We start from the raw sequence: 56209 nt of genomic DNA, 5'->3' as shown, positions 1-56209 counted from the left end.
GGCCGCCGTCGTCGACGTGCCCGGGGCGTCCCGGTGCTTCCGCGGGGGCGTCGTGGCGTACGCGACGGACCTCAAGGCGGCGCTCCTCGGCGTGGCGCCGGACCTGCTCGCCCGGGTCGGCGCCGTCCACCCGGAGGTCGCGGCGGCGATGGCCGAGGGTGTGCGCGCCCGGCTCGGGGCCACCTACGGCCTCGCGACCACCGGGGTCGCCGGCCCGGACCCGCAGGACGGGCACGCCCCGGGCACCGTCTTCGTGGCCGTCGCCGGGCCGTCCGGGACGGACGTCGCGAGCCCGCCCCCGCCGGTCCCCGGCGGGCGCGCCGCCGTGCGGTCCGGGGCGCGCGACGCGGCGCTCGCGCTGGCGCTGCGCCGCGTGGGTGACGACGACGACGGCCCGGCCTGAGGCGGGCGCCCCGCACTCGGCCGCGGCGCCCGGACGACGCCCGCGTGGCGCCCCCCGCCCCCCGCCGGGTCCCGGACGCGACGTCGTGCCTGGTCACGGACGGCCCGGAGCGCCGCCGACGGTGCACGGGGACGGCACGTCAGCGGGCCGTGACGACGCGGGGAACAGCCGGGGGTGCCCCGACGTTGAACCGGTCGTGACGACGAACCGGGCGCAGCAGGGCCACCGCCGTGAACCTGTCCGCCCCGCGGGGTACGGTAGGACCTCCTCGGCCGGGGTCCGGCCGGGCGGACGCAGCACGACACCGGTGGTGCCGGTGCCGCCACACACGGAGGGAGGTCGTCCGATGGTCGTCCTTCGACGCGAGATCGGAGACGTGCTCCGTGGTGCCCGCCAGCGCCAGGGCCGCACGCTGCGCGAGGTCAGCTCTGCCGCGCGCGTGTCCCTCGGCTACCTCAGCGAGGTCGAGCGCGGGCAGAAGGAGGCCTCCTCGGAGCTCCTCGGCTCGATCTGCGACGCGCTCGACGTGCCGCTGTCGCTCGTGCTGCGCGAGGTGAGCGACCGCGTCGCCGTCGCCGAGGGCCTGACGATCCCCGACACGGTGCCCGTCGACCTCACGTCCTGCCTCCGCGACCCGCGCAGCGGCTCGTGGTCGGCGCGGGGCGAGCTCGCTCCCGTCGGCTGAGCGCCGCAGCAGTCATCCACCGCAGCCCCGGGCCACTGGCCCGGGGCTGCGGTGCGTCTCGGCCCGGGGCGGCGGCTGCGCTGCGGCGCGGGACCCCGCGATCAGGCGCGCGGCCCGATCGCCTGGCCGCGCGGGCGCCACAGGCCCGGCTCGGGCGCACCGGGCGGCGCCGGCTGGCACGTCGGGCAGAAGAACGCGGGCCGCTCGGTCGGCGGCCTGCGCACGGTCCCGACGTCGATCGTCGTCCCGCACCGGCGGCAGGGGCGCCCGTGGCGCGCGTGCACCCAGCTGGTCAGCCCGCGGCCGGAGTCGCCCGTGCTCGTGGGGAGGTCCGCGGCGACGCTGCGCTCCATGAGCGTGCGGGCGGTCATGACGAGGGTCGCCGGGTCGGCGACCTCGTCCGCGGGCGTCCAGGGCCACGTGCGGCGCGCGTAGAGGGACTCGGACATCCAGACGGTGCCGAGCCCCGCGAGCACCGTCTGGTCGAGCAGGACCTCGCCGACCGGGGTCGCGCCGCGCTCGGCGTACCGGCGCAGCGCCTCCGGCAGGCCCGCGGTGGGGAAGTCCGGCGCCAGGACGTCGGGGCCCAGGTGCCCGACGAGCGTCCGCTCGTCGCGCGTGGGGACGACGTGCAGCATCCCGAGGCGGTCGCCGATCGCGGTCCAGCGCTCGGTCGCCAGCACGGCGCGGACGAACGCCCCCCGACCGCCCGCCCCCGCGGTCCCCGTCCGGGCGAGGCGCCAGGTGCCCTCCATCCGCAGGTGCGTGTGCAGCGTGCGGCCGTCGTCGAGGCGCATGAGCAGGTGCTTGCCGTACGAGTGCACGTCGAGGACCGTCCGGCCCACGAGGTCGACGCCCGCCGCGTCCGGCCAGCGCAGCTCCGCGCGCACGAGGGGGCCGTCGGTGAGCGCCGCCCCGAGGCGCAGCGCGGCGCGGCGGACGATGTCGCCCTCGGGCATCAGCGCCGCCCGGGGTCGAGCCGCAGCCCCCGCGGCGTCGTCCCGAAGCCCGCCTGCGCGAGGGCGGCGGCGAGCGGCGTCGCCAGGGCCGCGCGGTCGAGCAGGTCGGCGCCGTCGGCGCGCTGGAGCGTGAGGCGGCCGAGCCGGCCGTCCTGCGCGGCCCCGGCGAGCGCGCGCGCCGCGCGCGCGAGGGTGCCGGGGTCGGTCGTGAACGAGAGCAGGGTCCGGCCGCCCCGCTCGAGGTAGAGCACGAGCGCACCCTCGACGAGGACGACGACCGAGCCCGCCTTCCGCCCCGGTCGGTGCCGTCCCTCGGCGCCGTCGGCGGGCGGGGCGGGCGGTTCCGGCCACCCGAGCGCCGCCCCGTAGGGGTTGGCGGGGTCGGTCGCGGCGAGCACGACCGCGGGCGGCTCCTCGCCCTCCGCGACCGGCCGGGCGTCGTCGCGCACCTGGTCGACCGCGCCGGGGAGCGCGAACTGCGACCCGCCGAGGTGCTCGACGAAGTACCCGCGGCGCACCTGCCCCGCCTGCTCGAGCGCGGCGAGCACGCGGTACACCTGGCCGAACTGGGCGCCCGCACCCTCCGACGGCGCGACCGCGCGTGTCACGACGCCGTGCCGGTCGAGCAGCTGGGCCGCGAGGGCGTGCGCCCGCACGGTCGGGTCGGCCTCGCGGTCGGGGAGCAGCGACCAGCGCCCGGACGCCTCGGGCCGCGTCGCGCCGCCGCCGGCCGGCCGCGGGCGCGCTCCTCCGACGCGTGCGCCGCCGAGCAGGGCTCCGCCCGTGAGCGAGCGTCCGACCAGGCGCCCGCGCGGCGCGGTGCGCCGTGCGGTGTGCGTCGTGCCGCGCGAGCCGCGGCCGCCGCCCCCGAGCCGCGCGCGCAGGGGCGCGAGGCCGTCGTTGGTGACCCAGCCCGCCCAGACGAGGTCCCACAGGGCCTCGGCCACCTGCGTGGGACCCGGGGGCGGCCGGTCGTCCGCGTCGTCCTCCTGCGCGCCGGTGAGCGCAGCCACCCGGGCGGTGAGGGCGTCGAGGAAGAACGCGCCCCCGCCCGCGAGCGCGTCGAGGACGGCGTCGTGCACCGGCGAGTCCAGGGCGCCGTCGCGGGCGAGCGGCGCCGCGAGCGTGAGGTCGGCCGTCGCGGCGGGGTGCAGGCTCACGAGCCCGTCGCGCGCCGCGAGCGACGCGTGCCCGGCCCAGAGCACCTCGCCCCCCGCGGTGAGCTCGTCGAGCATGGCGGGCTGGTAGCCCGGGACGCGCGCGGGCAGCACGAGCGTCTCCCACGCCGAGGCGGGGAGCGCGACCCCCGCGAGCTGCTCGACGACGCGCGCCACCCCGTCGACGCCCCGCAGCCGCACCGCGCCCGGCCGGTCCACGACGCCCTGCCAGCGCGGCAGGAACACGCCGAGCGCCTGCTGCGGCACCGGCTCCACCTCGGCCCGCAGCGCCGCGAGCGACCGGCGGCGGAGCGTGCGCAGCACCTCGGTGTCGCAGTAGTCCTCGCCGGTGCCGCCCAGCACGTCCGGGCGCAGGCGCCCGCACACGAGGACGCCCTGGGACTCGAGCCGCCGCAGCACGTCGCCGACGACGGCCGTGCCGAGCCCCAGCCACTCCGCGACCTGCGCGGTCGTGAAGGGGCCGTGCGTGCGGGCCCAGCGGCGCACGAGGTCGCCGAGCGGGTCGGGGACGATCTCGGTGAACGCCTCGGGGATCCCCACGGGCAGCGCGGCGCCGAGGGCGTCCCGCAGGCGCCCCGCGTCCTCGACCGCCGACCAGTGCTCGGTGCCCTCGGCACCCAGGCGGACCGTGATGAGCCGCCGCCGCGACGCGAGCTCCGCGAGCCATCCCGGGACCTCGTCCGCGTGCTCCTCGCGCGTGCGCGCCAGCACCCCCGCCAGGGTCAGCGGCCCGTGCCGGCGGACGACGTCGGCGACGCCCTCGAGGTCCTTCGCCCGGCGGCTCTCGGCCGTGCCCATGAGCTCGGCCTCGGTGGCCTGGACCGCGTCGGGGTCGAGGAGGTCCGCGAGCTGGGAGGCCCCGCCCTGGCCGAGGAGCTCGGCGAGCAGCGTCGGGTCGAGCGTGAGCGCCGCGGCGCGGCGCTCGGCCAGCGGCGCGTCGCCGTCGTACAGGAACTGCGCCGTGTAGCCGAAGAGCAGGGACTGGGCGAAGGGCGACGGCGTCGGCGTCGTGACCTCGACGACGCGCACCCGGCGCGCGGCCACGGCCTGCATGAGGTCCGTCAGCGCGGCGACGTCGAAGTCGTCCTGCAGGCACTCGCGCGCCGCCTCGAGCAGGATCGGGAAGTCGGGGTAGCGCGCGGCGACGGAGAGCAGCTGGGCCGAGCGCTGGCGCTGCTGCCACAGCGGCTGGCGCTTGTCCGGGCGCCGGCGCGGCAGGAGCAGCGCCCGCGCCGCCGCCTCGCGGAACCGCGCGCCGAACAACGCCGAGCCGCCGAGCTCGCTGCGGACCGCCTCGGGCACCTCGTCGGGCTCGATGAGCAGGTCGGCGAGGTCCACGCCGGGCGTGTCCGGCTCGGTCCAGCGGGCCTCGGCCGCGTCCCACGTCCCCGTGCCCGAGGCGACCATGTCCGGCAGCCGCAGCACGATGCCGTCGTCGGAGTGCATCGCGGCCGCGTCCAGGCCGTAGCGCTCACGCAGGCGCGCACCGACGACGAGCGCCCACGGGGCGTGCACGGTCGCCCCGTACGGCGAGTGGATGACGATGCGCCAGTCGCCGATCTCGTCGCGGAAGCGCTCGACCACGATCGTCCGGTCGTCGGGCAGGACGCCCGCCGCCTCCCGCTGCTCCTCGAGGTAGCCGAGCAGGTTGTCCGCGGCCCACGCGTCCAGTCCCGTCGCGGCGACCCGCCGGGCGGCCTCGTCGCGGGGCAGCGCGGCGGTCTCGCGCACCCACGCGCCGAGCGCCTGGCCCAGCTCGGCGGGCCGGCCGGGCTGGTCGCCCTTCCAGAAGGGGAGGCGGCCCGGGACGCCGGGGGCGGGGCTGACGAGCACGCGGTCCGGCGTGATCTCCTCGATCCGCCAGGTGCTCGACCCGAGCGTGAAGGTGTCGCCGACACGCGACTCGTAGACCATCTCCTCGTCGAGCTCGCCGACGCGCTTGCCGCCCCGCAGGCGGGAGCCGCCCGCGGCCTCGTCGGCCGGGACGTCGCCGCCGCTGCCCGCCAGGAAGACGCCGAAGAGGCCGCGGTCGGGGATGGTGCCGCCGCTCGTCGCGGCGAGCCGGAGGGCGCCCGGCCGGCCCGTGAGCACGCCCGTCGTCCGGTCCCAGACGATGCGCGGGCGCAGCTCGGCGAACTCCTCGCTGGGGTAGCGCCCCGCGAGCATGTCGAGCACGGCGTGCAGGCTCGCCTCGCCCAGCTCGGCGAACGGCGCGGACCGGCGCACGACGCGCGCGAGGTCGTCGACCGTCCACTCCTCGACCGCGAGCATCGCCACCACCTGCTGCGCGAGCACGTCGAGCGGGTTCGCGGGGACGTCGAGGCGCTCGATGCGGCCCTCGCGCATCCGCTGCGCGATGACGGCGGCCGGCACGAGGTCCCCCCGGTAGGTCGGGAAGACGACGCCGCGCGAGACCGCGCCCACCTGGTGGCCCGCGCGCCCGACCCGCTGGAGCCCCGAGGCGACCGACGGCGGCGAGCCCACCTGCACGACGAGGTCCACCGCGCCCATGTCGATGCCGAGCTCGAGCGACGAGGTCGCGACGACGGCGGGCAGCCGGCCCTCCTTGAGCTCCGACTCGGTCCGCGTCCGCTCGGCGCGGCTCATCGAGCCGTGGTGGGCGCGCGCGAGGATCGTGGCCGCGTCGGACGTGTCGACCCCCGCCGACGCGCCGGACTGCGCCTGCACCTGTGCCGGGTGCAGCGTCCCCGGGTCCGGCACGTCCTCGCCGAGCCGCTGGGCCCACACCTCGTTCATCCGCGCGGTGAGCCGTTCGGCCCCCCGGCGCGAGTTGGTGAACACGAGCGTCGAGCGGTGGGCCGCGACGAGGTCGACCACCCGCTCCTCGACGTGCGGCCAGATGGAGGGCCGCGACGGCGCCCCCGCGGCGCTGCCCGAGAGGTCCGGACCGTCGTCGCGCGGACCGCCTCCGCGTCCGCCCGGTCCGCCGGCCCCGTGCTGCCCGCGCGCACCGCGCGGGCCGCTCCCGGCGGCGTCGGGCAGGCCGGGCGTGCCCACCGCCGTGCCGAGCTGCGTGAGGTCCGGGACCGGGACGACGACCCGGACGTCGACGACCTTGGTCGACGGCGGCTGGACGACCGCGACGCGGCGTCCGCCCTCGGCGGGCGTGCGGGCACCGCCGAGGAAGCCGGCGACGGCGGCGACCGGGCTCACGGTGGCCGAGAGCCCCACGCGCTGGGCGGGCCGCGGGCTGCCGTCCTCGGTGCCGGCGTCGAGGAGCGCGTCGAGGCGCTCGAGGCTCACGGCGAGGTGCGCCCCGCGCTTCGTCCCCGCGACCGCGTGGATCTCGTCGACGATGACCGTCCGCACCCCCGCGAGCCCGCTGCGCGCGGCCGACGTGAGGATGAGGAAGAGGGACTCGGGCGTCGTGATGAGCACGTCCGGCGGGCGGGTCGCGAACGCGCGACGCTCGTTCGGCGGCGTGTCGCCCGTGCGGATCCCGACCGTCACGTCCGGCACCTCGAGGCCGAGCCGCGTCGCGGCCTGGCGGATGCCCACGAGCGGGGACCGCAGGTTGCGCTCGACGTCGGACGCGAGGGCCTTGAGCGGCGAGACGTACAGGACGCGGCACCGCTGCAGCGGGTCCGCGGGCGGCGGCTCGGTCATGAGCCGGTCGAGCGCCCAGAGGAACGCCGCGAGGGTCTTGCCCGAGCCGGTCGGGGCGACGACGAGGGCGTGCTCGCCGCCCCCGACCGCGTCCCACGCGCCGGCCTGCGCGGCCGTCGGCGCGTCGAACGCGCCGGTGAACCACGACCTCGTGGCCTCCGAGAAGCGCGCGAGGCTCGCCGCGGGCGCGCGCGAGCCGGTCGCCTCGTCCTCCCGCACGCCCGCGCTCACCGGCACATTGTGTCCCGGGGCGCCGACACCGTCCTGCGCGCGGTCCGCACACGTCGGGCGCCGACGGGCGGCCGTCGGTCGCGCCGCCTGGGGCGTGGCACCCTGGTCGCGTGCGCTACAGCGAGTTCTGGGACCTCGTCGACGACGTCTTCGGCCCGCGCATGGGCCGGACGCTCACGCAGGACCAGGTGCTCGGCGCGCTCGGCGACCGCACGAGCGTCCAGGCGCTCGACGACGGCGAGGACCCGCGCACGGTCTGGCGCGCGCTCTGCGACGCGATGGAGGTGCCCCCGGCCGAGCGCTGGGGCAGCGTCCACCGCGCGCCGCGTCCACGCTGACCCCGCCCTGCTGTCCCCATTCCCGACGTCCGGGAATGACCGCGACCGTGTCGGACGGGAGGGGTAGCGTCGCGCCGTGGCTCACGAGACCTCGCGCGCGCGCACCGCGACCGACACCCCGGGCGTGACCGACCCGGCCGGGGCCCCCGGACCGGCGGACCCGACGGAGCCGACCGGCTCGCTCATCACCGCGCGTGGCCTCGTCAAGCGCTTCGGCGACTTCACGGCGGTCGACGGCATCGACGTCGACGTGCGTCCCGGTGAGGCCTTCGGCTTCCTCGGGCCCAACGGGGCGGGCAAGTCGTCGACCATGAAGATGATCGGCTGCGTCTCGCCGCCCACCTCGGGCAGCCTGCGCGTCATGGGCCTCGACCCCGCGACGCAGGGTCCGCGGATCCGCGCGCAGCTCGGCGTCGTGCCGCAGCGCGACACGCTCGACGAGGAGCTCACCGTCGAGGAGAACATCTGGGTCTACGGCCGCTACTTCGGCCTCTCGCGCGCCGAGGTCCGCCGTCGCGCGACCGAGCTGCTCGAGTTCGCGCAGCTCTCCGAGCGGTCCGGGTCGGTCGTCGAGCCGCTCTCGGGGGGCATGAAGCGCCGTCTGACGATCGCGCGCGCCCTGGTCAACAGCCCGCGGATCCTGCTCCTCGACGAGCCGACGACGGGCCTCGACCCGCAGGCACGGCACGTCCTGTGGGACCGGCTCTTCCGCCTCAAGCGCGAGGGCGTGACCCTCGTGCTCACGACGCACTACATGGACGAGGCCGAGCAGCTGTGCGACCGGCTCGTGGTCATGGACCACGGGCGCATCGTGGCCGAGGGCTCCCCGCGCGCGCTCATCGAGGAGCACTCGACGCGCGAGGTGCTCGAGCTGCGCTTCGACAGCGACGACCACCGTGAGCACGTCGGCGCCGTCGAGGGCGTGGCCGAGCGCGTCGAGGTCCTGCCGGACCGGCTCCTGCTGTACACCGACGACGGCGAGCGCGCCCAGTCCGAGCTCGGGCGTCGCGGTGTCGAGCCCCTGTCGGCGCTCGTGCGGCGCTCGACCCTCGAGGACGTCTTCCTGCACCTCACCGGCCGGACGCTGGTGGACTGATGGCGGTCCACGCACCCGCGCGCGCCGAGGCGGCCCGGGGGACGGGCGGCTGGCGCGCCGTCACCGGGCACTGGCTCGCGCAGTACCGGCGCGTCTGGGTCGGCTCGGCGATCTCGAGCTTCCTCACGCCGCTGCTCTACCTCGCGGGCATGGGCTTCGGGCTGGGCGCCCTCGTCGACCGTGCGTCGGGCGGCATCGACGGGACGCCCTACGTGCTGTTCGTCGCACCCGGCGTGCTCGCCGCGACGGCGATGCAGGTCGCCGCGGGCGAGACGACGTTCTCGGTCATCGGCGCGATCAAGTGGCAGCGGTTCTACGAGGGCATGCTCGCGACCCCGCTGGGCGTGCGCGACGTCGTCCGGGGTCACCTCGCCTACGTGCTCGTCCGGCTCGTCGTCGCGTGCGGGGTGTTCCTCCTGGTCGCGGCGCTGCTCGGCCTCGTCCGCTCGCCGTGGGGCCTGCTGTCCCTCCCCGTCGCCGTGCTGGGCGGGATGGGCTTCGCCGCGTGCTGCTACGCCTACTCGGCCGGGCTCACCAGCGACCAGGGCGTCGTCCTCCTGTTCCGCTTCGTCGTCATGCCGATGCAGCTGTTCGCCGGCACGTTCTTCCCCGTCGAGCAGCTGCCCGGGTGGCTGCAGCCCCTCGCCTGGGTCACGCCGCTGTGGCACGCGGTCGAGGCCTGCCGCGACCTCGTCCTGGGCACCGTGACGCCCGGGCCCCTCCTGGGCCACGTCGCCTACCTCGTCCTGTGGCTCGTGGTCGGTATGTGGGCGTCGGAGCGCGTCCTGCGGCGACGGATGGTGATCTAGTGGCGACCGGCACGGCGCAGGACCAGCGGCGCGGTGCACCCGCGGGCGGATGGGCGCACGCGGTCGCGCGCGCCCTGCCGCTGCCCGCGGGCGCGGGCATGGCGAGGATGCTCGTCGAGCGCAACTACCGGTCCTTCCGCCGCACGTGGTCGGTCATCGTCTCGGGCTTCTTCGAGCCCGTCTTCTTCCTGTTCTCCATGGGCGTGGGCATCGGCGCGCTCGTGGGGGACGTCGATGCGGGTGGCGGCCGCACGGTCCCCTACGCGGTGTTCGTCGCGCCGGCGCTGCTCGCCGCGTCGGCGATGAACGGCGCCGTCTTCGACTCGACGACGAACGTGTTCTTCAAGCTCAAGTACGCCAGGCTGTACGACTCCGTCCTCTCGACGCCGCTCGGGCCGCGGGACGTCGCCGTCGGCGAGATCTCGTGGGCCCTGCTCCGGGGCCTGGTGTACTCGGGCGCCTTCCTCGTCGTCGCCGCGCTCGCGGGCACGGTGACGTCCTGGACCGCGCTGCTCGCCGTCCCCGCGGCCACGCTCATCGGCTGGGCGTTCGCCTCGATCGGGATGGCGACCACGACGTACATGCGGTCGTGGGCGGACTTCGACTTCGTCCAGCTCGCGATCCTGCCGATGTTCCTGTTCTCGGCGACCTTCTACCCGCTCGCGACCTACCCGCCCGCGCTGCAGTGGGTCGTCCAGGCGACCCCGCTGTACCACGGGGTCGCCATGGTCCGGGACCTCATGCTCGGTCAGGTCGACGCGGGGATCCTCGTGCACGTGGCGTACCTCGCGGTCATGGGCGCGATCGGCACGGCCTGGACCGCGCGGCGCATCGAGCGGCTCCTGCTGCGCTGAGCGGCGGGCGCGCATCGGCACGCATCGGCATACGTCGGCGCGCGCCGTCCGCCCGGTCGGGGAGTGGCGTCGGCGTGTCGCGGCGGGGTGCGCGACGTCGAACACCTGTTCGGCTAGGCTGTCCACACGGTGCTGCGGCAGGGTCCGCGTCCCCAGGCCCGACGGGCCCTCGACGGGGATGTCGGAGGTCGGGCGTAGCGTCACCACGACACCACATCGAGCACGACGACGCCCTCCCCGGAGGGCTCACCAGCAGAGCCAGACGGGCAGCCCGGAGCCGGGCGGCCCACGACCACCGAGGTGACACATGCCCGCTCCCGCAGACCGTACCAAGGCCCTCGAGGCCGCACTCGGCCAGATCGACCGTCAGTTCGGCAAGGGCTCGATCATGCGCCTCGGCGACGAGGGCCGCGCACCCGTCGAGGTCATCCCGACCGGGTCCATCGCGCTCGACATCGCGCTCGGCATCGGCGGTCTCCCGCGTGGCCGCGTCGTCGAGATCTACGGCCCGGAGTCCTCCGGCAAGACGACGGTCGCGCTGCACGCGGTCGCCAACGCGCAGAAGGCCGGCGGCATCGCGGCGTTCATCGACGCCGAGCACGCGCTCGACCCCGACTACGCCAAGAAGCTCGGCGTCGACACGGACGCGCTCCTCGTCTCGCAGCCGGACACGGGCGAGCAGGCGCTCGAGATCATGGACATGCTCATCCGGTCCGGCGCGATCGACATCGTCGTCATCGACTCGGTCGCGGCGCTCGTGCCCAAGGCCGAGATCGAGGGCGAGATGGGCGACAGCCACGTCGGCCTCCAGGCCCGCCTCATGTCGCAGGCGCTGCGCAAGATCACCGGCGCGCTGAGCGCGTCGGGCACGACGGCGATCTTCATCAACCAGCTCCGCGAGAAGATCGGCGTCTTCTTCGGCTCGCCCGAGACGACGACGGGTGGCAAGGCGCTGAAGTTCTACGCGTCCGTCCGCATGGACATCCGCCGCATCGAGACCCTCAAGGAGGGCACGGACGCGGTCGGCAACCGGACCCGCGTCAAGGTCGTCAAGAACAAGATGGCGCCGCCCTTCAAGCAGGCGGAGTTCGACATCCTCTACGGCGTCGGCATCTCGCGCGAGGGCGGGCTCATCGACCTCGGCGTCGAGCACGGCTTCATCCGGAAGTCGGGCGCCTGGTACACGTACGAGGGCGACCAGCTCGGCCAGGGCAAGGAGAACGCGCGGGGCTTCCTGCGCGACAACCCCGACCTCGCGGACGAGATCGAGAAGAAGATCAAGGAGAAGCTGGGGGTGGGCGCACGCGTCGACGCCCCCGCCGACCCTGCCGCCGGCGTCGACTTCTGAGGACGGTCGACCGCTGAGGGCGGCCGACCCCGGGGGCCGTTCCCGAGGACCGCTGACGTGCGCGCTGCGGCCGCCGGTGCGACGAGAGAGGTGATCGCGTGACCTTCTCGTCCCGCCGGCGGCCGCGGCCGTCCCCGGAGCCCGAGGACCTGCCCCCCGGCAGCGCGGCGTCGGTGGACCCCGAGCCGGACCCGGAGTCGGTCGCGCGCGCGATCCTGCTGCGCCAGCTCGCGGCTGCCCCCCGCAGCCGGCACCAGCTCGAGGAGGCGCTGGCACGTCGCGGGGTCGACGAGGCCCTCGCCGCCCGCCTGCTCGACCGCTTCACCGAGGTCGGGCTCGTCGACGACGCCGAGTACGCGCAGATGCTCGTCCGGTCGCAGCAGGCGTCGCGGAGCCTCGCGCGGCGGGCGCTCGCCCAGGAGCTGCGGCGCAAGGGCATCGCGGACGAGCACGCGCAGGAGGCGCTCGCGCAGGTCGACGACGAGACCGAGGAGCAGGCGGCGCGCGAGCTGCTGCGGCGGCGCTGGCGCTCCGGGCCCGGGGTGGACCCGCAGGCCCAGGCACGCCGCGCGATGGCGATGCTCGGACGCAAGGGCTACTCCTCCGGCCTGTCGTCCCGGCTGGTGCGCGAGATGGTGGACGATAGGGGCCGCGGCCTCGACGACCTCGAGGCGGAGGTCGACTGAGCGGCCGGGCGGAGGTGTCCCACCGGACCGCCCGGCACGGAAGAGGTGCACATGGGTGAGGCGGCGATCGTGATCGTCCTGCTCCTGGCCTGCCTCGTCGCTCTCGTCCTCGTCCTGCTCGCCCGTCGCGAGGCCGACGTCGTGCGGCGTCGCGCGACCGAGGACGTCGCGAGCATCCGGACCGAGGCGTCCGCGCTGCTCGCGGACGCGCAGCGACGCGAGGAGCGTGTCGTCGAGCTCGAGAAGGACGTCGCGGGCGAGCGGCGGGACGCGCGGGCGGCGCTCGAGCAGGCGCGTGCCCGTGCCGCCGAGGCGGAGGCCGACAGGGCCGAGGCGGCGCGAGTGCGGCGCGAGGCCGAGGCGGAGGTCGCCTCGGCCCTCGAGGCGATGAGCGGGCTGTCGTCCGAGGAGGCGCGCGCCGAGCAGGTGCGGCTGGCGACCGAGCTCGCCACCCACGACGCCGCCGCGGCGGTCCGACGGATCGAGGCGCGGGCCCGCAAGGTCGCCGAGGAGCGTGCTCGCCGCGTGGTCGCGACCGCGGTCCAGCGCGTCGCGGGACCGACGAGCGCCCAGAGCGTCGTCACCGTCGTCAAGCTGCCCGCGGAGGAGATGAAGGGCCGGGTGATCGGCAAGGAGGGGCGGAACATCCGCAGCTTCGAGGCCCTCACGGGCGTCAACGTCATCGTCGACGACACGGCCGACTCCGTCACCCTGTCGAGCTTCGACGCGGAGCGCCGTGAGGTCGCGGCCGCGACCCTCGAGGCGCTGCTCGCGGACGGTCGGATCCACCCCCAGCGCATCGAGATCGCGTACGCCGAGGCGCTCGCCGGGGCGGACGACCGCGCCGACGCCGCCGGGCACGACGCCGCCGAGCAGGCGGGCGTGCGCGGTCTGCACCCCGAGCTGGTGCGGACCCTCGGGCGTCTGCGCCTGCGCACCAGCTACGGCCAGAACGTCCTCGCGCACCTCGTCGAGAGCGCGCAGATCGCGGGGCTCATGGCGGCCGAGATCGGCGCCGACGAGCACGTCGCCCGGCGGGCCGCGCTGCTGCACGACCTCGGCAAGGCGCTCACCGCCGAGCTGGGCGGCACCCACGCGCTCGTCGGTGCCGACCTCGCGCGCCGACTCGGCGAGTCACCCGTGGTGGTCAACGCGATCGCGGCCCACCACGACGAGGTGCCGCTCGAGTCGGTCGAGGCGGTGCTCGTGCAGGCGGCCGACGCGTGCTCGGCGGCGCGCCCCGGAGCGCGGCGCGAGGAGCTCGACCAGTACATCGAGCGCATGGACAGCCTCGAGCGGCTGGTCGTCGCGCACGACGGCGTGCGGCGGGCGGTCGCGATGGCTGCGGGTCGCGAGGTCCGCGTCGTCGTCGAGCCCGACGTCGTCGACGACCGTGCCCTGCCCGGCCTCGCGACCGACATCGCCCGGCAGATCGAGAAGGACCTGTCCTACCCGGGCGAGATCACGGTCACCGTCGTCCGGGAGCTCCGCGCCAGCGCGACCGCCGGCTGACGCGGCGGCCCGTCCCGACGCCGGCGGTGCCTCAGGCCGGGCCCGCGGATCCGGTGCCCGCGATCGACTGGGTGCTCAGCACGTCGACCTGCGCGGGTGCGGCCGACGTCCGCGTCGTACGGCGCTGGATCCACCGCGCGAGCCACGACAGCGCCAGGTTCACCGCGAGGTAGATGCCGGCGCCCACGACGAAGAGCGCGACGTAGTAGTCGTTGCCGAAGAACTGCCCGTTGTTCTGGATGGACTTGAGCAGCTCGGGGTAGCCCACGATGAAGCCGAGCGAGGAGTCCTTGAGCAGCACGACGAGCTGCGCGATGAGGCTCGGCAGCATCGTCCGCACGGCCTGGGGGAGCAGCACCGACAGCAGTGTCTGCCGCCGCGTGAGACCCACCGCGTAGGCCGCCTCGGCCTGGCCCTTGGGGAGCGCCGCCAGCCCTGCACGGAGGATCTCGGCGATGATCGCCATGTTGTAGACGGTGAGCCCGAAGACGACGGCGCCGAACGAGTCCCAGCCGAACCCGATGAGCCCGAAGAACATCATGAGCAGCACGGGGAGCCCGCGGAACAGCTCGATGACCACGACGGCGGGCACCCGCAGGACGGCGTGGCGGGCGGTGCGCAGCAGCGCCAGCAGCAGCCCGAGGACGAGGGCGAGGGGCGCCGCGACCGCAGCGGCGCGCAGGGTCGCGCCGAGGCCGCGGACGATCATCGAGTCCCACACGTCGGCCGCGGACTGGTTCTTGGGCGGGTCGTACAGGACGTCCCATCGCTCGGCACCGAAGACGCCGCGGCCCGAGGCGTACCACGCCGCGAGCGCGACGAGCCCGAGCAGGACCGCGCCGCCGACCACGGAGCCCCAGAGCTCGCGGCGACGGGCGAGAGGGCCGGGGGAGTCGTACAGGACGGCACTCATCGCGAGAACGCCACCTTCCGCTCGACGGCGCCGGCGATGAGGCCGAGCGGGATGGTGATGAGGAGGTAGAAGAGCGCGACGCCCGCGAGGACCCAGAGCCCGTCGGCGGCGTTGGCGGTGCCGAGGCGCCGGCCCTGGGCCATGAGCTCGACGACCGCGAACCCGGCGGCGACGGAGGTGTTCTTCGCCAGGGCGATGAAGACGTTGATGAGCGGCGGGATGACGCTCCGCACCGCCTGGGGCAGGACGACCTGCGTGAGCGTCTGGCCGAACGTCAGGCCGATCGCGCGCGCGGCCTCCGCCTGGCCGATGCCGACGCTGTTGATGCCCGACCGGACCGCCTCCGCGACGAACGCGGCGGTGTAGGCGGAGAGGCAGATCACGGCGGTCCAGAAGCCCAGCGGCGAGATGATCCCGAACTGGGGGGCCACGAAGACGAGCCCGAAGAAGACGAGGGTCAGCGGAGTGTTCCGGAGGACCTCGACGTAGACGGCCGCGAAGGCGCGCAGGGGGCGCAGCGGCGAGACGCGCAGCGCGGCGAGGACGAGCCCCGCCAGCAGCGCGAGGGCGCCGGAGTACACCGTCAGCCGCAGGGTCGTGGCGAACCCCTGCAGGTACGTCGGCAGGTTGTCGACGATCACGTCCACGCGGACGTCTCCTCGCGATCGGGCGGCGACGCCGGACCGCCGCACCCGCCGCGCGAGGGCGGGGGTACGGCGGCCGGACGACGCCGGTGGTCAGCCGGTCCGTACGGACCGGGGCGTGGTCAGGACTGCTCGCTCAGTAGCGGTCGACGGCCGGGGGCTCGGGCGTCGGCAGCACGCTGCCGGCGGTGGACTCCCACGCCTCGGTCCAGCGGCCGTCCTCGTACGCGGCCTCGAGCACGTCGTTGATCCACATGCGGAAGTCGGTGTCGTCCTTGGCGAGACCGATGCCGTACGGCTCCTGCGTGAAGGGCTCGCCCCGCACCTCGAGGTCGTCGTTGTCCGCCGCGAAGCCCGCGAGGATGACGTTGTCCGTGCTCACGGCGTCGACCTGGCCGTTGCGCAGCGGGTCGATGCACTCGGCGTAGGTGCCGAAGGGCACGACCTCGGCCTCGGGGTAGTTCTCGAGGAGGTTCTTCTCGGGCGTCGAGCCCGAGACGGTGCAGACCTTCTTGCCCGCGAGGTCCTCGGGGCCCTGGATGTCCTCGTTCTCGGTGAGCGTGAGGATCGACTGGCCGGCCTCGTAGTAGGGGCCCGCGAAGGAGATCCGCTGCTTGCGGTCGTCGTTGATCGTGTAGGTCGCGACGACGATGTCGACCTGGTCGCTCTCGATGAAGGACTCGCGGTTGGCCGAGATGGTCTCGACCCACTCGATCCCGTCCTCCGGGATGCCCAGCTCGTCGGCGATGATCTTGGCGATCTCGACGTCGAAGCCCTGCGGCACGCCGTCGGGCCCGACGAGGCCGAACAGCGGCTGGTCGAACTTGGTGCCGACCGTGATCGAGCCCGCCTCGGCGAGCTCCGCCATCGTGGAGCCCTCCGGGAACTCGGCCATCTCCTCGGCGGGCTCCTCCTCGGTGCCGGCCGCGGTGTCCTCGGCCTCGGGCTCCTCGGCGTCGCCGGCACAGGCGGTGAGCGCGAGCGTCATCGCGGCGAGCACCGCGACGGCTCCTCTCCGTGAGCGCATGGTGTCGTCCCTTCTGTCGTGCCCCGGGGTGCTGGGGCGTGAACGTGCTGGTCGGTCGTGCGCGGTGGTCAGTGGGTGAGGATCTTGGACAGGAAGTCCTTGGCCCGGTCGCTGCGGGGCGCGGTGAAGAAGGTCTCGGGGTCGGCCTCCTCGACGATCTGCCCGCCGTCCATGAAGACGACGCGGTGGGCCGCCTTGCGGGCGAAGCCCATCTCGTGCGTGACGACGATCATCGTCATGCCGTCCGCCGCGAGCGAGACCATGACGTCGAGGACCTCGTTGATCATCTCCGGGTCCAGGGCCGACGTCGGCTCGTCGAAGAGCATGACCTTGGGCCGCATGGCGAGCGCGCGCGCGATCGCGACGCGCTGCTGCTGGCCGCCCGAGAGCTGCGCGGGCAGCTTCGCGGCCTGGTTCGCGACGCCGACCCGCTCGAGCAGCTCCATCGCGAGCGTCCGCGCCTCCGACGCGCGCATGCCCTTGGCCTTGATCGGGCCGAGGGTCACGTTCTCGAGCACGGTCTTGTGGGCGAAGAGGTTGAAGGACTGGAAGACCATGCCGACGTCGGCCCGCAGGCGCGCGAGCGCCTTGCCCTCGGCCGGCAGCGGCTGGCCGTCGATCGTGATGGTCCCGGAGTCGATGGTCTCGAGGCGGTTGATCGCCCGGCACAGCGTCGACTTGCCCGAGCCGGACGGGCCGATGACCACGACGACCTCCCCGCGGTGCACGGTGAGGTCGATGCCCTGCAGCACGTGCAGGGCCCCGAAGTGCTTGTCGACGTCGGTGAGGACCACCAGGGGGTCTCCGACGGGGCTGCGCCCGAGCGCGAGGCCGGGCTCGGGGGAGTCAGACGTCATCTGCTGAACCTAGGGGCCGGGGACGCCGCCGGGCCACTCGATGCGTGGCGATTCGGGTCACGAATCGGCAACAGCCGGTCAAGAGATCGTCAGTGCCGGGTCTTCACCCGCTGCCCACCGGGGCAGGTCGTCCCACGCCGGACGGAGCGCCGCGCGGCCCGCCGTACCCTGGTGGGGCCATGACGACCACCCTGCCGAGCACCCTGCCCCCGTCCGCCGACGACGCCGCGGCGCGCCCGACGTACGTCGTGCGCACGCTGGGCTGCCAGATGAACGTCCACGACTCCGAGCACATGGCCGGCATGCTCGAGGCGGCGGGGTACGTGCCCGCCCCGGCCGACGACGCCGCCGCGTCCCGCGCCGACGTCGTCGTCATCAACACGTGCGCCGTGCGCGAGAACGCGGCGACCCGCCTCTACGGCAACCTCGGCCACCTCGCGTCGGTCAAGGCCGCGCGGCCGGGCATGCAGATCGCCGTCGGCGGCTGCCTCGCGCAGAAGGACCGCTCGGTCATCGTCGAGAAGGCGCCGTGGGTCGACGTCGTCTTCGGCACCCACAACCTCGACGCGCTGCCCGTGCTGCTCGAGCGCGCGCGGCACAACGCCGAGGCGCAGGTCGAGATCGCCGAGTCGCTCCAGGTCTTCCCCTCGACGCTCCCCACGCGGCGCGAGTCCGTCTACGCCGGCTGGGTCTCGATCAGCGTCGGCTGCAACAACACGTGCACGTTCTGCATCGTCCCGCACCTGCGCGGCAAGGAGCGCGACCGCCGGCCGGGCGAGATCCTCGCCGAGGTCGAGGCGCTCGTCGCGGGCGGCGCCGTCGAGGTCACGCTGCTCGGGCAGAACGTCAACAGCTACGGGGTCGAGTTCGGCGACCGCGGGGCCTTCGCGAAGCTGCTGCGCGCCGTCGGCGCCGTCCCGGGCATCGAACGGGTCCGCTTCACCTCGCCGCACCCCGCCGCGTTCACCGACGACGTCATCGCCGCGATGGCCGAGACGCCGACGGTCATGCCACAGCTCCACATGCCGCTGCAGTCGGGCTCGGACCGCGTCCTGCGCGCGATGCGCCGCTCGTACCGCTCGGAGAAGTTCCTCGGCATCCTCGACCGCGTGCGGGCGGCGATGCCCGACGCCGCCATCACCACCGACATCATCGTGGGCTTCCCGGGCGAGACCGAGGAGGACTTCGCCGAGACGCTGCGCGTCGTCGAGGCCTCGCGCTTCACGTCCGCGTTCACGTTCCAGTACTCGCCGCGTCCCGGAACCGCCGCCGCCGACCTGCCGGACCAGCTGCCGAAGGCCGTCGTCCAGGAGCGCTACGAGCGCCTGGTCGCGCTCCAGGAGGCCGTGTCGACGCGCGAGAACGCGCTCCAGGTGGGCCGGGTGGTCGAGGTGCTCGTCGCCGAGGGCTCGGGTCGCAAGGACGGCGCGACGCACCGGGTCACGGGCCGCGCCGCCGACAACCGTCTCGTGCACCTCGCGACGCCGCCCGGCGTGGCGGGCGCGCTCGAGGCGCGCCCCGACGCGCCCGACGTCGACCCCCGGGCGCTCGTCGACCTGCCCGCGGACCTGCCGCGGCCCGGCGACCTCGTGACGGTCCGCGTGACGCAGGCCGCGCCGCACCACCTCGTCGCGGACTCGGCGCTCGACGGCGGCCCGTACGCCGTCCGGCGGACGCGCGCGGGCGACGCGTGGGCGGCGCGCGAGCGTGCCCGTGCGGGCCTCGAGGACGACGCCCACGGCCACGGCGCCGGGGGCGGCGCGCAGGGCGGCCCCGTCGCCCTCCCGATGCCGTCGCTCCGCCGCGCCTGAGGCGCGGCGCCGGGCGCGCGACGGACCCGGCTCAGCCCTCCTCGGGCACGAGCTGGCCGAGCGCCGCGAAGAGCTGCACGCCCGTGCCGAGGCCGCACGCGACGAGCTGGGCGAGCTGGTCGTCGGTCACGCCGTGCTCGAGGTCGACCGAGACCTCGCCGTACAGGGCGAGCTCGCCCTCCTCCGACCGCACGTAGGCCTTGGGCCAGATCCGCTCGCGGTTCCAGTCGTTCACGGCGAGCAGGGCGGCCGCGCGCCGCTCCTCGGGCACCGTGCGGTGCCAGCGGCCGCGGACCTGCAGCACCTCGTGGTTCTCGCCGAGGAGGAGGAACCAGAACCGGTCGCCGTCCCAGGTGCCCGTGAGGTCGTCGTCCTCGTCGCGCTGCACGTGGTAGCCCTGGCCCACGAGGTACGCCTCGACCCGCGCGCTGTCGAGCGGGCGGGGCCGCTGGACGAGGCGGGACGGACCCCGGCCGGCCTCGTGCGCGGGGTCGTCGCGGCGCCGGGCCCTCACGGCGCGCTCGCAGCCGGGTCGGGGAACAGCCCGTCGACCGTGTCGAAGAGCAGGCTCGAGGCGCTCAGCGCGCAGTGCAGGAGCTGGCCCAGCTGGGCGTCGGTGACGCCGTGCTCGAGGTCGGTGGCGACCTCGCACGTGAGGTGCACCATGCCGTCGTCGCGCACGCGCACGTACGCCTTCGGCCAGATCTTGTCGGCGTTCCACTCGTTGCAGATCTCGAGGACCTCGGTGAGGCGCTCGATCGCGAACTCGCGGTTCCACTGCCCCCGCACCTGGAGGATCTCGTGGTGGTCGCCGAAGAGGAAGAAGTAGAACAGGCGGCCGCGCCACAGCCCGCCGACGTCGCCCTCGTCGTCCACGAAGTACGTGTAGCCGTGGTGGGTGAACCACGCACGCAGGCGCTCGGTGGTCAGCGGCGTGGGGACGTCGCGCGGCGTCTCGACCCGCTGGAGCGGTGCGCGGCGGACCGGGTCGCCGAGCAGGCCGGCGAGCGGCCGGCCCTGGGTCGCCTCACGGGCCGGCGGACCGGCCTCGACGACGCGACGCACCCAGGAGAAGAACCCCATCGGCCCAGGGTACCCGTGCCCCCCGACGGCCCCGGCAGCGCCGCACGGGTGGCGGCCGCCCCGGGCGCCGGGCGGTAGCGTCGCCGTCGTGCTCGTCGGTGCCGCGCTGATCCCGGACACGGTCCTGCTCGTCCCCGGCGCGGCCGGGCGCGCGGACGTGCTCGGGCGCGAGCGCGACGCGGCCCTCGACGCCCTCGCGACCCTGCTCGCCACGGCGCCGGACCTCGTGGTCGTCGTGGTCCCCGTGACGCGGGGCCCGGGCGGGTCGCCGACGCGGGGTCACGAGGTCGCCTCGCTGGGCCCCGCGGGCCTGCCCGACGACGGCCTGGGCTGGCCCGCCGTTCCGCGGGCCCCGGGTGACGACCGGTCGCCGTCGGGCGGCGTCGCCGCGGCGGTCGGACGGCGTGCGCTCGTCGCCGCGGGCTGGCGAGGGCCGACCGCCGTGCTCGTCGCCGGCGGGCGGGACCCCCGGGCGCTCGCGCACGAGGGCGCGTCGGTCGCCGACGCGTCGGCCCGCGTCGCGCTGCTGCTGGTGGGGTCGCTCAGCGCGCGCCGCGGCCCGGACGGGCCGCTGCCGACCGACGACCGCGCGCCCGACGTCGAGGACGCCGTCGTCGCCGACCTGCTCAGCCTCGACGCGCCCGCGCTCGACCGTCTCGTCGCGGTGCCCGCGCACCTCGCGGGCGAGCTCGCGGTGAGCGCGTGGGGCCCGTGGCAGGTCCTCGCGGGCGCGGCGCGCGGTGCCCCCCTGGCGCCGGGCCGCCTGCTCGCCCGGTCGGCGCCGTTCGGCGCCACCTACGTCGTCGCCGCGTGGGCGCGCGCATGAGCGGGCCCGTGGTCGCCGTCGTCGGGCCGACGGCGACCGGCAAGTCCGACCTGGGTGTCGCGCTCGCGCTCGCGCTCGGCGGCGAGGTCGTCAACGCCGACGCGATGCAGCTCTACCGGGGCATGGACATCGGCACGGCCAAGGTGACCGACGCGGAGCGGCGGGGCGTGCCGCACCACCAGCTCGACGTGCTCGAGGTGGAGGAGGACGCGTCCGTCGCCGCCTACCAGCGCGCCGCCCGGGCCGACGTCGAGGCGATCACCGGCCGCGGCCTGCGCGCCGTCGTCGTCGGCGGCTCGGGCCTGTACGTGCGCGCGCTGCTCGACCGCATGGAGCTCGCGCCCGTCGACCCCGAGGTCCGCGCGCAGCTCGAGGCGCGCGCCGAGGCGGAGGGGACCGGGGTCCTGCACGACGAGCTCGCGGCGCTCGACCCGGCCGCGGCGAGCACGATCGGACGGCAGAACACCCGCCGCGTCGTGCGCGCGCTCGAGGTCATCACCCTCACGGGGCGGCCGTGGACGGCGTCGCTGCCCGAGCAGGAGTACGTGCGTCCCGCGGTCCAGCTCGGCCTCGACTGCGACCGCGCCGTGCTCGACGAGCGCGTCGCACGCCGGGTCGAGCGCATGTGGGACCGCGGGCTCGTGGCGGAGGTCGTGGGCCTCGCGCCGCGGCTCGGCCGCACGGCCCGGCGCGCCGTGGGCTACGCCGAGGTCCTGGCGGCGCTGCGCGGCGAGCGCACGCTCGACGACGCCCGCGCGGGGGTCGTCGCCGGGACGCGCCGGCTCGCACGCAAGCAGATGGGCTGGTTCGGCCGCGACCCGCGCGTGCACTGGCTCGACGCCCAGGACCCGGACCTCGTCGGTCGTGCGCTCGACCTCGTGGCGCAGGCGGACGACGGACGCCTCGCCGACCCCGGCTCGCGCCGCCGTACGCTCGGCTCATGACCTCGCCCGCGGCCTCCGCCGCACCCGCAGCGCCTGCAGCACCGGCAGCGCCGGCAGCACGGCCGACGCTGCACGTGTGGAAGGGGCACGGGACGCAGAACGACTTCGTGCTGCTCGACGACCGGGACGGCGCGCTCACCCTCGACGCGGCGCTGGTCCGCGCGCTCGCCGACCGCCGCGCGGGCGTGGGCGGCGACGGCGTCATCCGCCTCGTCGCGAGCGAGCACCTGCCCGAGGGCGCCGCGCTGCTCGCCGACGAGCCCGCGGCCGGCTGGTTCATGGACTACCGCAACGCCGACGGCTCGGTCGCCGAGATGTGCGGCAACGGCGTGCGCGTGCTCGCGCGGTTCGCCGAGCACCGCGGGCTGTGGGACGGCCGGGGCGAGCTGGTCGTCGGCACGCGCGCGGGCGTGCGCCGCGTGGTGCGCGTCCCCGCGCCGGACGGCGCCGGACCCTGGTACTCCGTCGACATGGGGGCGTGGAGCCTCCCGGGCGGCGACCGCGCGCGCGAGGCCGGGCAGGACGCCGAGGTCGCCGTCACGGGCCTCGCCGTCGCGCGGCCCGCGCTGAGCGTCGACGTCGGCAACCCGCACACCGTGCTCGCGCTCGCGGACCTCGACGAGCTCGCCGGCGCGGACCTCACCCACGCGCCCGACGTGAGCCCCGTGCCGCCGGACGGCACCAACGTCGAGCTCGTCGTGCCGCTCGGCGAGTCCGCGCACGACGGCGTCACCGAGGGCGAGGTCCGGATGCGCGTCCACGAGCGCGGGGTCGGGGAGACGCGCTCGTGCGGGACGGGCGCGTGCGCGGCGGCCCTCGCGGTGCGCGCGTGGGCCGGGCCGACGGCGCCCGACGTCTGGTCGGTGCACGTGCCCGGGGGCACCGTGCGCGTCCGGGTGCGGGGCGAGCGCGTCGAGCTCGCGGGCCCGGCGGTGATCGTCGCCGAGGCCGACGTCGACCTCACGGCGCTCGCGGCGGTCTGACCCGGCGCGTCCGGGTCGGGCGGTGCCGGAGGTCAGCTCGGGGCGATCGTCCCCGGCCCGTCGACCCGCAGGACCCGGAACCCCTTCGCGCTCGCGACCCGGCTGGTGACGGCGCCGGCGTCCTCGAGCCAGCGCTGGAGCGAGTCCGCCCCGAGGTTGCGCTGCACGACGAGGTGCGCGGACGCGCCCTCCTCGAGCCGCGCGAGCCAGCGTCGCAGCATCGCGTGCAGCACGTCCTTGCCCACCCGGATCGGCGGGTTGGACCACAGGGCCGCGAGCCGGACGTCGCCGGGCACGTCGTCCGGCCGGGCAGCGACGACGTTCGTCAGCCCGAGCTCGCGCGCGTTGCGGCCCACGAGGTCGAGCGCGCGCTCGTTGACGTCGACGGCCCACACGGTCGCGCCCGGGGACGCGAGCGCGAGCGAGAGGGCGACGGGCCCCCAGCCGCACCCGAGGTCGAGCAGGTGCCCGGAGGGCGGCGGGTCCGGCACGGTGCGCAGGAGCACCTGGGTCCCGAGGTCGAGCCGACCGGGGGAGAAGACGCCGCCCGCGGTGGTCAGCGTGAGGTCGCGGCCGCCGAGACGGACCTCGAGCCGCCGCAGCTCGGCCGGCGACGCGGGGCTCGCGGTGAAGTAGTGGTCGCCCGTGCCGTCGGGCTCGTCCGCCGCGTCGGGGCCGGTCGGAGCGGTCGGGCGGGGCACGCGCGGCACTCTAGCCGCCGTGCTCCGCGCACGCTGCGCTGTCGGCGTATTCGCTTCGCGGGCCGTCGGGACGCGTGACACCCTGGGTGGACCGGAACGGAAAGGCACCGATGACCCAGCACGAACCCACCACCCGCGAGGAGCGCGAGCTCGCCGACGCCGTCGTCGCCCGCGTCCTGGCCCGCGCCGGGACGGCGCTCGACGAGGGTGGCACCCGGACCGCCGAGGCCGACGGGCAGCAGCTGGACCGCGAGGACCGCGCCGCCCTGCGACGTGTGTCGGGCCTGTCCACCGAGCTCGCCGACGTCACCGAGGTCGAGTACCGGCAGCTGCGGCTCGAGCGCGTGGTCCTCGCCGGCATCTGGACGTCCGGCACGGGCGAGGACGCGGAGGTCTCCCTGCGCGAGCTCGCGGCGCTCGCCGAGACCGCCGGCTCGCAGGTGCTCGACGGCATCCTGCAGCGGCGGTCCCACCCGGACCCGTCGACCTACCTCGGGTCGGGCAAGGCGGCCGAGCTCGCGGAGCTCGTCCAGGCCGCGGGCGCGGACACGGTCGTGGTCGACGCCGACCTCGCCCCGTCCCAGCGCCGGGCGCTCGAGGACATCGTGCGCGTCAAGGTCATCGACCGGACCGCCCTGATCCTCGACATCTTCGCCCAGCACGCCAAGTCGCGGGAGGGCAAGGCGCAGGTCGAGCTCGCCCAGCTCGAGTACCTGCTCCCGCGCCTGCGCGGCTGGGGCGAGTCGATGTCGCGGCAGGCGGGTGGCCGCGTCGCCGGCGGCGCCGGCATCGGCTCGCGCGGTCCTGGTGAGACGAAGATCGAGCTCGACCGCCGCCGGATCCGCACGCGCATGGCCAAGCTCCGGCGCGAGATCGCGGCCATGGCGCCCTCGCGCGCGACCCAGCGCTCCGCGCGCAAGCGGCACCACGTGCCCTCGGTCGCGATCGCGGGGTACACCAACGCCGGCAAGTCGAGCCTGCTCAACCGGCTCACGGGCGCGGGCGTCCTGGTCGAGAACGCGCTGTTCGCGACCCTCGACCCCACCGTCCGCCGCGCGCAGACGCCCGACGGGCGCGCCTACACGCTCACGGACACGGTCGGGTTCGTGCGGTCGCTGCCGACGCAGCTGGTCGAGGCGTTCCGCTCGACGCTCGAGGAGGTCGGCGACGCCGACGTCCTCGTGCACGTCGTCGACGTCTCCCACCCGGACCCCGAGGGTCAGGTGGCCGCCGTGCGCGCCGTGCTCGCCGAGATCGAGGGCGCGGACGCGATCCCCGAGATCGTCGTCCTCAACAAGGCGGACGTCGCCGACCCGGACGTCGTCGTGCGCATGCGGCGGCGCGAGCCGCACTCGGTCGTGGTGTCGGCGCACACCGGCGCAGGCGTCGACCAGCTGCGCGAGATGATCGCGGCCGAGCTGCCCCGACCGCGCGAGGCGGTCGAGGTCGTCGTCCCCTACCAGCGCGGGGACCTCGTCAGCCGCGCGCACTCCGAGGGCGAGGTCGACTCGGAGGAGCACACCGAGGCGGGCACCCTCCTGCGCGGGCGCGTGGCGAGCGAGCTCGCGGCCGAGCTGCGGGCGGCCGCGGTCCGCTGAGGTCAGCGTCCGTACCTGCGTCCGTGGGCTGTGCGGCGCGGCCGGCGTGGTCGGGCAGCGCCTAGGCTGCCTCGGTGAGTCCTGCCCGACCCCCGCGCACCGCCCCGGGTGGCCCCCCGGAGGGCTCGGCCGCCGTCCGCGGGGTCGCGTCGGCGGACCCGCCTGAGCACGGTGGGCCACGCGGGGCGGCGCCCGACGCGCGCGCGGCCCGCCCCGAGGCCGCCGCGGACGACGTCGAGCTCCTGCTCGACGGCGCGGTCGACGCCCTCGGCGGGCGGCGCCGCGAGGGCCAGCACGAGATGGCCCGGGCCGTCGCGCGCGCGCTCGAGACCGGCGAGCACCTCCTCGTGCAGGCCGGCACCGGCACGGGCAAGTCGCTCGGGTACCTCGTCCCGGCGGTGCGTCACGCCGTCCTCGCCGACGAGCGCGTCGTCGTCTCGACCGCCACGCTCGCGCTCCAGCGCCAGGTCATGACGCGGGACCTGCCCCTCGTCGCCGAGGCCGTCGCGCCGCACCTGCCGCGCGCACCGCAGATCGCGCTGCTCAAGGGCTGGCACAACTACGTGTGCCTGCAGAAGGTCGCGGGCGGCTACCCGCAGGACGAGCCGGGCACGCTCTTCGACGCGCTCGGGGAGGCGCCGGGCGCCGCCGACCACCCCGCGGGCGAGGGCGCAGGGTCCGGGGGTCGGTCCGGGGTCGGCGACCTGGGGCGACACGTCGTCCGCCTGCGCGAGTGGGCCGCCGAGACCGAGACCGGCGACCGGGACGACCTCGTCCCGGGCGTGCCGGACCGCGCGTGGCGGCAGGTGTCCGTGACCGCCATGGAGTGCCTCGGCCCGAAGTGCCCGCTGGTCGACGACTGCTTCCCGGAGCGCGCCCGGGCCCGCTCGCGCGAAGCCGACGTCGTCGTCACGAACCACGCGATGCTCGGCATCGCCGCGGGCGGGTCGCCGGGCGTGCTGCCCGAGCACGACGTCCTCGTCGTCGACGAGGCGCACGAGCTGGTCGACCGGGTGACCGCGCAGGCGACGGCCGAGCTCTCGGCGGCGACCGTCGAGCACGCGGCACGCCTCGCGCGCCGGCACGGGGGCGTGCCGACGACGGACCTGGACGTCGCGGGCCAGGACCTGGGCGCCGCGCTCGCCGAGGCGCCCGAGGGCCGGTTCCGCGACGGTCTCCCCGCCGGGCTGGCGGCGTCCGTCGCCGCGGTGCGCGACGCCGCGCGCGGCCTCCTCACCGTCCTGAGGCCGGACCCAGGCGCGACCGTGGCGCCCACGGCGGAGGGCGGCCGCAAGATGGCCACGTCCGCCGTGCTCACGGTCTTCGAGATCGCCGAGCGGATGACCGGCGACGCGGTCCGCGACGGCCGCGACGTCGTCTGGTGCGCGCGCGGCGGCGAGGGCTGGGGCCGGTCGGCGGGGGTCTCGCGCCTGCACGCGGCGCCGCTCGCCGTCGCGGGCCTGGTGCGGACCCACCTGCTCGCCGGGCGGAGCGCCGTGCTCACCTCGGCGACCCTGACGCTCGGCGGCAGCTTCGCGCCGCTCGCCCGCTCGGTCGGGCTGGACGGCGCGCCGGCCCTCGCCGACGCGGGCTTCGCCCCGGTCGCGGGGAGCGCGGCGGGGGCGGACGCCGTGGCGCGCGGGACCGAGCCTCGTCCGGGGGCCGCCGCCGCGGGCGCGGGCGCCGCGACGCCCGCGGAGCCGCCGCCGGCCCCGTGGACGGGCGTCGACGTCGGCAGCCCGTTCGACTACGCGCGGGCCGGCATCCTCTACATCGCGCGGCACCTGCCCGCGCCGGGCCGGGAGCCGACCACGGACGCGCAGCTCGACGAGATCGCCGCGCTCGTCGAGGCCGCGGGCGGGGCGACGCTGGGCCTGTTCTCGTCGCGCCGCGCGGCGGTCGCGGCCGCGGAGGCGATGCGCGAGCGGCTCGACGTGCCCGTGCTCTGCCAGGGTGACGACCAGCTGCCGACCCTCGTCGCGCGCTTCGCGGCGGACGACGCGACGTGCCTGTTCGGGACGCTGTCGTTGTGGCAGGGGGTCGACGTCCCGGGCCGGACGTGCCGGCTCGTCCTCGTCGACCGCATCCCGTTCCCGCGCCCGGACGACCCGGTGCGGTCCGCCCGGACCGAGGCCGTCGAGCGGGCGGGCGGCAACGGCTTCATGGCGGTCTCGGCGACGCACGCCGCGCTCATGCTCGCGCAGGGCGCGGGCCGCCTCGTCCGGACGGACACGGACCGTGGGGTCGTGGCCGTGCTGGACCCGCGGCTCGCGACCGCGCGGTACGGGACCTTCCTCGCGCGGTCGATGCCGCCCTTCTGGCAGACGACGGACGGCGACGTCGTGCGGTCCGCGCTGCGGCGCCTGGCGGCGCAGGAGGCCGCACCCGCCGTAGGGTGAGCCCGGCATCCCAGGACCCGACGGACGGAGCGCAGACCATGGTGGACACGGCCGGACGCGGGCAGCGCGAGCTCGACGACCTGGGGCTCGACGCCTCACCCGTGGGGCGCCGGACGACGAAGCTCGCGGTGGTCGGCGCGGGCTCCGTCGGCTCGACCATGGCCTACGCGGCGCTCATGCGCGGCGCCGCCCGCACGGTGGCGCTCTACGACATCAACGCGGCCAAGGTCGAGGCCGAGGCGCTCGACATCGGTCACGGCATCCAGTTCATGCCGATGGCCGACGTCGTCGGGTCCGACGACATCGCCGTGTGCGAGGGCGCGGACGTCGTCGTCGTCACCGCCGGGGCGAAGCAGAAGCCCGGGCAGACGCGGATCGACCTCGCCGAGGCGACCATCTCGCTCGTCCGGTCGATGCTGCCGGGCCTCGTCGAGGTGGCGCCGGACGCGGTCTACGTCATGGTCACCAACCCCGTCGACATCGTCACGTACGCGGCGCTGAAGTTCTCGGGCCTGCCCCCCAACCAGATGTTCGGGTCGGGCACCGTCCTGGACTCGTCCCGGCTGCGGTACCTGCTCGCGCAGCACACCGGCGTCGCCGTGCAGAACATCCACGCGTACATCGCGGGGGAGCACGGCGACTCCGAGATCCCGCTGTGGAGCTCGGCGACCATCGGCTCGGTGCCGCTCATGGAGTGGCCGGGCATCCCGGGGCCGAACGGCATCACCGGTCGCCTCGACGCGGCCGACCGCGAGCGGATCGCCGAGGAGGTCGTGAACTCCGCGTACCGGATCATCGCCGGCAAGGGCGCGACCAACTACGCCGTCGCGCTCGCCGGGTCCCGCATCATCGAGGCCGTCCTGGGCGACGAGCGCCGGGTGCTGCCCGTCTCGTCCCTGCTCGAGGACTACCGCGGGATCTCCGACGTGTGCCTCTCGGTGCCCTCGATCGTCGGTCGCGAGGGCGTCGGCGCACGCCTCGAGGTCTCGATGTCCGACGCCGAGCTCGAGGGCCTGCGGCGGTCGGCCGACCAGCTGCGCGCGGTCGCGCGCCAGTTCGGCCTCTGACCGCACGGACCCGACCGGGCGCGTCGCCCGGTCAGGTCCGTGCCCGCGGCGGACGGGTCACAGGCTCCGCAGCACGCTCACCACGCGACCGAGCACGACGGCGTCGTCGCCCGGGATGGGTGCGTACGCCGCGTTCTGCGGCAGGAGCCACACGTGGCCGTCGGCGCGGCGCAGCGTCTTGACGGTCGCCTCGCCGTCGATCATCGCCGCGACGATCTCGCCGTTCTCGGCGACCGGCTGGCGCCGCACGACCACCCAGTCGCCGTCGCAGATGGCCGCCTCGATCATCGAGTCGCCCGCGACCTTGAGCAGGAAGAGCTCGCCGTCACCGACGAGCTGGCGCGGCAGCGGGAAGACGTCCTCGACGACCTGCTCGGCGAGGATCGGACCGCCGGCGGCGATGCGCCCGACCACCGGGACGTACGACGGCGCGGGTGCCGCGTCCCGCAGGCCCGTCTCGTCGACGACCGCCTCGTCCGTCTCGGGCGACAGGTGGCCGATCGCCCGCGAGTCGTCCGGGTGCACGACCTCGATCGCCCGCGGCCGGTGCGGGTCGCGCCGCAGGTAGCCCTTGCGCTCGAGCACCGTGAGCTGGTGCTTGACCGACGACGGGCTCGTCAGGCCGACCGCCTCGCCGATCTCCCGCATGCTCGGCGGGTAGCCGCGGCGCTCGACGCTCGACCGGATCGTCTCGAGCACCAGCCGCTGCCGCGGGGTGAGGCCGTCGCCCCCCGCAGGCCCGTCCGGCAGCGCGTGGACGGACGCGAGAGTCCCGTCGGGACCCGTCGGGGGTGTGCTCCTGGGTGCCATCGCGCCCTCCGTCTCGGTGCTGTCGGCCTGCTGATGCCTGCTGGTCCTGCTGGTTCCTGAGCCTGCTGACGCCCGCTGTCCCGGTGCACGCCGGTTCGTGTCAGTGCCCGGTGATGGGCTTGCGCCGTGCTCCCCACCCTAGGGGCGCAGCACGCGGTGATCAAACACCTGTTCGAGCGTGTCTCGACAGCGTGTCGTCCGCGTGGTAGACATCGTACAGACGTTCGACGAACAGACGTTCGACCGAAGGAGGCGCCATGAGCGCGATCACCTGGGACCACGAGCCCGTCCTGACCCTGCCGGCGCGCCGCCCGCGTGCGGACCGCGCCGCGTCGGCCGGGGTCGCACCGTCCGGGGCCTCGCTGCGCCTCACGCGCCGTGGCCGCCTCGTCGTGTGGGCACTGGCCGTCGCGGTCGCCACGGGGGTCGGGCTGTCGGCGCAGAGCGCGACGGCCGACGCGCCGGGCGCGGCGCTCCCGGTCGAGACCCGCGTGATCGCGCCCGGGGAGACGCTGTGGCAGATCGCCGGCGAGGTCGCCGCGCCCGGCGCCGACCTGCGCGACGTCGTCGCCGAGCTCGTCGAGCTCAACGGCCTCGGCGACGCCGGCCTCCAGGCGGGCCAGGAGATCCTCGTCCCGGTCGGCTGACGCGGCGGGCGGCCCCGCTCGCGCTCCTTGCAGCGGCCTGCGCGCGACCGTACGGTGTGGCGGTCAGCGCGAGGAGGTGGAGGCAGGTGCACTGCCCGTTCTGCCGGCACGGCGACTCCCGCGTCGTCGACTCCCGGACGTCGGACGACGGCTCGTCCATCCGCCGACGGCGGCAGTGCCCCGAGTGCCTGCGGCGCTTCACGACGCTCGAGACGGCGTCGCTCTCGGTGGTCAAGCGCTCGGGCGTCACCGAGCCGTTCAGCCGCGAGAAGATCGTCAACGGCGTCCGCAAGGCCTGCCAGGGCAGGCCCGTGAGCGAGGACGACCTCGCCCTCCTCGCCCAGCGCGTCGAGGAGACCCTGCGCAGCACGGGGACCGCCGAGCTCGACGCCCACGAGATCGGCCTGTCGATCCTGGGCCCGCTGCGCGAGCTCGACGAGGTGGCCTACCTCCGTTTCGCGAGCGTCTACCAGGCGTTCGACTCCCTCGACGACTTCGAGGCCGCGATCACCGCGCTCCGCGCCGAGCACGACGAGCCCGTCGGGGACGCGGCCGGCGCCTGACGGCGGCCGGCTCGCGGGTCCCGGACTGCGGTGCCACGCTGGCGGGACCCCGACCTGACGGGGCGACGACCCAGGCGGAGGCACCATGACGGGCACCCCGGACGCGAGCGGCCCCGGCGACCTCGACCGGCGGCTGCTCGCCGTCTACCTCAACGACCACCTCGCCGGCGCGGTCGCGGGCGCGGAGCGCATGCGCCGCACGGCCGACGTGCTGGCGCGCACGCCCGTCGGCCCCGGGATCGACCGGGTGGCGACCGAGGTCGCGGCCGAGCGTGAGGAGCTGAGGGCGCTGCTCGGCTCGCTCGGCGTGACGCAGGCGCTGCCCAAGCAGGTCGCGACCTGGCTCGGCGAGCGGGTGGCCCGACTCAAGGCGGGCGGCGGCATGGTCCGGAGCTCGCCGATCACGGCCCTGCTCGAGGTCGAGATCCTCCGCAGCGCCGTCATGGGCAAGCGCGGGCTGTGGCAGACGCTGACCGAGCTCGCGCCCTCGCTGGGGATCGACGCGGTGCGCTGCCGCGAGCTGTGGGAGCAGACGGACCGTCAGGTCACGACCCTCGACCAGGTCCACGCCTACGTGCGGGGGCGGGCCCTGAGGCGCTCGGACGGCCGCGAGGCGCCCGTCTGAGCTCCTCGGCGACCGTCGCCGGGGGACCACGCCACGCCGGGGACGTCCCCGTCCGCGCTCAGGACCCGTCGTCGATGACCTGCTGGCGGACGACGCGCCGCAGCACCTTGCCGATCTGCGAGCGCGGCAGCTCCGTGAGCACCACGAGGTCGCGCGGCAGCGCGTAGCGCGCGAGCCGCTTCTCGGACCACGCGCGCACCGCGGCGAGGTCGACCCGCGGGCCGCCGTGCGCGAGCACGACGGCCGCCACGACGCGCTCGCCCAGGTCGCCACCCGCCGGGACGCCCACGACGGCGACGTCCTCGATGCCCGGCATCTCGCGCAGGTGGTCCTCCACCTGGGACGGGTACACGTTGAACCCGCCCGTGATGATGACCTCCTTGATGCGGTCGACGAGCCGGACGAAGCCGCCGTCCTCGACGACGACGACGTCGCCCGTGCGCAGCCACGTGCGCCCGTCGAGCTCGACGAGCACCGCCGCCGTGCCCTCGGGGCGGCCCCAGTACCCGCGGAACACCTGCGGCCCGCTGACGAGCAGCTCGCCCTGCTCGCCCGGGGCGACCTCGCGGGTCGGGTCCTCCGGGTCGACCACCCGCATCCGCGTCGACGGGAAGGGCAGCCCGAGCCGCCCGGGCCGGCGCGCGGGGGAGACGGGGTTGCCCAGCGCGACCGGGGACGTCTCCGTCATGCCGTAGCCCTCGACGAGGATGCCGCCGGTGACCTGCTCCCACGCCGCTGCCGTCTCCGGCGAGAGCGCCATCGCGCCCGAGATGGCCTGCCGGATGGAGGTGAGGTCCGCGCCGCGCTCGCGCGCCGCGGCGGCGAGCCGCTCGAACATGGGCGGCACGCCGGGCAGGAAGGTCGCCGGCCGGCGCCGCTGGGCTGCGAGCACCGTGTCGACGTCGAACTTGGGGAAGATCACGGACGTCGCGGCGATCCGCACCGCGTAGGTGAGGCACAGCGTGAGGCCGAACGCGTGGAAGAAGGGCAGGGCGGCGTAGACCGTCTCGGTCCCGACGCGGTGCTGCGTCCAGGCCTGGCCCTGCGCCGCGTTGACGGCGACGTTCCGGTGCGTGAGGACGGCTCCCTGGGGCGTGCCCGTCGTGCCGCCCGTGTACTGCAGGAGCGCGACGTCGTCGAGGTCCGGGTGCGGGTGGTCGGCCGGCAGCGGTGCCGCGCCGCGCAGGAGCGCCGCCCACGTGGTCGTCCCCGGCGCGAGCGGCACGGGGCTGCGCAGGGCGTCGCGGCTGCGGCGTGCGGCCGGGACCGGGAGGCGCAGGAGCAGGCGCGAGCGCCACGGCAGGTCCGCGGCGAGGTCGACGGCGACGACGGTGCGCAGCGCGGTGCGCTCGCGCGCGTCGAGCACGCGCTCCACCGCCTTCGTCCAGACGAGCGCCACGGTCGCCCCGCTGTCCGCGAGCTGGTGGCCGAGCTCCTCGCTCGAGTACGTCGGGTTGTGCTCGACGACGACGGCGCCCAGGCGCAGGACGGCGTAGAAGGCGACGACGTGCGTCGCGGAGTTGGGCAGGACGAGCGCGACGCGGTCACCCGGCCGCACGCCCGCCGCGCGCAGGGCCCCGGCGGCCCGGGCGACGCGCCGGCCGAGCGTCGCGTACGTCGTCGTCGCGCCGAGCAGGTCGGTCGCCACCCGGTCGCCGTACGCGGCGACGACACGCTCGAGCGTGCGGGTCACCGGCTCGTCGGGCTCGTCGACGTCGCCGGGCACGCCGGGCGCGTAGGAGGAGAGCCAGGGGCGGTCGTCGTCGTACGGCACGTCCCCATCCTAGGTTACGGAACCGTAGGTTACGGACCGGTAGCCGCCGCGGCGCGGAGGTTCGCCCGGACGGCCCTCAGAGGTCGCTCGACCGCGAGCCCCACAGGTTCACGCCCGAGTCGACCGCGTGCTCGTCGATCGCCGCGAGCTCCTCGGCGGTGAACGGCGGCGACGCCAGGGCGCCGAGGCTGTCGTCCAGCTGGGCGACGCTGCTCGCACCCACCAGCACGCTCGTCGTGCGCGGGTCGCGCAGCACCCAGGCGATCGCGGTGCGCGCCAGGCTCTCGCCGCGGCCCCGTGCGACCGCGTCGAGCCCCCGGACCCTGGCCCGGACCTCCGGCGTGATCCACGCCGGGTCGAACGACGCGGCCCGGGACGCGCGCGACCCCTCGGGCACGCCGTCGAGGTACTTCTGGGTGAGCAGGCCCTGGGCGAGCGGCGAGAACGCGACCAGGCCCATGCCGGCGTCGCCGACGACGTCGAGCAGCGAGCGCCCGTCCGGCGCGGTCGGCTCCTCGACCCACCGGTTGAGCATCGACCACGAGGGCTGGTGGACCGCGAGCGTGAGGCCGAGGCCGCGGGCGACCTCGAGCGCCTCGAGGGTGCGCGTCGCCGAGTACGACGAGATGCCCGCGTGCCGCGCCCGGCCGGAGGCGACGGCGGTCGCGAGCGCGCCGAGGGTCTCGGCCAGCGGCGTCCTCGGGTCGAAGCGGTGGCTGTAGAACACGTCGACGTGGTCGACGCCGAGCCGCTCCAGCGAGGCGTCGAGGGATGCCAGCAGGTACTTGCGGCTCCCGTGCTCGCCGTAGGGCCCCGGCCACTGGCGGTAGCCCGCCTTGGTGGTGAGGACGAGCTCGTGCCGGCGACCGCGCAGCGCCGTGCGCAGCAGCCGGCCGACGAACGCCTCGGCCGCGCCCGGGGGAGGTCCGTAGTTGTTCGCCAGGTCGAGGTGGGTGATCCCGCGCTCGACGGCGTGGAGCACGATCTCGCGCTGCCGCTCCTCGGGTCGGTCGTCGCCGAACCCCTGCCACAGCCCGAGCGAGACCGCCGGCAGGTCGAGGCCCGTGCGGCCGGCGCGGCGGAAGGTCGTCGTCGGAGCTGCCACGGCCCCGACGCTACGCCAGCGCGTGCCGCGGCGGGGCGTCGGTCGGCCGGGCGTAAAACCCTCGCCACGTCGCGTAGCGTGGCCGACGGCCGTGCGACGCCCGGCCCACGACGAGACCCGGAGGTGGCCATGGCCGACGACGACCGCGGGGCGCCCGCCCCCGAGACCGGCACCGCAGCCCAGGACGGCGACACGGCCGCACCCGACGCGAAGGCGCGGTTCCGTGAGGCGCTCGAGCGCAAGCAGGGCGCGGCCCACCGCAGCGCCCAGGGACGCGCCAACACCGGCGTGGTCCACGGGTCCGAGGTCACGGGCCGGGGCAAGCGCACGTTCCGCCGCAAGACCGGCTGACCGCAGGTCCCTCAGCCGCCGGACCGCACGTCCGGTGCACCACGACGCACGACGCCCGACGCACGGCCGCCGCCCCGCCCGGGGCGGCGGCCGTCGCGCGTCCGGCGCCCGACGGCGTCAGGACAGGACGCGCAGCCGGATCGTCTGGTCCATCGTCCGCAGCACGTCGCACACGTCCGGGCCCAGGTCCGCCGCGACGTCGGTGACGACGTAGCCGAGCTCGCCGCGGGTCGCGAGGAGCTGGCCCTCGATGTTCACGCCGTGCTCGGCGAGCGTCTGGTTGATCCCCGCGAGCACGCCGGGGGTGTTGTGGTGCAGGTGCGCGAGCCGGTGCGACGCCGGCGAGGCGTCGAGCGCCAGGTTCGGCAGGTTGACGCTCAGCGTGGTGGAGCCCGTCCGCAGGTAGTCCCGCAGCTTGTTCGAGACGAACTGGCCGATCGCCTCCTGGGCCTCCTCGGTCGACCCGCCGATGTGCGGGGTGAGGATGACGTTCGGCAGGCCGCGCAGGTCGGACTCGAACGCGTCGCCGCGGCGCTTGGGCTCGTCCGGGAACACGTCGACCGCGGCGCCGCCCACGTGACCCGACAGGACGTGGTCGCGCAGCGCGGCGTAGTCGACGACGAAGCCGCGCGAGAGGTTGAGGAAGATCGCGCCGGGCTTCATCCGCGCGAACTGCGCAGGGCCGAAGAGGCCGGCGTTGCCGTCCCGGCCGTCGACGTGCAGGGTCACGACGTCGGCGACGTCGAGCAGCTCGTCGAGCGTCTGCATGCGGCGCGCGTTGCCGAGCGAGAGCTTCTCGGCCGAGTCGTAGAACACGACCGACATGCCCAGCGCCTCCGCCAGCACGGAGAGCTGGGTCCCGATGTTGCCGTAGCCGACGATGCCGAGCGTCCGGCCGCGGACCTCGTGCGCACCCTCCGCGGACTTGTCCCAGACGCCCGCGTGGAGCGCGCGGTCCCGCTCGGTGAGGCGGCGCGTCAGCGCGATGATCTCGGCGAGCGTGATCTCGACCACCGAGCGCGTGTTCGAGAACGGCGCGTTGAACGCGGCGACGCCCCGTTCGGCGGCCGCGCGCAGCGCGATCTGGTTGGTGCCGATGCAGTAGGCGCCGACGGCGAGCAGGTCCGGCGCGTTCTCGAGGACGCGGCGCGTCACCTGCGTCTTGGACCTGATGCCGAGCAGGTGGACCCCCTGGAGGGCCTCGATGAGCTCGTCCTCGTCGAGCGCGCCGGTCCGGGACGTCACGTCGACGTCGTCGCCCTGCAGGATCGTCGTGGCCAGGGGGTGGAGGCTCTCGAGGAGCAGGGCGCGCAGCACGGGTCCATGGTGGACCGAACGCCGCGGACCGCGAAGAACGGCCCGACAGGCGGGACACGCCCCGGCGCGGGAGACTGCGGCCGTGGGCGACGATCACGAGGCCGTGCGGCCTGCCGCGCCGCCCGTGCGCCGACGCCGGCCCCGAGGGCTGGTCCTCGTCCCGCTCCTGCTGCTCGCGGTCGCCGCCGGCGGGGCGGTGGTGCGCACCGACGGCGACCTGGCCTCCCTCGTGCGGCCGCGCGCCTACGTCGAGATCGACGGCGAGGCCGTCGCGGTGCCCGCGCCCGAGCCGGCGCAGGGCCGGATGGCCCCCGCCGTGCCCGTGACCACCGCGGGGTCGCACGCGTTCCTCCACACGACCGCCGAGGGCGGCCCCGTCGGGTACGACCCGTGCCGGCCCGTCCGGTGGGTCCTGCGCGGCGACGGCATGCCCGACGGCGGCCGGGCCGTCCTGGACGAGGCGGTCGCCGTCGTCGAGGCCGCGACGGGGCTCGTGCTCGTGCCGGTGGGGGAGACCGACGAGCCCCCCGTGCTCGAGCGGCCGCTCATCCAGCCCGAGCGCTACGGCGACGGCTGGGCCCCCGTGCTCGTCGCGTGGTCGGACGAGGCGACGGTCCCCGAGCTCGCGGGCCAGGTCGCCGGAGTCGGCGGCTCGGCCGCCGTCCCGGGCGCCGACGGCGAGGGCGAGTGGCTCGCGGCGGGTCGCCTGGTGCTCGACGCCGAGGACATCGGCGGCCTGCTCGAGCGCGACGGCGGTGCGGCCCAGGCGCGCGCGATCGTCGTCCACGAGCTCGCGCACGTGCTGGGCCTCGACCACGTCGACGACCCGGGCGAGCTCATGCACCCCGTGACCTCGACGCGCACCGACCTCGGTCCGGGGGACCTGCAGGGCCTCGCGCTCGTGGGTCAGGTGGCCTGCGAGGACTGAGCCAGGCCCGCGGGCAGCGGTCCCGTCGTCAGCACGTGCAGCCGACGCGTGGGCCGCGTCATCGCGACGTAGAGGTCGCCCGGTGTGCCCTCGAGCTCGCCCGGCTCGACGAGCACCACGACGTCGAACTCCAGGCCCTTCGTGTCGCGCGGCGCGAGCACCGCGAGCGGGGCGTCGAGCACGTGCGCGCCCGCTCCGGCGCCCAGGGCCCCGGCGAGTCGCGACGCCCCGAGCACGCGCGCGACGTCGGCGACCCGCCCGGGCGCGGCGATGACGGCGACGCGGCCCCCCTCGCCGTCCGCGGCGTCGGGCCCCGTGCCGGCGACGCGCAGCGCGTCGGTCACCGCGTCGACCAGCTGGCCGTCGAAGGCCGCGACGGTGGTGACGACGAGGGCGTCCGCGACCTCGCGGGCGGACGTCAGGCGGCTCACCGGCAGGTCCGCGGCGCGCGCGACCCGCTGCGCGGCGCGCGCGACCTCCGCGGGCGTGCGGTAGTTGACCGTGAGCTCGGCCAGGCGCCACGAGCCCCGCAGCACGGGGTCCAGCGTCTGCGCCCACGCGCGCGCGCCGGCGGGCGACGCCGTCTGCGCGACGTCGCCGACGATCGTCATCGACCGTGTCGGGCACCGGCGCAGCAGCATGCGCCACGCCATGGCCGAGAGCTCCTGCGCCTCGTCGACGACGACGTGGCCGTAGGTCCACGTGCGGTCGCCCGCGGCGCGCTCGGCCGTCGTGAGCAGGGGGCCGCCCTCGGCGAACCGGTCGGCGAGCAGCTCGGCGCTGACCAGGCCGCGTCCCGAGCCCGACGACGACAGCACCTGCCGCGCGTACTCGAGGTCCTGCGCGCGCCGCCGGGCGTCCTCGGCGTCCTGCGCGCGGGCGGCCTGGTCGTCCTCGCCGAGCATCTCGGCGACCTCGTCGAGCAGCGGCACGTCGGCGGGCGTCCAGCCGTGCTCCGGGTCCCGGAGCAGGAGCGCGCGGTCCGCGCGGCTCAGCTCGCGCGCGGCGGCGTCCAGGCGCGCGGGGCGCGTGAGCAGGTCGCCGACGAGCTTCTGCGGGGTCAGCGGCATCCACGCGAGGTTGAGCGCGATGCGCACCTCCCGCAGCGAGCGGAGCTCCTCGACCACCTCGGCGCGGTCCTCGGCGGGCACGGCGTGCCCGAGCTGCGCGACGTACTGCGCGGCGAGGCGCGCGAGCATGTCGCGCACGAACGTCACCCGCGCGAGGTTGTGCGGCTTGCCCGTGCGCCGGGCGCGGTGGATCGCGTCGGCGACGTCCGCCGGCGTGATCGTCACCACGCGCCCGTCGACGCGGACGCTCACCGGCTCGGCGGGCACCCGCTGACGCTGGCGCACGGCGCGGGCCAGGACGGTCGCCATGACGGCGCGGCCCTTGACCTCGGCGACCCGGTCCGGCTCGGTCGCGGTCGCCCGGACACCAGGCACGAGATCCGCGACCGTGGCCGTGACGACGCCCGTCTCTCCGAGCGAGGGCAGGACCTGGTCGATGTAGCGCAGGAACGTGTGGCTCGGTCCGACGACGAGCACGCCCGACCGCTCGAGCGTCCGGCGGTGCGCGTAGAGGAGGTAGGCGGCGCGGTGCAGCGCCACCGCCGTCTTGCCCGTGCCCGGGCCGCCCTGGACGACGAGCGCGCCCGCCAGGTCGGAGCGGATGATCGCGTCCTGCTCGGCCTGGATCGTCGCGACGATGTCGCCCATCCGGCCCGTGCGCGCGGTCGAGAGCGCGGCGAGCAGCGCGCCCTCGCCCGAGAGCCCGTCCAGCACCTCGTCGGCGCGACCGCGCCGGTCGGCGCCGCCGAGCGCGTCGTCGGCGGCCACGGTGCCCTCGTCGCCGACCAGCGCCGCGAGGTCGAGCACCTCGTCCTCGAGCCCCGTGACGACGCGGCCGCGGGTGACGAGGTGGCGCCGGCGCAGCACGCCGTCGGGCTGCGCGGACGTCGCCCGGTAGAAGGCCTGCGCGGCGGGGGCGCGCCAGTCGGTGAGGAGGGAGGTGTGCTCGGCGTCGGTCAGGCCGAGCCGGCCGATGTAGCGCACGGACCCCTCGGTGAGGTCCAGGCGGCCGAAGCACAGGCGCTGCTCGACCGCCTCGAGCTGCGCGAGCCGGTCCTCGTACAGCGTCGCGAAGGCGTCCCGCTCCGAGCGGTTCTGCGGCGAGCCCGACGGACCCACGCGCCGGACGCGCGCGAGGCGGGCACGGGTCTGGGCCCGCAGCTCGTCCAGCCGCGCGTACCGGACGTCGACCGCGGCCTGCTCCTGGCGGAGCTGGTCCTGCCTCGAAGACACCTGACCCCCTGGACCCGTCGCGGATGCGGCCGTCCATTATCAGCCCTCACGGGGCCGGTCCGTGCCGGTGCGCGGTGCGGGACCCGGGTGAACCCGCCGGGCGCGCACGTGCGTGGGGGCCGCGCAGGACACGCGCGGGTCCGGGCGGGCCCCTAGGATCGGGCGCGGCGCCCGGCGGCGCCGTGCCGGAGAGCGCGAGAGGTGGCCAGTGCCGTACCAGGAGACGAACCCGCGCCCGATCAGCGTCCTGCTCGTCGAGGACGACGACGGCGACGCGTACCTCGTGTCCGAGCTGTTCGCGGACGCGGACCAGCCGGTCGACCTCGTCCGCGCGCGCACCGTCGACGAGGCGCTCACGCAGCTCGACGTGGACTGCATCCTGCTCGACCTCGGGCTGCCGGACGCCGTCGGCATCGGTGCCCTCGAGCGCGTGCTCGCCGCGCCGAACATCCCGGCCGTCGTCGTCCTCACCGGCCTGTCGGACACGGGGCAGGGGCTGCGCGCGGTCGCCGCGGGCGCCCAGGACTACCTCGTCAAGGGGGAGGTCGACGCCCAGCTCCTCACGCGGTCCGTCCGCTACGCGATCCAGCGCCGTCGGGCCGAGCGTCAGGAGCGCGAGCTGTACCGCGCCCAGATCCGGGACTACGAGACGACGCGCCTCGAGCGGGCGCTGCTGCCCACGCCGCTGGTCGGCGACGGCGCCCTCGAGGTGCTCGTCGGCTACCGCGCCGGGCGCGACGGGCTGCTGGGCGGCGACTTCTACGACGTCGTCGAGCGCGACGACGGCGCGGTCGCCGCCGTCGTCGGCGACGTGGCGGGCCACGGGCCGGACGAGGCGGCGCTCGGCGCGACGCTGCGCACCGCGTGGCGCACCTCGGTGCTCGCGGGGCTGCCGCCGGCGAAGGTGCTCGACGTCGTCGAGCAGATCCTCACGGCGGAGCGCGGGCGGCCCGAGATCTTCGCGACGCTCGTCCAGGTCGTCGTCGCGCCGGACCGTCGCTCGCTCGACCTCTACCTGTGCGGCCACCCGACGCCCTTCCTGCTCGGCGTGCCGACGACGTCGCTGCCGTCCGAGAAGCGCGGCCGTGCGCTCGGCATCCCGGTGCTGGGCGGCTGGCAGCCCGAGCGCGTCGAGCTCGGCGACACCTGGCGCGTGATCATGTTCACCGACGGGGTGCTGGAGACCACGGTCGACGACGGCCTCACGCGCCTCGGCGAGGAGGGCCTGCAGCGGGTCATGGAGCAGCAGCTCGCGACCGAGGCGGAGCCGGGCCGCGACCCGCTCGGCCCGTCGTTCGTCGACTCGGTGCTCGAGGCCGTGAGCCAGCGCCACGGGGGCAACCTCGTCGACGACACGGCCCTCGTGCTGCTCGGCTGGGGCGGCCGGTGACCTCGCGCGGCCTGGCCGCGGACCGCACGTCGCTGCGCCGGCGCCTCGGCATCGCCCTCGTCGCGGGCGGCCTGGTCCTCGCTCTCCTGCTCGCGGGGGCGTTCGCGGCCCTCCTGCGGCACACCGACCGGCAGCAGGCCGTCACCGGCGTCTACTTCGACGCGATCACGCAGGCGGACCGGGCCTACACGCGCCTCGTCGACGCCGAGACGTCCGTGCGGGGGTACGCCCTCACGGCGGACCCGACCACGCTCGAGCTGTTCGAACGGCTCGTCGCGCCCGAGCCCGACGAGGGGGTCGCCGCCGCCGACCCCGAGGAGACCGAGGCGGCGCTGCGGGCCGAGCTGGGCGAGGGGCACGACGTCCTCGTGGCCCGCGAGGCGGCAGCGACGGCGGCCAGGACCTGGTACACCGACTTCGCCGAGCCGACCATCGCGGCCGTCGAGGCCGGCGGCCGCGGCGCGGTCACGGTCGACGAGGTCGAGGCCGGACGCGTGTTCTTCGACGACGTCCGTGTCCACGCCGAGGAGTACATCGACCTGCTCACGCAGTCGCGCCAGGCTGCGATCGAGGACCTCCAGGCCTCGAACCGGCTCGTCCTCGCCGTGCTCGTGTCCTTCGCCGTGGCCGCGCTCGCGGTCGGCGTCCTCGTCTGGGTCTTCCTGCGCCGGTGGGTCACCGACCCGCTCGCGACCCTCGCGGCGGACGCGCGGGTCGTCGCCGACGGCGACGTGGGCCACCCGGTCGGTCTCGTCGGCCCGGGCGAGGTCGGCGCGCTCGCGCACGACATCGAGCAGATGCGGCTGCGCCTCGCCGACCTCGTGGCCGAGGCGCGGGCGTCGCAGGCCGCGCTCGAGGAGTCGCACGCCCAGCTGGTCGAGCAGGCGGAGGACCTGCGCCGCTCCAACCGGGACCTCGAGCAGTTCGCGTACGTCGCGTCGCACGACCTCCAGGAGCCCCTGCGCAAGGTCGCGAGCTTCACGCAGCTGCTCGCCAAGCGGTACGAGGGCCAGCTCGACGAGCGCGCGGACCAGTACATCGCCTTCGCCGTCGACGGCGCCAAGCGCATGCAGCGCCTCATCAACGACCTGCTCGGCTTCTCGCGGGTCGGGCGCATCGGCGGCGAGCTCGCCGACGTCGAGCTCGACGACGTGCTGGGCCAGGTCTCCGCGGACCTGGACCGCGTGGTCGAGGAGACCGGCGGCGCCATCGAGGGGTCGGGGCTGCCGGTCGTCCGCGGCGAGCGCCCCCTCCTCGTCCAGCTCGTCGCGAACCTCGTCGGCAACGCGCTGAAGTTCCGGCACCCGGACCGCGCGCCGCGCGTCCGGTTCGAGGCCCGGCGCTCAGGCGACCAGTGGGAGGTGGCCTGCCACGACAACGGCATCGGCATCGACCCGCAGTACGCCGACCGGGTGTTCGTGATCTTCCAGCGGCTGCACGCCAAGGACGTCTACGAGGGCACGGGCATCGGGCTCGCGCTGTGCAAGAAGATCGTCGAGTACCACGGCGGTCACATCTGGATCGACCCCGAGCCCGCCGACGGCGGCACGACCATCCGGTTCACGCTGCCGGTCGCCGAGGCCGGGACGGACGCCCCGTCGACGGCCGCCCGACCGGGCGTGCGGGCCGCCGACGCGCCGGCCGTCCCCGTGACCGTCGACGCCCCGGCCGCGACCGGTCGCGTAGGCTCGACGCCCGGGGACGACGCGCGTCCCGCGCGCGCGACGCCCGCACACGACCCGGAGGACGCCCCGCATGGCTGACCACAAGACCATCGACGTGCTGCTCGTCGAGGACGACCCGGGCGACGTCCTCATGACGCGCGAGGCGTTCGCCGAGAACAAGGTCGCCAACCGGCTCGCCGTCGTGAGCGACGGCGTGAGCGCGCTCGAGTTCCTGCGCAAGGAGGGCGAGCACGCGGACGCCCCGACGCCCGACCTCGTCCTGCTCGACCTCAACCTCCCGCGGATGGACGGCCGTCAGGTCCTCGCCGCGATGAAGTCCGACGACGAGCTGCGCCGGATCCCCGTCGTCGTGCTCACGACGTCGGAGGCCGAGGAGGACGTGCTGCGGAGCTACTCGCTGCACGCCAACGCGTACGTGACCAAGCCCGTCGACTTCGACCGGTTCATCGACGTCGTGCGGCAGATCGACGACTTCTTCGTCTCCGTGGTGCGCCTGCCGTCACGGTGACCACGGAATGCGGCGCGGCGCACGGGCGTTGACCCGAGCGCCGGCCGTGGGCCGGGCACGAGACAGGCAGGACGGAGGACGTGATGCGCGAACCGAGCGAGCTGTACACGGTCGACGAGGACGTCGCACGCGACCTGACCGTGCGCGCCGACGCCGGCCAGGGACCCGTCCTGCTGCACATGGTGCGGGGCTTCGTCGACGCGGGCAACGCCGGTCAGCTCTCCGCGGAGCACCTCACCGAGCGCTTCGGCACGCAGCGCCTCGCGACGTTCGACGTCGACGCCCTGCTCGACTACCGCTCGCGTCGCCCCACGATGGTCTTCGACTCCGCGACCTGGGCCGAGTACGAGGAGCCCTACCTCGCGGTCGACGTCGTGCGCGACGGCGAGGACGTCCCCTTCCTGCTCCTGCACGGCACGGAGCCGGACGTGCAGTGGGAGCGGTACGTCGCCGCGGTGCGCGAGATCGTCGAGCGCTTCCGCGTCCCGCTGGCGGTCGGCGTGCACGGCATCCCCATGGGCGTGCCGCACACGCGGCCGCTCGGGGTCACCGCCCACGCGAGCCGGCCCGAGCTCGTCGCCGAGCACGCGTCCTGGTTCGGCCGGGTCCAGGTCCCTGCGAGCGCGAGCGCGCTGCTCGAGTTCCGCCTCGGGCGCTGGGGCCACGACGCGATGGGCTTCGCCGTCCACGTGCCCCACTACCTCGCCCAGTCGTCCTACCCGCAGGCGTCGCTCGTCGCGCTGCAGCAGGTCGAGCGTGCGACCGGCCTCGAGCTCGACCTGGCGGCGCTCGAGGAGCCCGCGCGCGAGGCGACCGAGGAGATCGAGCGCCAGGTCGAGGGCTCCGAGGAGATCGCCGCCGTCGTGCGCGCGCTCGAGGAGCAGTACGACTCCTTCTCGCGCGCGATCGGCCGGCCGAACCTGCTCGCCGAGCAGGCCGAGATCCCCACCGCCGACGAGCTCGGCGCCGAGTTCGAGAGGTTCCTCGCCCAGCAGCAGGGCGGCGACGGTCCTGACCGCTGAGCCGCCCGCCCGCCCCGCCCGGCGTGCCCGAACCCTCCGGGGCGAGGCGCGCACACCCGGGCGACGACGCGACCCCGGGCGCGACGCCGCCCGGCGCGCGGACCGGACGCACCGGGGCGGCCCGCGCCGCCGCGCAGGGCCCGGCGGTCCTCGCGGCCGCGTTCGCCGCCTACGCGGTCGCCGTCCTGCACCGCGGGTCGCTCGGCGTCGCCGGGGTCGAGGCGACGGAGCGCTTCGGCGTGGGCGCGACGGTCCTGTCGACGTTCGTCGTGGTCCAGCTCGGGGTGTACGCGGCGCTCCAGGTGCCCGCCGGCGTCCTGCTCGACCGGTTCGGCTCGCGCGCGATGATCGGGACGGGCGCCGTGCTCATGGCGACGGGCCAGCTGCTCCTCGGCCTCACCGACGGCCTGGGCGCCGCGTACGCCGCGCGCGTGCTCATCGGCGCCGGCGACGCGGCGACGTTCATCTCGGTCATCCGCCTCGTCGCCGCGTGGTTCCCGCCGCGCCGGGTGCCGCTGCTCACGCAGCTCACGGGCATCGTCGGGCAGAGCGGCCAGGTGCTCGCCGCGGTGCCGCTCGTGGCCGTCCTCGACCTCGCGGGCTGGACGCCGGCGTTCGTCGGGCTCGCCGCCGTGGGCGTGCTCGCGTCCGTCCTCGCGTGGGGCGTGGTCCGCGACGGACCGCCCGGCACGGTCGTGCGGAGCAGGGGCGGGGTCGTCGCTCCGGTGCGCGAGGTCGCCGCCGTCCCGGGCACGTGGCTGGGGTTCTGGTCGCACGCCCTGAGCCAGTTCTCCCTCACCGTGTTCGTGCTCCTGTGGGGCTACCCGTTCCTCACGGCCGCGCAGGGGCTCTCGCCCGCCGCCGCGGGTGGCCTCCTCACGCTCAACGTCCTCGCCGTCGTGGCGTCCGGGCCGGTCGTGGGGGCGCTGACCGGACGGCACCCGCTGCGCCGTTCGTGGATGGTCATCGCGATCGCGCTGGCGACCGCCGCGGCCTGGGCCGCCGTCCTGCTGCACCCGGGCCGCAGCCCCATGTGGCTGCTCGCCGTGCTCGTGGTCGTCCTCGGCGTCGGCGGCCCGGGGTCGGCCATCGGCTTCGACTACGCGCGCACGTTCAACCGCAGCCCGCGCCTGGGCACGGCGACCGGGCTCGTCAACGTGGGCGGTTTCGCGATGGCCGTGCTCTCCGTGCTCGCGGTCGGGATCGTCCTCGACGTCGCCGCGGCGCGCGGCGCCGAGCCCCTGTCGCTCGAGGCGTTCCGCCCCGCGTTCGCGGTCATGGTGGTGCCGTGGGCGGTGTGCTTCGTCGGCGTGCTCGTGAGCCGGCGCGCCACGCGCCGCGTCATGGCCGCCGCCGGCGTCGTCGTGCCGCCCGTCCGCGAGGTCCTCGCGCGTCGGCGCGGGGCGCGGGCGGTCGACGGGCTGGGGACGGACCGGCCCCGTCGTTGAGGCGCGGCGCGCCGGGCGTCGGTGCGCCAGGCGCCCGTGCGGCGGCTCCTTGCGACGTCCGCGGCCCCCGGCCGCGTCGGGTGCGCGGACTCTGGCGCGCGCCGAGGCCACCGTGCCATGCTTCCGATGTTGCTAGCGCTGGGCCTGTCCGCCACTGGAGGACGTGGGTACGAGCACTGCGGCGCGAGGACCGGGCACAGGGCCGGGTCATCAACGTCCCCCGGATGGACAGAAGGACAGGAACAGCATGGCGCAGGGATCTGTGAAGTGGTTCAACGGCGAGAAGGGCTACGGCTTCATCGCCCAGGACGGCGGCGGCGCCGACGTCTTCGTGCACTACTCCGCCATCGAGACGCAGGGCTACCGGACGCTCGAGGAGGCCCAGCGGGTCGAGTTCGAGATCACCCAGGGTCCCAAGGGCCCGCAGGCCGAGAAGGTCCGCCCGCTCTGAGCGAACCGTCCGTCGACGAGGCCGCACCCCCACCCCGGGGTGCGGCCTCGTCGCACGAGAGGGGCGGGACGCAGCGGCCGAGCGCCGGCGGCCGCGGGCGTCAGGCCGCGTCCGGGTCCCCGTCGTCGTCGGGCCCGGCGACCTCGGGCGCCACGTCGCGCAGCGGGGGGACGGTCCCCGCGAAGGCTGCGAGCTCGTCGTCCTCGAGGAGCGCCGCGGGGACCGGGAGGCTCCGCAGGCGGCGCGCGAGACCGCGACGTCCCTCGGCCGCGGCGGGCCCGCCCGGCGCGCGCCCGCCCACGACGAGGTTGCCGTAGCGCCGCCCCCGCAGCTGGCCCGGCTCGGCGACGAGCAGGGCGTCGTCGAGCGCCGCCCGCACCGTCGCGACCTCGGCGCGGGCGACCGCGAGCGGCGGCCGGTCCGCGACGTTCGCGAGGTAGAGCCCGCCCGGCCGCAGGACGCGCACGACCTCCGCGAGGAACTCGCTCGTCGTGAGGTGCGCGGGTGTGGTGTCGGGCGCGAAGACGTCCCGGACGACGACGTCGGCGGAGGCGGCCGGCAGCGCCGCGAGGACCTCGCGGGCCTCGCCCGGGCGCAGCCGCAGGCGCGGCGAGCGCGGGAGGGCGAACCAGCGCCGGACGTGCTCGAGCAGCACCGCGTCGACGTCGACGGCCACCTGGTGAGAGCCCGGACGCACCGCGTCCAGCCACCGCGGCAGCGCGCAGCCCGCGGCCCCGAGGTGCACCGCGTCGAGGGTCGTGTCGGTGGTCTGGGCGATGATCGCCGCCATGTGCTGCATGTACTCGAACTCGAGCCACGTCGGGTCGTCGAGGTCGAGGTGGGAGCTCGGCACGCCGTTGACGTACAGCGTCACGCTGCGCGGGTCGTCGGGGGAGCGGCGCACCTCGGCGGTGCCCGTGGCGATCCGGACCGGGCCCTCCGGCAGGTCCGGCGCCGCCTGGGCGGCGCCCGCGGCCCGTCCGCCGCGCCCGTGGCGACCTCGGGCGGCGGGGCGGTCAGGCATGGCGACCACGCTAGTCTTGACGGGAGTCGAACAGGTGTTCGACACTGGACCCAGGAGGTGACCGGGATGAGCATGCACGTCGTCGACCGTCAGGTCGGGCACACGGAGGAGCCCCGGTTGGTCCCCGCGTCCGCGCACGAGCTCCTGCGCCGCAGCGACGCCGAGCTCGTCGCCGCCCAGCTGGCGGGCTCGCCGGACGAGCGCTTCGTCCACGCCCACCTCGCGGCGCTCCGTGCCGGGGCCGCGATCCTCGAGGTCACCGGACGCCCGCGGCGTCGCCCGGTCCCGCGCACGGTCTGGGACATGGTCGCGGCCGTCGCCCCCGAGCTCGAGGCGTGGACGTCCTTCTTCGCGGCGGGCGCGCCCGCGCGGGCCGCCGTCGAGTCGGGGCGTGAGGGCGTCGTCGACGTCGACCGCGCCGAGCGCACGGTCGCGGCCGCTGAGGACTTCCAGGACGTCGTGCGGCGGCGCCTGCTGGCCGACGCGCCCGAGCAGGGCCGGCTGCTGCTGCACGCCTCCTGAGAGGATCGAGCCATGAGCCGGAGCAGCACGCCGTCGCCGCCACGGTGGCGCTCGTGAGCCGCGCGGCACCGCCCGCGGGCGTCCGGCGCAGCTGGGGGACGGAGGAGGACGGCGCGTCGATCCTGCACGTCGACATGGACGCGTTCTTCGCGTCGGTCGAGCTCGTGCGGCGTCCGGACCTGCGCGGGCGCCCGGTCGTCGTGGGCGGTGACGGCCGCTCGGTCGTCCTCGCGGCGACCTACGAGGCGCGCGCGTACGGCGTCCACTCCGCGATGCCGATGGCCCAGGCCCTGCGACGCTGCCCGCACGCCGTGGTCCTGCCGCCGGACCACACCGCCTACCGGGCGGCGTCCGCGGCGGTCATGGAGATCCTGCGGGACGTCACGGCGCTGGTCGAGCAGGTCAGCGTGGACGAGGCGTTCCTCGACGTCTCGGGCGCGCGGCGACGCCTCGGACCGCCCACCGCGATCGCCGCGCTGGTCCGCGAGCGCGTGCGCTCGCGCCTCTCGCTGCCGTGCTCGGTCGGCATCGGCGGGACCAAGTTCGTCGCGAAGCTCGCGTCGGGCTTCGCCAAGCCGGACGGCGTCCTGCTCGTCCCGCGCGCGGCGACCGTCGAGTTCCTGCACTCCCTGCCGGTCGGCGCCCTGTGGGGCGTGGGGGACCGGACGCGCGAGGCGCTGGCGCGGTGGGGGATCACCACGGTCGCCGAGCTCGCGGCCACCGACGTCGCCGTCGTGCAGCGCGCCGTGGGGCGCGCGTCGGGCGCGCACCTGCACGACCTCGCGTGGGGCCGTGACCCGCGTCCCGTGGTGCCCGAGCGGCAGGAGAAGAGCATCGGGGCGGAGACGACCTTCGAGCAGGACACGGCCGACCTCCGCGTGCTCGAGGGGCACCTGCTGCGCCTCGCGGACCGCTGCTCGACGCAGCTGCGGGACCGGGGCCTGGTCGCGCGGACCGTGAGCCTCAAGGTGCGCACCGAGGACTTCAGCACGCTGAGCCGGTCCCGGACGCTCCCCGTCTCCACCGACGTCGGCCGCGAGCTGTACCTCGCCGCCCGGGACCTGCTCGCGGGCACCGACCTCGGTGGACGCCGTGTCCGCCTGGTGGGCGTGCGCGCGGAGGGTCTCGCCGAGGCGGGTGCCCGCCAGCTCACGCTCGAGGAGGCGGTGGACGACGCGTCGGACGCGCGGCGGCGCGCTGAGCAGGCCATGGACGAGGTCCGGCACCGGTTCGGGGCGCGCGCGGTGCGTGCCGCCACCCTGACGGCGGCACCTCCCGCCGTCTCAACTACCGCTCCGGGCAGCGGCGACCTATCCTGAGTCCTGTCCCCGTCCCACCGGCAGCGCGGAGGTAGCGATGCCTCTGTCCGAGTACGAGCAGCGCGTACTGGAGCAGATGGAGCGTCAGCTCACGTCTGACGACCCCAAGCTGGTGAACACCTTCCAGGGCGGTGGCACGCGGACGGTCAAGCGATGGCTGCTCACCGGGGCCGGCGCCGTCGCCGGCCTCACGGTTCTCGTCATCGGCGCGGCCACGAGCCAGCCGCTCGTCGGGGTCCTGGGGTTCGTCGCGATGTTCGCCTCGGTCGTCCTCGCGTTCTCCCCGCCGCGTCGCAAGGGACCGGCGGGGATCGTCATGGAGAACGGCGCCACGCGCCCGCGACCCAAGGGACGCAGCACCTCGCCCGGCTTCATCGCGCGCTTCGAGCAGCGCTGGGACCGCCGGCGCGACGAGCGCGGTCGCTGACCCGCTCGCACGGCCCGCACCGGTTCGGCCAGCCCCAGCCCGGGGCGATGCCTCGGGTCGGCGCCCGGACGATGCCTCGGGGGCGACGCCTGAGGGTGATGCCTGAGGGTCGGTCCGCAGCACGAGGCCTCAGCGTGCGCTGACGGTCTCCCGCTCCGGCTGGGGCACGAACACCCGGTGCACGGCCTCGACCCAGCCCTGGAGCTCCTCGACGTCCCAGACGCCCGGGGCGGGGGCGTAGCGCGTCGACTCGACGGTCGCGACGAGCCGCCCGAGCGCCTCGAGGGCCTCGGCGCGCTCGAGGGGGTCGCGGTCGGAGCGCTCGACCCGCTCACGGAGCAGGTCGCCCACCTGGCGCGGGGTCATCGCGTCGCTCCACGTCACGCCGGCCTCGGTGAGCTGCGCGCGCAGGTGCCCCCACCACCCCTCGGGGTCGGTCGGCAGCCGCGGGTGCCGCCGCCGGCGGCGGGCCCGCAGCGCGAGCACCGTGGCCGCGGCCAGGACGAGGACGAGGCCCGCCCCGGCGAGCACCAGCCAGGTCGGGACGGTGGCCGACCCGATGCCCACCTGGCCGCCGCCGCCCTGCTGCTGCTGCTGGGGCGCGACCGCGCCCGGTGAGAGCGACGGTGCTGCGCTCTGCGTCGCGGCCTGCTCCTCGGGCGTGACCGGGAGGCCCGCGAACGGGTCCGCGTAGACGGGCGGCGCGCCGGTCTGGACGGCGGGCGTCGGCTCGAAGCGCACCCAGCCGGCGTCGGCGAAGTACAGCTCGGGCCACGCGTGCGCCTGGCGCCCCGACACCACGAACTCCCCGCGCACCTCGGTGCTCGGCGACCCGGGCAGGAACCCGACGGCGAGCCGTGCGGGGATGCCCAGGGCCCTGGCCATGACGGTCATGCCGGTCGCGAACTGGACGCAGTACCCGCTCTTCTGCGTGAGGAAGTCCCACACCGCGTCGTCGGTCTCGGGCGGGGGCAGCTCGGTGTCGTAGCGGAAGTTGCGGATGTCACGGAAGTAGGACTGCAGCGCGAGCGCCTGGTCGTACGTCGTCGTCGCGTCCGCGGTGAGCTCGGCGGCGAGCGCCCGGATCTCGGCCGCGAACGGGGAGTCGGGCAGCACGAGCGTCGGGTCGTCGGACGCGACCCCCGCGGCCTCGTCCTGCCGCAGCGCGTCGGGGCTGAGGTCGCGCGCCGCGATCGTGACCTCGTAGGAGAGGCCGCGCGTCGACGTCGACCGGGACCCGACGACCTCGTCGCGCAGCGGGTCGTAGAGCCACGTGCCGGCGACGTCGACCGCGCGCGGCTCGGTCGGGATGGGCAGCCGGTCCTGGGAGAGCTCGCCGACCCGGACGCTGAGGCGGGAGAGCTCCTCGGGCGGCGGCGAGCCCGCGTCCTGCGGCCACAGGACGCCGTCGGTCGCGGCCAGGTCCTCGGGTGCGGCCGGGGTGTCGCCCCGGTGCCACTCCCGGCCGTCGAAGTCGCTCATCGTGTACATGCGCAGGGGCCCGACCGACGGGGCGTCGGTGGTGTACGTGAGCACGGGACGGTCGGACCGCTGACCGAGGCTCGAGCGCATGTCCAGGTCGGTCGACAGGCGCAGGGGCCCGTCGATGCCCGCGGGACCCCACGACCCGGGTAGGCGGACCGAGCCGAAGAACGGCAGCGCCGAGGCCACGGGGCCCGACGCGAGCGCGAGGACGCAGACGACGACGGCCGCGGCGAGCGCCGGCAGCGCGTCCCGGGACTCGGTCGCGGTCCGTCGCGTGCGGGGCCGCGTGAGGCTCAGGAGCATGAGGTAGGTGACCCCGCCGAGCACCATGAGCACCACGCCGGGGTCCCGCTCGAACAGGATCGTGGGCAGCCACACGCCGAGCAGGGGGAGTCCCGCGAGGCCGGCGCGCCCGAGCCCGAGGGCGAGCAGGTCGGTCGCGAGGACGACCGCCGTCGCGCCCGCGACCACCAGCAGCTCGAGCCCGCGTGAGGGCTCGACGGGGATGCGCCCCTCGACGATCGCGTCGACCCCGCTGCGCGCGAGGCGCACGAGGCGGTCGAGCGTGTCCGGGGTCGGCAGCGGAAGGCCGGGCGTGGTCCCCGTCCCGCCGTAGAGCGAGACGAGCACGACGACGCCGGTGGCCAGGCCCCAGCCCGACGGCGCGAGCCGCGCGCGGCCGACCGCCCGGGCGACCGCGACGACCCCCGCGACCAGCACGACGACGAGCGCGCTGACGGCGCGCCAGGGCCCCGGCGCGAGCAGACCGGTCATGGTCCACGTGCCGACCGTTGTCGCGAGGGCGACGAGGGCCGCGCCGACCCACGCCTGCCGCCCGCCGACGGCCGCGACGCCGTTCACCGGCCCACCCCGACGCGCTCGTCGGAGTCGAGCAGGCGGTGCCAGCAGACGGCGACGTCCTCGCCCGGCCGGACGGCGCACGCCGTCCAGCCCGCGCGCCGCAGCGCGCGCAGGGTCCTCGCCTCGTCGGCGGACATGGGCTCATCCTCGCCGCCGTGGCCCGTCCGCACCATGGCCCAGCCCATGTTCGCATCACCCACGCGCGCGAGCGACGCGAGGGCGTCCGGCTCGAGCGCGCCGACGACCGCGAAGACGAGCTCGGCGCCGCCGCCCTGCGCGCCGAGGGTGTCCACGGCGGTGCGCAGCCAGGCCGTCCGGGTGCCGAGGTTCGACGGCCGGGTGAGGTCGACCGTCTGGTCGAGCAGCGCGTCGGCGCCGGCGCCGTCGCCGTCGGAGCGGTGGTGGTCGGGCCCCGCGCCGAGGACGTCGCCACCGAGCAGCCGCACGTGGTGCCCGCCCGCGAGCAGGGCCATGGCGATCGACGCGCCGACGGAGATCGACCACTCGGCGGCGGCGTCCTCCTGCGGCAGGTCGAGCAGGACGCTCGCGGGCCGGCGGCCGGCACGCTCGTCCTGGCGCACCATGAGCTGCCCCCGCCGGGCACTGCTGCGCCAGTGGACGCGTCGCAGGTCGTCGCCCGAGCGGTAGTCGCGCAGCGACGCGTCGTCGGCCGCGGGGGTGCGGGCGCCGAGGGAGAGCCGGTCGACGTCCGTGGACGCCGCCGCGTTCGACGTGCCGAGGTGGGCGATCGCCGGGCGCACCGCGACGAGCATGGGGTCGCCCAGGGAGCCCGACCACCGCGCCACGCCGAACAGGTCGCGCCGCTGGACCTCGAGCGGGCCGACGGGCCAGCGACCGCGCCGCTGCGGGTCGACCGGGTAGGTGAGGGCGAGCCGGCCCGCGGAGCGCTGGACGCGGGCCCGCAGCGCCGTGGGCCCCGACAGCTCGCGCGCGGCGCGCTCGGCGATCTGGAGCCGGTCGAGCCGGTGCGCCCCGCCCGCGGACGTCAGCTCGACCCGGACGACCGCCGCCTCGCCGACCGTGACCGGGTGCGGCGCGACGCGTCGCACGAGGCGCAGCCCGCCGCGGTCCTGCGCCCGCGCCTCGACCGCGAGCCACGTGACGGCGACGACCACGACGAGCAGCAGCAGCGCGCCGACCTGCGTGACGATCCGCACCCCGGTGAGGGTGCCCGTGACGACGGTCACGAGGCCGAGCCCGGCCAGCGCGACGCCGCGCGCCGTCGGGCGCACCCCGCGCAGCGCGTCACGCACGGGTCAGCCGATCGCGCGGCGGTCCGGCGCGCTCGCGCGGGACGCCGGCAGCCGGGTCCGCGCGAGGATCGCCTCGAGGGTCTCCTCGACGCTGCGGCCGGACAGGCGCGCGTCGGTGCTCGCGAGCAGGCGGTGGACGAGGACCGGGGCGGCGAGCTCCTGGACGTCGTCGGGTAGCACGTGGTCGCGGCCCGCCATCGCGGCCGACGCCTTGGCCGCCCTCAGCAGCTGGATCGCCGCGCGCGGCGACGCGCCCAGGCGCAGCATCGGGTCGTTGCGCGTCGCGTCCGCGAGGTCCACGACGTACTGCTTGATGCCGGGAGCGGCGTAGAGCCGGCGCGCGACGTCGATCATCGACGAGAGCTCGGCGATCGTGGCGACCGGCGTGAGGTGGGCGAGGGGGTCGACCGCCTCCTGCCGGTCGAGCATCTCGACCTCGGCGGACCGCGAGGGGTAGCCCACGCTCAGGCGCGCCATGAAGCGGTCCCGCTGGGCCTCGGGCAGGGCGTAGGTGCCCTCCATCTCGATGGGGTTCTGCGTGGCGATGACGAGGAACGGCCGCGGCAGCTGGTACGTCGTGCCGTCGATCGTCGTCTGCCCCTCCTGCATGCACTCGAGGAGGGCGGACTGCGTCTTGGGCGAGGCCCGGTTGATCTCGTCGCCGATGACGACGTTGGCGAACACGGGCCCGGGCCGGAACTCGAACTCGTGCTGCTCCTGGCGGTAGATCGTCACGCCGGTGAGGTCGCTCGGCAGCAGGTCGGGCGTGAACTGGATGCGGCCCACGGAGCAGTCGACCGAGCGCGCGAGGGTCTTGGCGAGCGTCGTCTTGCCCACGCCGGGGACGTCCTCGAGGAGCACGTGCCCCTCGGCCAGCAGCACCGCGACCGTGAGCCGCACGAGGTCCGGGCGACCCGTGATCACGGTCTCCATGGCCGTGCGGATCCGCTGGGAGGTCGTGGCGAGGTCGTCGACCTCGCGTGCTGTCGGCAGTGCGTGCATGGCGACCCCTTCGTCCGGACTGGTCGAAGCGTAGGTGACCGGGCGGCGCGGGGGCGACGCCCGGACGGGCGGGCCCGTCGCGACGCCGCGGGCGGCGCGGCGGAGGGGCGTCGGGACGGTGCCCGAGGACGCGCCCCCGGCGCCCCCCACTTCGCTCCACCCCCGCGGCGGCGGGTGCCGTGGTCCGGGCGCCCCCCGCACGCCGACCGCGGCGCCGGGCGTGCGCCGGGCCTGCGGGTCGGTGCCGCGCGGCGCGCCGGGAGCCCTGGCCCTCCACGATCCTCCACCGCCTCTCACCTGCGGTGATGCCCTCGCGAACGGGTGAAACGCCGCTCGCTGCCCTTGCTGGTGGAGGAAAGTGGAGTACCGTGGAGCCACCTGGGGAGCGGTGGGCGTGCCCGGGGGAGCACGGAGGGAGGCGACGTGGCGAACGAGTCCGCGCCGAGCCCCGGCTCCTACGGCACGTACAGCCCCTTCCTGGGCACGTACACGCCGCGCCTCGACGACAAGGGCCGGCTGATCCTTCCCGCCAAGTTCCGCGCCCAGCTCGCGTCCGGCCTCGTCGTCACGCGCGGCCAGGAGCGCTGCCTGTTCGTCTTCCCCGTCGAAGAGTTCCGGCGCATGCACGACCAGATCCGCCAGGCCCCCGTGACGAGCAAGCAGGCCCGCGACTACCTGCGCGTCTTCCTCTCGGGCGCGCACGACGAGGTGCCGGACAAGCAGGGCCGGCTGTCCATCCCGGCGGGCCTGCGGACCTACGCGGGCCTCGACCGCGACGTCGCCGTCATCGGCGCGGGCACGCGGGTGGAGATCTGGGACGCGACGGCCTGGGAGACGTACCTCGAGGAGCAGGTCAGCCACTACGCGGACACGGCCGAGGAGGTGTTCCCCGGTGCCTTCTGAGTGAGGGCACCCCGGTGCCGGTGACGTCCCGCTGACAGCCACCGCACGACGAGGTCTCTCCCCGCCCGCTCTGGCGCACTTCCCCGGCGCCAGAGGGGCTGCGGAGGGAGACCTGGTCGGGCGGCGGAGGGCCTCCCGACCAGCACCGCCGTCCCGGCCCCGCCGGGACGGACCACACGGCCCCACGGGGCGGCACGACGAGCAGGACCCGAGCAGCAGGAACCCGAGCAGGAGCAGGAGGTGAGATGAGCCAGGACCGCCCGACGGCCGACCGGCACGTCCCCGTCCTGCTCGAGCGCTGCGTCGAGCTCCTCGCGCCCGCCGTGGGTGCGCCGGGCGCCGTGCTCGTCGACCTCACCCTCGGCATGGGCGGGCACACCGAGGCGCTCCTGGCGCGGTTCGCGGACCTGCGCGTCGTCGGCCTCGACCGGGACCGGCAGGCGATCGCGCTCGCGAGCGAGCGCCTCGCGCCGTTCGGCGACCGGTTCACGCCCGTGCACGCGGTCTACGACGAGGTGCTCGACGTCGTGCAGGACGTCGTCGGGCGGCCCGTGCAGGGCGTGCTCGGCGACCTGGGCGTGTCCTCGCTCCAGCTCGACGAGGCCGAGCGCGGCTTCTCCTACGCCCACGACGCCCCGCTCGACATGCGCATGGACCCGAGCACGGGCCCGACGGCGGCCGACGTGCTCAACACCTACGCCGAGGCGGACCTCGTGCGGGTCCTGCGCCAGTACGGCGAGGAGCGCTTCGCGCCGCGGATCGCGCGCACCGTGGTGGCACGCCGCGCCGTCGCGCCGCTCGCGCGCACCGCGGAGCTCGTCGACATCGTCCGGTCCGCCATCCCGGCCGCGGCGAGGGCCACCGGCGGCAACCCGGCCAAGCGCACGTTCCAGGCGCTGCGCATCGAGGTCAACCACGAGCTCGAGGTGCTCGAGCGGACGGTGCCGGCAGCGCTCGAGTGCCTGGCGGTCGGCGGACGGATCGTGGTCATGGCCTACCAGTCGCTCGAGGACCGCATCGTCAAGCGCGCGCTCGCCCGGGGTGCGACGTCGAGCGCGCCTGCCGGCCTGCCCGTCGAGCCGGCGACGCACCGGCCCTACCTCGAGCTGCTCACGCGCGGCGCCGAGCAGGCCGACGACGCCGAGCTCGCCGCCAACCCGCGGTCCGCGTCGGTGCGCCTGCGCGCCGCCGCGCGGCTGCGCCCGACCCCCGACCACCTTCGCCAGCACACCCCGAGGTGGGCCGCATGAGCGCCGTCCAGCAGTCCGCCGTCCCCGTCGCGCGCCCGGGACGGCCGTCGCGCGACCCCTCGACGTCCGGCTCGCCGCGCCGCGACGTCCCGCCCCGGCTGCGGGTCGTCCGGGCCCCCGCGCAGGCGCGGACGCGCGCGCCGTTCGTCGTGACGTGCATGGCGCTGCTCGCGGGCTCGCTGCTGGGCGCGCTGCTGCTCAACACGTCGATGGCGCAGGGGGAGTACGAGCGCTTCGCGCTGCAGTCCCGGCTGGCCGAGTCGGCCCAGGTCCAGCAGCGGATCACCACGGAGCTGCGGCTCGCCGAGTCCTCGGCGCAGCTCGCGGCCGCCGCGTCCGCCCTCGGCATGGTCCCGACGACGCACGGGGCCTACCTGCGCCTCGCCGACGGCGCCGTGCTCGGCGACCCCGTCCCGGCGGGAGCCGGCGGATGACCCCCGCGGACGGCACGCGGCGCCGGGCCTCCGACGGACCCGGCACGCCGGGCCGCCCCCGCACGTCGGTGCGCGGGTCCGCGACGCCCGCCCCGGGTGCCGGCGCACGCGAGGCGGCTCGCCCGGCCCGCCGCGCGAGCGCCCCGGGCGGCGGGCCGACGCCGATGCCGCGCGGGACCGGCCCGTCGGGAACCGCGAGCCG

The 56209-nt window shown here is 76.0% G+C and carries 51 protein-coding genes (1 of these 51 cut by a window edge); 33 read left to right on the top strand and 18 right to left on the bottom strand.

Annotation, left to right across the window (positions count from 1 at the left end):
- On the top strand, positions 1-403 hold the 3' portion of the coding sequence (locus JIG38_RS10615) for a CinA family protein (RefSeq protein ID WP_199423785.1). Its footprint begins 107 nt before the window's first position; 403 of the gene's 510 nt are visible here — the last part of the coding sequence; the start codon falls outside the window, past its left edge; its stop codon occupies positions 401-403.
- Positions 404-749: 346 nt separating this feature from the next.
- Positions 750-1088, top strand: a complete 339-nt coding sequence (locus JIG38_RS10610; RefSeq protein WP_199423784.1) for a helix-turn-helix domain-containing protein — start codon at positions 750-752, stop codon at positions 1086-1088.
- A gap of 101 nt (positions 1089-1189) precedes the next feature.
- Here JIG38_RS10610 and JIG38_RS10605 read toward each other — a convergent pair whose 3' ends face one another.
- Together JIG38_RS10605 and JIG38_RS10600 are read right to left on the bottom strand one after the other, a co-directional pair.
- Positions 1190-2047, bottom strand: a complete 858-nt coding sequence (locus JIG38_RS10605) for a DNA-formamidopyrimidine glycosylase family protein (RefSeq protein ID WP_199423783.1) — start codon at positions 2045-2047, stop codon at positions 1190-1192.
- The gene (locus JIG38_RS10600; RefSeq protein WP_307844802.1) at positions 2047-7083 is read right to left on the bottom strand and encodes an Lhr family ATP-dependent helicase; all 5037 of its coding nucleotides are present in this window, start codon (positions 7081-7083) and stop codon (positions 2047-2049) included. The genes JIG38_RS10605 and JIG38_RS10600 overlap by 1 nt, the downstream gene beginning before the upstream one ends.
- 110 nt (positions 7084-7193) lie before the next feature.
- On the opposite strand from JIG38_RS10600, the gene JIG38_RS10595 reads away from it, so the two are divergent.
- The 7 genes from JIG38_RS10595 to rny all read left to right on the top strand — a co-directional run bounded on the left by JIG38_RS10595 (position 7194) and on the right by rny (position 13726).
- Positions 7194-7421, top strand: a complete 228-nt coding sequence (locus tag JIG38_RS10595) for a DUF3046 domain-containing protein (protein ID WP_199423782.1) — start codon at positions 7194-7196, stop codon at positions 7419-7421.
- Between the two features lie 124 nt (positions 7422-7545).
- A complete protein-coding gene (locus tag JIG38_RS10590) occupies positions 7546-8517 on the top strand; it encodes an ABC transporter ATP-binding protein (RefSeq protein ID WP_199423969.1) in 972 nt (323 codons plus the stop codon).
- Positions 8517-9326: an ABC transporter permease gene (locus JIG38_RS10585; RefSeq protein WP_199423781.1), complete on the top strand. Its 810-nt coding sequence runs from the start codon at positions 8517-8519 to the stop codon at positions 9324-9326. The genes JIG38_RS10590 and JIG38_RS10585 overlap by 1 nt, the downstream gene beginning before the upstream one ends.
- The gene (locus tag JIG38_RS10580; protein ID WP_307844800.1) at positions 9326-10180 is read left to right on the top strand and encodes an ABC transporter permease; all 855 of its coding nucleotides are present in this window, start codon (positions 9326-9328) and stop codon (positions 10178-10180) included. The genes JIG38_RS10585 and JIG38_RS10580 overlap by 1 nt, the downstream gene beginning before the upstream one ends.
- A gap of 307 nt (positions 10181-10487) precedes the next feature.
- Positions 10488-11528, top strand: coding sequence for a recombinase RecA (gene recA, locus JIG38_RS10575; RefSeq protein WP_199423780.1), 1041 nt, complete (start codon positions 10488-10490; stop codon positions 11526-11528).
- Positions 11529-11626: 98 nt separating this feature from the next.
- The gene (locus JIG38_RS10570) at positions 11627-12214 is read left to right on the top strand and encodes a regulatory protein RecX (protein WP_307844799.1); all 588 of its coding nucleotides are present in this window, start codon (positions 11627-11629) and stop codon (positions 12212-12214) included.
- Positions 12215-12265: 51 nt separating this feature from the next.
- Entirely contained in the window at positions 12266-13726 is a 1461-nt protein-coding gene (gene rny / locus JIG38_RS10565; RefSeq protein ID WP_199423779.1) for a ribonuclease Y, read from the top strand.
- Positions 13727-13757: 31 nt separating this feature from the next.
- On the opposite strand, the gene JIG38_RS10560 is transcribed toward rny, so the two are convergent.
- The 4 genes from JIG38_RS10560 to JIG38_RS10545 form a co-directional block, all read right to left on the bottom strand.
- Positions 13758-14639 (bottom strand): amino acid ABC transporter permease, encoded by an 882-nt coding sequence (locus JIG38_RS10560; protein WP_199423778.1) that lies wholly within the window; start codon positions 14637-14639, stop codon positions 13758-13760.
- The gene (locus JIG38_RS10555) at positions 14636-15286 is read right to left on the bottom strand and encodes an amino acid ABC transporter permease (protein ID WP_199423777.1); all 651 of its coding nucleotides are present in this window, start codon (positions 15284-15286) and stop codon (positions 14636-14638) included. Before JIG38_RS10555 ends, JIG38_RS10560 begins: the two co-directional genes overlap by 4 nt.
- A gap of 133 nt (positions 15287-15419) precedes the next feature.
- Positions 15420-16310, bottom strand: a complete 891-nt coding sequence (locus JIG38_RS10550; RefSeq protein ID WP_199423776.1) for a glutamate ABC transporter substrate-binding protein — start codon at positions 16308-16310, stop codon at positions 15420-15422.
- A gap of 68 nt (positions 16311-16378) precedes the next feature.
- Entirely contained in the window at positions 16379-17167 is a 789-nt protein-coding gene (locus JIG38_RS10545; protein WP_199423775.1) for an amino acid ABC transporter ATP-binding protein, read from the bottom strand.
- 179 nt (positions 17168-17346) lie between these two features.
- Between JIG38_RS10545 and miaB the strand changes: the two genes are divergently transcribed.
- Entirely contained in the window at positions 17347-18978 is a 1632-nt protein-coding gene (gene miaB / locus JIG38_RS10540) for a tRNA (N6-isopentenyl adenosine(37)-C2)-methylthiotransferase MiaB (protein ID WP_199423774.1), read from the top strand.
- A 31-nt stretch (positions 18979-19009) separates the two neighbouring features.
- Here miaB and JIG38_RS10535 read toward each other — a convergent pair whose 3' ends face one another.
- Together JIG38_RS10535 and JIG38_RS10530 are read right to left on the bottom strand one after the other, a co-directional pair.
- Positions 19010-19492, bottom strand: coding sequence for a type III secretion system chaperone family protein (locus tag JIG38_RS10535; protein WP_199423773.1), 483 nt, complete (start codon positions 19490-19492; stop codon positions 19010-19012).
- Positions 19489-20061 (bottom strand): YbjN domain-containing protein, encoded by a 573-nt coding sequence (locus JIG38_RS10530; RefSeq protein WP_199423772.1) that lies wholly within the window; start codon positions 20059-20061, stop codon positions 19489-19491. The genes JIG38_RS10535 and JIG38_RS10530 overlap by 4 nt, the downstream gene beginning before the upstream one ends.
- A gap of 88 nt (positions 20062-20149) precedes the next feature.
- Between JIG38_RS10530 and JIG38_RS10525 the strand changes: the two genes are divergently transcribed.
- The 3 genes from JIG38_RS10525 to dapF are packed head-to-tail and all read left to right on the top strand — an operon-like array spanning position 20150 to position 22814.
- A complete protein-coding gene (locus JIG38_RS10525) occupies positions 20150-20887 on the top strand; it encodes a class III extradiol ring-cleavage dioxygenase family protein (protein WP_199423771.1) in 738 nt (245 codons plus the stop codon).
- Positions 20884-21831, top strand: coding sequence for a tRNA (adenosine(37)-N6)-dimethylallyltransferase MiaA (gene miaA / locus JIG38_RS10520; RefSeq protein WP_199423770.1), 948 nt, complete (start codon positions 20884-20886; stop codon positions 21829-21831). Before JIG38_RS10525 ends, miaA begins: the two co-directional genes overlap by 4 nt.
- Positions 21828-22814 (top strand): diaminopimelate epimerase, encoded by a 987-nt coding sequence (gene dapF, locus JIG38_RS10515; RefSeq protein ID WP_199423769.1) that lies wholly within the window; start codon positions 21828-21830, stop codon positions 22812-22814. Before miaA ends, dapF begins: the two co-directional genes overlap by 4 nt.
- A 32-nt stretch (positions 22815-22846) precedes the next feature.
- On the opposite strand, the gene JIG38_RS10510 is transcribed toward dapF, so the two are convergent.
- Positions 22847-23515, bottom strand: coding sequence for a class I SAM-dependent methyltransferase (locus JIG38_RS10510; RefSeq protein ID WP_199423768.1), 669 nt, complete (start codon positions 23513-23515; stop codon positions 22847-22849).
- A 110-nt stretch (positions 23516-23625) separates the two neighbouring features.
- Here JIG38_RS10510 and hflX point away from each other — a divergent pair, with 110 nt between their 5' ends.
- From hflX to JIG38_RS10495, 3 genes are all read left to right on the top strand, one after another.
- Entirely contained in the window at positions 23626-25113 is a 1488-nt protein-coding gene (hflX, locus tag JIG38_RS10505) for a GTPase HflX (protein WP_199423767.1), read from the top strand.
- A 242-nt stretch (positions 25114-25355) separates the two neighbouring features.
- Positions 25356-27512, top strand: a complete 2157-nt coding sequence (locus JIG38_RS10500) for an ATP-dependent DNA helicase (RefSeq protein ID WP_233404817.1) — start codon at positions 25356-25358, stop codon at positions 27510-27512.
- Positions 27513-27550: 38 nt separating this feature from the next.
- Positions 27551-28579, top strand: a complete 1029-nt coding sequence (locus JIG38_RS10495; protein WP_199423966.1) for an L-lactate dehydrogenase — start codon at positions 27551-27553, stop codon at positions 28577-28579.
- Between the two features lie 57 nt (positions 28580-28636).
- On the opposite strand, the gene lexA is transcribed toward JIG38_RS10495, so the two are convergent.
- Positions 28637-29389, bottom strand: coding sequence for a transcriptional repressor LexA (gene lexA / locus JIG38_RS10490; RefSeq protein ID WP_199423765.1), 753 nt, complete (start codon positions 29387-29389; stop codon positions 28637-28639).
- A gap of 257 nt (positions 29390-29646) precedes the next feature.
- Between lexA and JIG38_RS10485 the strand changes: the two genes are divergently transcribed.
- The 3 genes from JIG38_RS10485 (at position 29647) to JIG38_RS10475 (ending at position 31224) form a co-directional block, all read left to right on the top strand.
- Positions 29647-30036, top strand: coding sequence for a LysM peptidoglycan-binding domain-containing protein (locus tag JIG38_RS10485; protein ID WP_199423764.1), 390 nt, complete (start codon positions 29647-29649; stop codon positions 30034-30036).
- 86 nt (positions 30037-30122) lie between these two features.
- Positions 30123-30599: a transcriptional regulator NrdR gene (nrdR, locus tag JIG38_RS10480; RefSeq protein ID WP_199423763.1), complete on the top strand. Its 477-nt coding sequence runs from the start codon at positions 30123-30125 to the stop codon at positions 30597-30599.
- A gap of 85 nt (positions 30600-30684) precedes the next feature.
- Positions 30685-31224, top strand: a complete 540-nt coding sequence (locus JIG38_RS10475) for a hypothetical protein (RefSeq protein WP_199423762.1) — start codon at positions 30685-30687, stop codon at positions 31222-31224.
- A 58-nt stretch (positions 31225-31282) separates the two neighbouring features.
- Here the strand turns inward: JIG38_RS10475 and JIG38_RS10470 are convergent, their stop codons facing one another.
- On the bottom strand, positions 31283-32998 hold the full coding sequence (locus JIG38_RS10470) for an AMP-binding protein (RefSeq protein ID WP_199423761.1): 1716 nt from the start codon (positions 32996-32998) through the stop codon (positions 31283-31285).
- A 76-nt stretch (positions 32999-33074) separates the two neighbouring features.
- Entirely contained in the window at positions 33075-34103 is a 1029-nt protein-coding gene (locus JIG38_RS10465; RefSeq protein WP_199423760.1) for an aldo/keto reductase, read from the bottom strand.
- A gap of 129 nt (positions 34104-34232) precedes the next feature.
- Here JIG38_RS10465 and JIG38_RS10460 point away from each other — a divergent pair, with 129 nt between their 5' ends.
- Positions 34233-34454, top strand: a complete 222-nt coding sequence (locus JIG38_RS10460) for a DUF5302 domain-containing protein (protein WP_199423759.1) — start codon at positions 34233-34235, stop codon at positions 34452-34454.
- 117 nt (positions 34455-34571) lie between these two features.
- Here JIG38_RS10460 and serA read toward each other — a convergent pair whose 3' ends face one another.
- Positions 34572-35771 carry a phosphoglycerate dehydrogenase gene (serA, locus tag JIG38_RS10455; protein WP_199423758.1) on the bottom strand — a complete coding sequence of 400 codons (1200 nt, stop codon included), beginning with the start codon at positions 35769-35771 and terminating at the stop codon, positions 34572-34574.
- Positions 35772-35853: 82 nt separating this feature from the next.
- On the opposite strand from serA, the gene JIG38_RS21035 reads away from it, so the two are divergent.
- The gene (locus tag JIG38_RS21035; RefSeq protein ID WP_199423757.1) at positions 35854-36699 is read left to right on the top strand and encodes a matrixin family metalloprotease; all 846 of its coding nucleotides are present in this window, start codon (positions 35854-35856) and stop codon (positions 36697-36699) included.
- Here the strand turns inward: JIG38_RS21035 and JIG38_RS10445 are convergent.
- Entirely contained in the window at positions 36678-39002 is a 2325-nt protein-coding gene (locus JIG38_RS10445) for a HelD family protein (protein ID WP_199423756.1), read from the bottom strand. The genes JIG38_RS21035 and JIG38_RS10445 overlap by 22 nt on opposite strands.
- Positions 39003-39210: 208 nt before the next feature.
- Between JIG38_RS10445 and JIG38_RS10440 the strand changes: the two genes are divergently transcribed.
- From JIG38_RS10440 to JIG38_RS10415, 6 genes are all read left to right on the top strand, one after another.
- Positions 39211-40392: a PP2C family protein-serine/threonine phosphatase gene (locus tag JIG38_RS10440; RefSeq protein ID WP_199423755.1), complete on the top strand. Its 1182-nt coding sequence runs from the start codon at positions 39211-39213 to the stop codon at positions 40390-40392.
- On the top strand, positions 40389-42155 hold the full coding sequence (locus tag JIG38_RS10435) for a sensor histidine kinase (protein WP_199423754.1): 1767 nt from the start codon (positions 40389-40391) through the stop codon (positions 42153-42155). Before JIG38_RS10440 ends, JIG38_RS10435 begins: the two co-directional genes overlap by 4 nt.
- Positions 42148-42585 carry a response regulator gene (locus JIG38_RS10430; RefSeq protein WP_199423753.1) on the top strand — a complete coding sequence of 146 codons (438 nt, stop codon included), beginning with the start codon at positions 42148-42150 and terminating at the stop codon, positions 42583-42585. The genes JIG38_RS10435 and JIG38_RS10430 overlap by 8 nt, the downstream gene beginning before the upstream one ends.
- Positions 42586-42668: 83 nt before the next feature.
- The gene (locus JIG38_RS10425) at positions 42669-43607 is read left to right on the top strand and encodes a proteasome assembly chaperone family protein (RefSeq protein WP_199423752.1); all 939 of its coding nucleotides are present in this window, start codon (positions 42669-42671) and stop codon (positions 43605-43607) included.
- Positions 43608-43630: 23 nt separating this feature from the next.
- Positions 43631-45055, top strand: coding sequence for an MFS transporter (locus JIG38_RS10420; RefSeq protein ID WP_199423751.1), 1425 nt, complete (start codon positions 43631-43633; stop codon positions 45053-45055).
- A gap of 247 nt (positions 45056-45302) precedes the next feature.
- Complete coding sequence (locus JIG38_RS10415; protein WP_199423750.1) at positions 45303-45506, top strand: cold-shock protein; 204 nt, start codon at positions 45303-45305, stop codon at positions 45504-45506.
- A gap of 100 nt (positions 45507-45606) precedes the next feature.
- Here the strand turns inward: JIG38_RS10415 and JIG38_RS10410 are convergent, their stop codons facing one another.
- Complete coding sequence (locus tag JIG38_RS10410; protein ID WP_199423749.1) at positions 45607-46530, bottom strand: spermidine synthase; 924 nt, start codon at positions 46528-46530, stop codon at positions 45607-45609.
- A gap of 66 nt (positions 46531-46596) precedes the next feature.
- On the opposite strand from JIG38_RS10410, the gene JIG38_RS10405 reads away from it, so the two are divergent.
- From JIG38_RS10405 to JIG38_RS10395, 3 genes are read left to right on the top strand one after another with little or no spacing between them, the layout of a single operon-like run.
- Entirely contained in the window at positions 46597-47052 is a 456-nt protein-coding gene (locus JIG38_RS10405; protein ID WP_233404801.1) for an SAV_6107 family HEPN domain-containing protein, read from the top strand.
- A gap of 53 nt (positions 47053-47105) precedes the next feature.
- Positions 47106-48371, top strand: a complete 1266-nt coding sequence (locus JIG38_RS10400) for a DNA polymerase IV (protein ID WP_307844795.1) — start codon at positions 47106-47108, stop codon at positions 48369-48371.
- Between the two features lie 37 nt (positions 48372-48408).
- Positions 48409-48798 (top strand): SCO2097 family morphological protein, encoded by a 390-nt coding sequence (locus JIG38_RS10395; RefSeq protein WP_199423748.1) that lies wholly within the window; start codon positions 48409-48411, stop codon positions 48796-48798.
- A gap of 129 nt (positions 48799-48927) precedes the next feature.
- Here JIG38_RS10395 and JIG38_RS10390 read toward each other — a convergent pair whose 3' ends face one another.
- From JIG38_RS10390 to JIG38_RS10380, 3 genes are read right to left on the bottom strand one after another with little or no spacing between them, the layout of a single operon-like run.
- Complete coding sequence (locus JIG38_RS10390; RefSeq protein WP_199423747.1) at positions 48928-51144, bottom strand: transglutaminase TgpA family protein; 2217 nt, start codon at positions 51142-51144, stop codon at positions 48928-48930.
- Positions 51141-52418: a DUF58 domain-containing protein gene (locus JIG38_RS10385; protein ID WP_307844794.1), complete on the bottom strand. Its 1278-nt coding sequence runs from the start codon at positions 52416-52418 to the stop codon at positions 51141-51143. Before JIG38_RS10385 ends, JIG38_RS10390 begins: the two co-directional genes overlap by 4 nt.
- A gap of 3 nt (positions 52419-52421) precedes the next feature.
- On the bottom strand, positions 52422-53420 hold the full coding sequence (locus tag JIG38_RS10380) for an AAA family ATPase (RefSeq protein ID WP_199423746.1): 999 nt from the start codon (positions 53418-53420) through the stop codon (positions 52422-52424).
- A gap of 423 nt (positions 53421-53843) precedes the next feature.
- Between JIG38_RS10380 and mraZ the strand changes: the two genes are divergently transcribed.
- From mraZ to ftsL, 3 genes are all read left to right on the top strand, one after another.
- Positions 53844-54323: a division/cell wall cluster transcriptional repressor MraZ gene (mraZ, locus tag JIG38_RS10375; protein ID WP_199423745.1), complete on the top strand. Its 480-nt coding sequence runs from the start codon at positions 53844-53846 to the stop codon at positions 54321-54323.
- Positions 54324-54568: 245 nt separating this feature from the next.
- Positions 54569-55573 carry a 16S rRNA (cytosine(1402)-N(4))-methyltransferase RsmH gene (gene rsmH / locus JIG38_RS10370; protein ID WP_199423744.1) on the top strand — a complete coding sequence of 335 codons (1005 nt, stop codon included), beginning with the start codon at positions 54569-54571 and terminating at the stop codon, positions 55571-55573.
- Positions 55570-56007, top strand: a complete 438-nt coding sequence (ftsL, locus tag JIG38_RS10365; protein ID WP_199423743.1) for a cell division protein FtsL — start codon at positions 55570-55572, stop codon at positions 56005-56007. The genes rsmH and ftsL overlap by 4 nt, the downstream gene beginning before the upstream one ends.
- Positions 56008-56209 lie beyond the last annotated feature (202 nt).

This window comes from Actinotalea solisilvae, from assembly GCF_016464425.1.
Taxonomy (GTDB): Bacteria; Actinomycetota; Actinomycetes; order Actinomycetales; family Cellulomonadaceae; genus Actinotalea; species Actinotalea solisilvae.
Note: the sequence above shows the minus strand (reverse complement) of the source record. Positions and strands in the feature narration are given on the sequence as shown.

Bases quoted from the DNA above. Each gene is read 5' to 3' on its own strand.
- rny (WP_199423779.1), top strand. From the start codon at position 12,266: ATGGGTGAGGCGGCGATCGTGATCGTCCTGCTCCTGGCCTGCCTCGTC.
- lexA (WP_199423765.1), bottom strand. From the start codon at position 29,389: ATGGCACCCAGGAGCACACCCCCGACGGGTCCCGACGGGACTCTCGCG.
- JIG38_RS10550 (WP_199423776.1), bottom strand. From the start codon at position 16,310: ATGCGCTCACGGAGAGGAGCCGTCGCGGTGCTCGCCGCGATGACGCTC.
- hflX (WP_199423767.1), top strand. From the start codon at position 23,626: ATGACCCAGCACGAACCCACCACCCGCGAGGAGCGCGAGCTCGCCGAC.
- miaA (WP_199423770.1), top strand. From the start codon at position 20,884: ATGAGCGGGCCCGTGGTCGCCGTCGTCGGGCCGACGGCGACCGGCAAG.
- miaB (WP_199423774.1), top strand. From the start codon at position 17,347: ATGACGACCACCCTGCCGAGCACCCTGCCCCCGTCCGCCGACGACGCC.
- dapF (WP_199423769.1), top strand. From the start codon at position 21,828: ATGACCTCGCCCGCGGCCTCCGCCGCACCCGCAGCGCCTGCAGCACCG.
- JIG38_RS10415 (WP_199423750.1), top strand. From the start codon at position 45,303: ATGGCGCAGGGATCTGTGAAGTGGTTCAACGGCGAGAAGGGCTACGGC.
- JIG38_RS10610 (WP_199423784.1), top strand. From the start codon at position 750: ATGGTCGTCCTTCGACGCGAGATCGGAGACGTGCTCCGTGGTGCCCGC.
- JIG38_RS10585 (WP_199423781.1), top strand. From the start codon at position 8,517: ATGGCGGTCCACGCACCCGCGCGCGCCGAGGCGGCCCGGGGGACGGGC.
- JIG38_RS10395 (WP_199423748.1), top strand. From the start codon at position 48,409: ATGCCTCTGTCCGAGTACGAGCAGCGCGTACTGGAGCAGATGGAGCGT.
- JIG38_RS10530 (WP_199423772.1), bottom strand. From the start codon at position 20,061: ATGGGGTTCTTCTCCTGGGTGCGTCGCGTCGTCGAGGCCGGTCCGCCG.
- JIG38_RS10605 (WP_199423783.1), bottom strand. From the start codon at position 2,047: ATGCCCGAGGGCGACATCGTCCGCCGCGCCGCGCTGCGCCTCGGGGCG.
- JIG38_RS10410 (WP_199423749.1), bottom strand. From the start codon at position 46,530: ATGCCTGACCGCCCCGCCGCCCGAGGTCGCCACGGGCGCGGCGGACGG.
- JIG38_RS10560 (WP_199423778.1), bottom strand. From the start codon at position 14,639: ATGAGTGCCGTCCTGTACGACTCCCCCGGCCCTCTCGCCCGTCGCCGC.
- rsmH (WP_199423744.1), top strand. From the start codon at position 54,569: ATGAGCCAGGACCGCCCGACGGCCGACCGGCACGTCCCCGTCCTGCTC.
- JIG38_RS10430 (WP_199423753.1), top strand. From the start codon at position 42,148: ATGGCTGACCACAAGACCATCGACGTGCTGCTCGTCGAGGACGACCCG.
- JIG38_RS10460 (WP_199423759.1), top strand. From the start codon at position 34,233: ATGGCCGACGACGACCGCGGGGCGCCCGCCCCCGAGACCGGCACCGCA.
- JIG38_RS10495 (WP_199423966.1), top strand. From the start codon at position 27,551: ATGGTGGACACGGCCGGACGCGGGCAGCGCGAGCTCGACGACCTGGGG.
- JIG38_RS10425 (WP_199423752.1), top strand. From the start codon at position 42,669: ATGCGCGAACCGAGCGAGCTGTACACGGTCGACGAGGACGTCGCACGC.
- ftsL (WP_199423743.1), top strand. From the start codon at position 55,570: ATGAGCGCCGTCCAGCAGTCCGCCGTCCCCGTCGCGCGCCCGGGACGG.
- JIG38_RS10405 (WP_233404801.1), top strand. From the start codon at position 46,597: ATGAGCATGCACGTCGTCGACCGTCAGGTCGGGCACACGGAGGAGCCC.
- JIG38_RS10485 (WP_199423764.1), top strand. From the start codon at position 29,647: ATGAGCGCGATCACCTGGGACCACGAGCCCGTCCTGACCCTGCCGGCG.
- JIG38_RS10475 (WP_199423762.1), top strand. From the start codon at position 30,685: ATGACGGGCACCCCGGACGCGAGCGGCCCCGGCGACCTCGACCGGCGG.
- recA (WP_199423780.1), top strand. From the start codon at position 10,488: ATGCCCGCTCCCGCAGACCGTACCAAGGCCCTCGAGGCCGCACTCGGC.
- JIG38_RS10380 (WP_199423746.1), bottom strand. From the start codon at position 53,420: ATGCACGCACTGCCGACAGCACGCGAGGTCGACGACCTCGCCACGACC.
- JIG38_RS10545 (WP_199423775.1), bottom strand. From the start codon at position 17,167: ATGACGTCTGACTCCCCCGAGCCCGGCCTCGCGCTCGGGCGCAGCCCC.